Source organism: Streptomyces sp. NPDC059582, assembly GCF_042735715.1.
In the GTDB taxonomy this organism is placed as follows: Bacteria; Actinomycetota; Actinomycetes; order Streptomycetales; family Streptomycetaceae; genus Streptomyces.
On the sequence record NZ_JBHWCC010000007.1, the window covers coordinates 56,549 to 113,048 of the forward strand.

General features: G+C 70.7%; 55 protein-coding genes, 1 tRNA gene and 1 pseudogene (2 of these 57 cut by a window edge). 13 read left to right on the forward strand and 44 right to left on the reverse strand.

What is annotated here, in order from left to right:
• Positions 1–17, reverse strand: partial view of a methylmalonyl Co-A mutase-associated GTPase MeaB gene (gene meaB, locus ACFV0T_RS08875; protein WP_385776034.1) — the 5' end (the start) only. Its footprint begins 940 nt before the window's first position; 17 of the gene's 957 nt are visible here — the first part of the coding sequence; it begins with the start codon at positions 15–17; its stop codon lies off the left edge, out of view.
• Between the two features lie 35 nt (positions 18–52).
• Positions 53–1,252 carry an acetyl-CoA C-acetyltransferase gene (locus tag ACFV0T_RS08880; RefSeq protein ID WP_385776036.1) on the reverse strand — a complete coding sequence of 400 codons (1,200 nt, stop codon included), beginning with the start codon at positions 1,250–1,252 and terminating at the stop codon, positions 53–55.
• A 147-nt stretch (positions 1,253–1,399) separates the two neighbouring features.
• On the opposite strand from ACFV0T_RS08880, the gene mce reads away from it, so the two are divergent.
• The 7 genes from mce to ACFV0T_RS08915 all read left to right on the forward strand — a co-directional run bounded on the left by mce (position 1,400) and on the right by ACFV0T_RS08915 (position 11,135).
• On the forward strand, positions 1,400–1,840 hold the full coding sequence (gene mce, locus ACFV0T_RS08885; RefSeq protein ID WP_385776037.1) for a methylmalonyl-CoA epimerase: 441 nt from the start codon (positions 1,400–1,402) through the stop codon (positions 1,838–1,840).
• 209 nt (positions 1,841–2,049) lie between these two features.
• The gene (gene scy, locus ACFV0T_RS08890) at positions 2,050–5,895 is read left to right on the forward strand and encodes a polarized growth protein Scy (RefSeq protein ID WP_385776040.1); all 3,846 of its coding nucleotides are present in this window, start codon (positions 2,050–2,052) and stop codon (positions 5,893–5,895) included.
• Between the two features lie 183 nt (positions 5,896–6,078).
• On the forward strand, positions 6,079–7,014 hold the full coding sequence (locus tag ACFV0T_RS08895; RefSeq protein WP_385776042.1) for a cellulose-binding protein: 936 nt from the start codon (positions 6,079–6,081) through the stop codon (positions 7,012–7,014).
• Positions 7,015–7,147: 133 nt separating this feature from the next.
• Complete coding sequence (locus ACFV0T_RS08900; protein WP_385776044.1) at positions 7,148–8,098, forward strand: ABC transporter ATP-binding protein; 951 nt, start codon at positions 7,148–7,150, stop codon at positions 8,096–8,098.
• A 2-nt stretch (positions 8,099–8,100) separates the two neighbouring features.
• Positions 8,101–8,871, forward strand: coding sequence for an ABC transporter permease (locus ACFV0T_RS08905; RefSeq protein ID WP_385776046.1), 771 nt, complete (start codon positions 8,101–8,103; stop codon positions 8,869–8,871).
• Between the two features lie 123 nt (positions 8,872–8,994).
• Positions 8,995–10,263 carry an ATP-binding cassette domain-containing protein gene (locus ACFV0T_RS08910; RefSeq protein WP_385776048.1) on the forward strand — a complete coding sequence of 423 codons (1,269 nt, stop codon included), beginning with the start codon at positions 8,995–8,997 and terminating at the stop codon, positions 10,261–10,263.
• Positions 10,260–11,135: an ABC transporter permease subunit gene (locus ACFV0T_RS08915; RefSeq protein WP_385776050.1), complete on the forward strand. Its 876-nt coding sequence runs from the start codon at positions 10,260–10,262 to the stop codon at positions 11,133–11,135. The genes ACFV0T_RS08910 and ACFV0T_RS08915 overlap by 4 nt, the downstream gene beginning before the upstream one ends.
• 21 nt (positions 11,136–11,156) lie before the next feature.
• Here ACFV0T_RS08915 and ACFV0T_RS08920 read toward each other — a convergent pair whose 3' ends face one another.
• Entirely contained in the window at positions 11,157–11,486 is a 330-nt protein-coding gene (locus ACFV0T_RS08920) for an ATP/GTP-binding protein (RefSeq protein ID WP_385776052.1), read from the reverse strand.
• Positions 11,487–11,709: 223 nt separating this feature from the next.
• On the opposite strand from ACFV0T_RS08920, the gene ACFV0T_RS08925 reads away from it, so the two are divergent.
• Positions 11,710–12,738: an LLM class flavin-dependent oxidoreductase gene (locus tag ACFV0T_RS08925; protein ID WP_385776054.1), complete on the forward strand. Its 1,029-nt coding sequence runs from the start codon at positions 11,710–11,712 to the stop codon at positions 12,736–12,738.
• Positions 12,739–12,822: 84 nt separating this feature from the next.
• Here ACFV0T_RS08925 and ACFV0T_RS08930 read toward each other — a convergent pair whose 3' ends face one another.
• A complete protein-coding gene (locus ACFV0T_RS08930) occupies positions 12,823–13,215 on the reverse strand; it encodes an SCO5389 family protein (RefSeq protein ID WP_385776056.1) in 393 nt (130 codons plus the stop codon).
• A 253-nt stretch (positions 13,216–13,468) separates the two neighbouring features.
• On the opposite strand from ACFV0T_RS08930, the gene nucS reads away from it, so the two are divergent.
• Positions 13,469–14,140 (forward strand): endonuclease NucS, encoded by a 672-nt coding sequence (gene nucS / locus ACFV0T_RS08935; protein WP_385776058.1) that lies wholly within the window; start codon positions 13,469–13,471, stop codon positions 14,138–14,140.
• A gap of 113 nt (positions 14,141–14,253) precedes the next feature.
• Here the strand turns inward: nucS and ACFV0T_RS08940 are convergent, their stop codons facing one another.
• From ACFV0T_RS08940 to ACFV0T_RS08950, 3 genes are all read right to left on the reverse strand, one after another.
• Positions 14,254–16,740: an ATP-binding protein gene (locus ACFV0T_RS08940; protein ID WP_385776060.1), complete on the reverse strand. Its 2,487-nt coding sequence runs from the start codon at positions 16,738–16,740 to the stop codon at positions 14,254–14,256.
• Between the two features lie 265 nt (positions 16,741–17,005).
• Positions 17,006–17,329: an STAS domain-containing protein gene (locus ACFV0T_RS08945; RefSeq protein WP_385776062.1), complete on the reverse strand. Its 324-nt coding sequence runs from the start codon at positions 17,327–17,329 to the stop codon at positions 17,006–17,008.
• 169 nt (positions 17,330–17,498) lie between these two features.
• Positions 17,499–18,347: a 3-hydroxyacyl-CoA dehydrogenase family protein gene (locus ACFV0T_RS08950; protein ID WP_385776064.1), complete on the reverse strand. Its 849-nt coding sequence runs from the start codon at positions 18,345–18,347 to the stop codon at positions 17,499–17,501.
• 545 nt (positions 18,348–18,892) lie between these two features.
• Here ACFV0T_RS08950 and ACFV0T_RS08955 point away from each other — a divergent pair.
• Positions 18,893–19,031 (forward strand): annotated as a pseudogene (locus tag ACFV0T_RS08955) (ABC transporter permease); the annotation flags it as partial.
• A gap of 13 nt (positions 19,032–19,044) precedes the next feature.
• Positions 19,045–19,617, forward strand: a complete 573-nt coding sequence (locus tag ACFV0T_RS08960) for a cob(I)yrinic acid a,c-diamide adenosyltransferase (protein ID WP_385776066.1) — start codon at positions 19,045–19,047, stop codon at positions 19,615–19,617.
• Positions 19,618–19,642: 25 nt separating this feature from the next.
• On the opposite strand, the gene ACFV0T_RS08965 is transcribed toward ACFV0T_RS08960, so the two are convergent.
• The 4 genes from ACFV0T_RS08965 to ACFV0T_RS08980 are packed head-to-tail and all read right to left on the reverse strand — an operon-like array spanning position 19,643 to position 22,449.
• Positions 19,643–19,843 carry a hypothetical protein gene (locus ACFV0T_RS08965; protein WP_385776068.1) on the reverse strand — a complete coding sequence of 67 codons (201 nt, stop codon included), beginning with the start codon at positions 19,841–19,843 and terminating at the stop codon, positions 19,643–19,645.
• A complete protein-coding gene (locus tag ACFV0T_RS08970; RefSeq protein WP_385776070.1) occupies positions 19,843–20,244 on the reverse strand; it encodes a hypothetical protein in 402 nt (133 codons plus the stop codon). Before ACFV0T_RS08970 ends, ACFV0T_RS08965 begins: the two co-directional genes overlap by 1 nt.
• 49 nt (positions 20,245–20,293) lie before the next feature.
• A complete protein-coding gene (locus ACFV0T_RS08975) occupies positions 20,294–21,757 on the reverse strand; it encodes a sensor histidine kinase (RefSeq protein WP_385776072.1) in 1,464 nt (487 codons plus the stop codon).
• Positions 21,754–22,449 carry a response regulator transcription factor gene (locus ACFV0T_RS08980; RefSeq protein ID WP_385776074.1) on the reverse strand — a complete coding sequence of 232 codons (696 nt, stop codon included), beginning with the start codon at positions 22,447–22,449 and terminating at the stop codon, positions 21,754–21,756. Before ACFV0T_RS08980 ends, ACFV0T_RS08975 begins: the two co-directional genes overlap by 4 nt.
• A gap of 229 nt (positions 22,450–22,678) precedes the next feature.
• On the opposite strand from ACFV0T_RS08980, the gene ACFV0T_RS08985 reads away from it, so the two are divergent.
• Positions 22,679–24,511 carry a glycosyl hydrolase family 18 protein gene (locus ACFV0T_RS08985; RefSeq protein WP_385776076.1) on the forward strand — a complete coding sequence of 611 codons (1,833 nt, stop codon included), beginning with the start codon at positions 22,679–22,681 and terminating at the stop codon, positions 24,509–24,511.
• A 72-nt stretch (positions 24,512–24,583) separates the two neighbouring features.
• Here the strand turns inward: ACFV0T_RS08985 and ACFV0T_RS08990 are convergent, their stop codons facing one another.
• The 25 genes from ACFV0T_RS08990 to ACFV0T_RS09110 all read right to left on the reverse strand — a co-directional run bounded on the left by ACFV0T_RS08990 (position 24,584) and on the right by ACFV0T_RS09110 (position 51,499).
• Positions 24,584–25,030, reverse strand: a complete 447-nt coding sequence (locus ACFV0T_RS08990; protein WP_385776078.1) for a DUF2550 domain-containing protein — start codon at positions 25,028–25,030, stop codon at positions 24,584–24,586.
• A gap of 162 nt (positions 25,031–25,192) precedes the next feature.
• Positions 25,193–25,567: a F0F1 ATP synthase subunit epsilon gene (locus tag ACFV0T_RS08995; protein WP_385776080.1), complete on the reverse strand. Its 375-nt coding sequence runs from the start codon at positions 25,565–25,567 to the stop codon at positions 25,193–25,195.
• 111 nt (positions 25,568–25,678) lie between these two features.
• Entirely contained in the window at positions 25,679–27,115 is a 1,437-nt protein-coding gene (atpD, locus tag ACFV0T_RS09000; RefSeq protein WP_385776082.1) for a F0F1 ATP synthase subunit beta, read from the reverse strand.
• Positions 27,115–28,032 (reverse strand): F0F1 ATP synthase subunit gamma, encoded by a 918-nt coding sequence (locus tag ACFV0T_RS09005; protein ID WP_385776084.1) that lies wholly within the window; start codon positions 28,030–28,032, stop codon positions 27,115–27,117. The genes atpD and ACFV0T_RS09005 overlap by 1 nt, the downstream gene beginning before the upstream one ends.
• 21 nt (positions 28,033–28,053) lie before the next feature.
• Complete coding sequence (gene atpA / locus ACFV0T_RS09010; protein WP_385776086.1) at positions 28,054–29,646, reverse strand: F0F1 ATP synthase subunit alpha; 1,593 nt, start codon at positions 29,644–29,646, stop codon at positions 28,054–28,056.
• A 142-nt stretch (positions 29,647–29,788) separates the two neighbouring features.
• On the reverse strand, positions 29,789–30,610 hold the full coding sequence (locus tag ACFV0T_RS09015; RefSeq protein WP_385776087.1) for a F0F1 ATP synthase subunit delta: 822 nt from the start codon (positions 30,608–30,610) through the stop codon (positions 29,789–29,791).
• Positions 30,607–31,155, reverse strand: coding sequence for a F0F1 ATP synthase subunit B (locus ACFV0T_RS09020; RefSeq protein ID WP_385776088.1), 549 nt, complete (start codon positions 31,153–31,155; stop codon positions 30,607–30,609). Before ACFV0T_RS09020 ends, ACFV0T_RS09015 begins: the two co-directional genes overlap by 4 nt.
• Positions 31,156–31,197: 42 nt before the next feature.
• Positions 31,198–31,428 carry an ATP synthase F0 subunit C gene (gene atpE, locus ACFV0T_RS09025; RefSeq protein WP_103780068.1) on the reverse strand — a complete coding sequence of 77 codons (231 nt, stop codon included), beginning with the start codon at positions 31,426–31,428 and terminating at the stop codon, positions 31,198–31,200.
• A 75-nt stretch (positions 31,429–31,503) separates the two neighbouring features.
• Positions 31,504–32,343 carry a F0F1 ATP synthase subunit A gene (gene atpB, locus ACFV0T_RS09030; protein ID WP_385776091.1) on the reverse strand — a complete coding sequence of 280 codons (840 nt, stop codon included), beginning with the start codon at positions 32,341–32,343 and terminating at the stop codon, positions 31,504–31,506.
• 210 nt (positions 32,344–32,553) lie between these two features.
• A complete protein-coding gene (locus ACFV0T_RS09035) occupies positions 32,554–33,012 on the reverse strand; it encodes a hypothetical protein (RefSeq protein ID WP_385776093.1) in 459 nt (152 codons plus the stop codon).
• A gap of 302 nt (positions 33,013–33,314) precedes the next feature.
• On the reverse strand, positions 33,315–34,640 hold the full coding sequence (locus ACFV0T_RS09040) for an MraY family glycosyltransferase (protein WP_385776095.1): 1,326 nt from the start codon (positions 34,638–34,640) through the stop codon (positions 33,315–33,317).
• 129 nt (positions 34,641–34,769) lie between these two features.
• Positions 34,770–36,008, reverse strand: coding sequence for a serine hydroxymethyltransferase (gene glyA, locus ACFV0T_RS09045; protein ID WP_385776097.1), 1,239 nt, complete (start codon positions 36,006–36,008; stop codon positions 34,770–34,772).
• Positions 36,009–36,086: 78 nt separating this feature from the next.
• Positions 36,087–36,755 (reverse strand): protein-tyrosine-phosphatase, encoded by a 669-nt coding sequence (locus tag ACFV0T_RS09050; protein WP_385776099.1) that lies wholly within the window; start codon positions 36,753–36,755, stop codon positions 36,087–36,089.
• A complete protein-coding gene (locus tag ACFV0T_RS09055) occupies positions 36,752–37,399 on the reverse strand; it encodes an L-threonylcarbamoyladenylate synthase (RefSeq protein WP_385776101.1) in 648 nt (215 codons plus the stop codon). Before ACFV0T_RS09055 ends, ACFV0T_RS09050 begins: the two co-directional genes overlap by 4 nt.
• Positions 37,400–37,452: 53 nt before the next feature.
• The gene (prmC, locus tag ACFV0T_RS09060; RefSeq protein WP_385776103.1) at positions 37,453–38,298 is read right to left on the reverse strand and encodes a peptide chain release factor N(5)-glutamine methyltransferase; all 846 of its coding nucleotides are present in this window, start codon (positions 38,296–38,298) and stop codon (positions 37,453–37,455) included.
• Positions 38,299–38,346: 48 nt separating this feature from the next.
• Positions 38,347–39,423: a peptide chain release factor 1 gene (gene prfA, locus ACFV0T_RS09065; RefSeq protein ID WP_385776105.1), complete on the reverse strand. Its 1,077-nt coding sequence runs from the start codon at positions 39,421–39,423 to the stop codon at positions 38,347–38,349.
• Between the two features lie 108 nt (positions 39,424–39,531).
• Positions 39,532–39,756 (reverse strand): 50S ribosomal protein L31, encoded by a 225-nt coding sequence (rpmE, locus tag ACFV0T_RS09070; RefSeq protein WP_385776107.1) that lies wholly within the window; start codon positions 39,754–39,756, stop codon positions 39,532–39,534.
• Between the two features lie 191 nt (positions 39,757–39,947).
• Positions 39,948–41,084, reverse strand: a complete 1,137-nt coding sequence (locus ACFV0T_RS09075; protein WP_385776109.1) for an LCP family protein — start codon at positions 41,082–41,084, stop codon at positions 39,948–39,950.
• Positions 41,085–41,587: 503 nt separating this feature from the next.
• Positions 41,588–43,609 carry a transcription termination factor Rho gene (gene rho / locus ACFV0T_RS09080; protein WP_385776111.1) on the reverse strand — a complete coding sequence of 674 codons (2,022 nt, stop codon included), beginning with the start codon at positions 43,607–43,609 and terminating at the stop codon, positions 41,588–41,590.
• 409 nt (positions 43,610–44,018) lie between these two features.
• Entirely contained in the window at positions 44,019–44,936 is a 918-nt protein-coding gene (gene thrB, locus ACFV0T_RS09085; protein WP_385776112.1) for a homoserine kinase, read from the reverse strand.
• A 287-nt stretch (positions 44,937–45,223) separates the two neighbouring features.
• The gene (gene thrC / locus ACFV0T_RS09090) at positions 45,224–46,282 is read right to left on the reverse strand and encodes a threonine synthase (RefSeq protein WP_385776114.1); all 1,059 of its coding nucleotides are present in this window, start codon (positions 46,280–46,282) and stop codon (positions 45,224–45,226) included.
• A gap of 6 nt (positions 46,283–46,288) precedes the next feature.
• Positions 46,289–47,587, reverse strand: a complete 1,299-nt coding sequence (locus ACFV0T_RS09095; RefSeq protein ID WP_385776318.1) for a homoserine dehydrogenase — start codon at positions 47,585–47,587, stop codon at positions 46,289–46,291.
• Between the two features lie 173 nt (positions 47,588–47,760).
• Complete coding sequence (lysA, locus tag ACFV0T_RS09100) at positions 47,761–49,152, reverse strand: diaminopimelate decarboxylase (RefSeq protein WP_385776116.1); 1,392 nt, start codon at positions 49,150–49,152, stop codon at positions 47,761–47,763.
• A 43-nt stretch (positions 49,153–49,195) separates the two neighbouring features.
• Positions 49,196–50,323 (reverse strand): ArgS-related anticodon-binding protein NrtL, encoded by a 1,128-nt coding sequence (nrtL, locus tag ACFV0T_RS09105; RefSeq protein ID WP_385776118.1) that lies wholly within the window; start codon positions 50,321–50,323, stop codon positions 49,196–49,198.
• A 657-nt stretch (positions 50,324–50,980) separates the two neighbouring features.
• A complete protein-coding gene (locus ACFV0T_RS09110; protein WP_385776320.1) occupies positions 50,981–51,499 on the reverse strand; it encodes a response regulator in 519 nt (172 codons plus the stop codon).
• A gap of 129 nt (positions 51,500–51,628) precedes the next feature.
• Here ACFV0T_RS09110 and ACFV0T_RS09115 point away from each other — a divergent pair.
• Positions 51,629–51,700 (forward strand) — tRNA-Arg (locus ACFV0T_RS09115).
• A 225-nt stretch (positions 51,701–51,925) separates the two neighbouring features.
• Here the strand turns inward: ACFV0T_RS09115 and ACFV0T_RS09120 are convergent.
• The 8 genes from ACFV0T_RS09120 to ACFV0T_RS09155 form a co-directional block, all read right to left on the reverse strand.
• Entirely contained in the window at positions 51,926–52,522 is a 597-nt protein-coding gene (locus ACFV0T_RS09120) for a hypothetical protein (protein ID WP_385776120.1), read from the reverse strand.
• Between the two features lie 206 nt (positions 52,523–52,728).
• Entirely contained in the window at positions 52,729–54,102 is a 1,374-nt protein-coding gene (locus ACFV0T_RS09125) for a tyrosine-type recombinase/integrase (RefSeq protein ID WP_385776122.1), read from the reverse strand.
• Entirely contained in the window at positions 54,099–54,293 is a 195-nt protein-coding gene (locus ACFV0T_RS09130) for a helix-turn-helix transcriptional regulator (protein ID WP_385776124.1), read from the reverse strand. The genes ACFV0T_RS09125 and ACFV0T_RS09130 overlap by 4 nt, the downstream gene beginning before the upstream one ends.
• Complete coding sequence (locus ACFV0T_RS09135; RefSeq protein ID WP_385776322.1) at positions 54,269–55,570, reverse strand: replication initiator; 1,302 nt, start codon at positions 55,568–55,570, stop codon at positions 54,269–54,271. The genes ACFV0T_RS09130 and ACFV0T_RS09135 overlap by 25 nt, the downstream gene beginning before the upstream one ends.
• 157 nt (positions 55,571–55,727) lie before the next feature.
• Complete coding sequence (locus ACFV0T_RS09140; RefSeq protein ID WP_385776126.1) at positions 55,728–55,973, reverse strand: SpdD protein; 246 nt, start codon at positions 55,971–55,973, stop codon at positions 55,728–55,730.
• A 25-nt stretch (positions 55,974–55,998) separates the two neighbouring features.
• Entirely contained in the window at positions 55,999–56,193 is a 195-nt protein-coding gene (locus ACFV0T_RS09145) for a hypothetical protein (protein ID WP_385521867.1), read from the reverse strand.
• A gap of 16 nt (positions 56,194–56,209) precedes the next feature.
• Positions 56,210–56,401 carry a mobile element transfer protein gene (locus tag ACFV0T_RS09150; RefSeq protein WP_385776128.1) on the reverse strand — a complete coding sequence of 64 codons (192 nt, stop codon included), beginning with the start codon at positions 56,399–56,401 and terminating at the stop codon, positions 56,210–56,212.
• A gap of 11 nt (positions 56,402–56,412) precedes the next feature.
• On the reverse strand, positions 56,413–56,500 hold the 3' portion of the coding sequence (locus tag ACFV0T_RS09155; RefSeq protein WP_385776130.1) for a DUF2637 domain-containing protein. 536 nt of this gene lie beyond the right edge of the window; only the last 88 of its 624 coding nucleotides appear in the window; its start codon lies beyond the right edge, outside the window; it ends in the stop codon at positions 56,413–56,415.

Here is a 56,500-nt window from a genome sequence, read left to right on the forward strand (position 1 = left end):
GAGGAGACGTCCTGCATCACAGCTCCGTTCGCTTACGAGACGTACCGGGAACTCAGACCTTGGCTACCCGCACGATCAGGGCGTCACCCTGGCCGCCGCCACCGCACAGCGCGGCCGCGCCGACCCCGCCGCCGCGGCGCTTGAGCTCCAGCGCCAGGTGCAGCACGAGCCGGGCGCCGGACATCCCGATGGGGTGGCCCAGGGCGATGGCCCCGCCGTTGACGTTCACCATTTCCGTGGACACGCCGAGGTCCTTCATTGACTGCACCGCGACGGCGGCGAAGGCCTCGTTGATCTCGATCAGATCGAGGTCGGAGACCTCCAGGCCCTCCTTCTTGAGGGCGTGCATGATCGCGTTCGACGGCTGCGACTGCAAAGAGTTGTCCGGCCCGGCCACGTTGCCGTGGGCGCCGATCTCGGCGATCCACTCCAGGCCGAGCTCCTGCGCCTTGGCCTTGCTCATCACGACCACGGCGGCCGCGCCGTCCGAGATCTGCGAGGAGGTGCCGGCGGTGATCGTGCCGTCCCGGGTGAACGCCGGGCGCAGCTTGCCCAGCGACTCGGCCGTGGTGTCGCCGCGGATGCCCTCGTCCTTGCTGAAGACGACCGGCTCGCCCTTGCGCTGCGGGATCTCGACCGGGGTGATCTCGGCCTCGAAGACGCCGTTCTTCTGGGCGGCGGCGGCACGCTGGTGGGACAGGGCGGCGATCTCGTCCTGCTCCGGACGGCCGATGCCCAGGCGCGTGTTGTGCTTCTCGGTGGACTCGCCCATGGCGATGTTCTCGAAGGCGTCGGTCAGACCGTCGTACGCCATCGCGTCGAGCATCTCGACCGCGCCGTACTTGTAGCCCTCACGGGACTTCGGGAGCAGGTGGGGGGCGTTGGTCATGGACTCCTGGCCGCCCGCCACGACGATGTCGAACTCGCCCGCGCGGATCAGCTGGTCGGCCAGCGCGATCGCGTCGAGGCCGGACAGACACACCTTGTTGATCGTGAGCGCCGGCACGCTCATCGGGATGCCGGCCTTGACCGCGGCCTGGCGGGCCGGGATCTGCCCCGCCCCGGCCTGGAGCACCTGCCCCATGATCACGTACTGCACCTGGTCGCCGCCGATGCCCGCACGGTCGAGGGCGGCCTTGATCGCGAAGCCGCCGAGGTCGGCGCCCGAGAAGGACTTCAGCGAGCCCAGCAACCGCCCCATGGGCGTACGAGCGCCCGCGACGATCACCGAGCTGTTCGTTCCAGAAGACATGAGCTGCGATCCCCTTACCGGCCTGCACAGCCGAGGAGTGAACGAGGGTTTACTCGAATGTACTGAGCGGTAGTCCACCCGTCATCCGGCTGTCGGTGTGATCGCGCGCACGTTGCGTAACCACCTTCGGAGCGCTGCACTGGCAGCATGCTGACGCGAATCGACCACATCGGGATCGCCTGCTTCGACCTCGACAAGACCGTCGAGTTCTACCGGGCGACATACGGCTTCGAGGTGTTCCACTCCGAGGTCAACGAGGAGCAGGGCGTACGCGAGGCCATGCTCAAGATCAACGATACGTCCGACGGCGGCGCGTCGTACCTCCAGCTGCTGGAGCCGACCCGCCCGGACTCCACCGTGGCGAAGTGGCTCGACAAGAACGGCGAGGGTGTCCATCACATCGCCTTCGGCACGGCGGACGTGGACGCGGACGCCGCGGACGTCCGGGGCAAGGGCGTACGCGTCCTGTACGAGGAGCCACGACGCGGCTCCATGGGGTCGCGAATCACCTTTCTGCATCCCAAGGATTGCCACGGTGTACTGACAGAACTCGTCACTTCGGCACCGGTTGAGTCACCTGAGCACTGACCCTCGTACATATGGGCCGGTAGGGTTGGGGGCGGTCGTCGCTCACATCGGGGCGACCGCATGCCGGGGTCCGGGTTTCGGGGGACGAGCGTCGGGGCAGCAGCCCATGCTCCGTTGTCGATCTGACACCATTCCCCGGGGGCCCCGTTCGGCGGATGAACGGAGCTCGTAGGAGAAGCTTGCGACCAGGGGACGGATGGGACCGCGCAGTGCGGGGCTACGAGAGCCAGGAGCGAGAGCCGGCGGCTGACGTCGACCACCTCTCTCGGTTCGAGGCCGAGATGAAGCGGCTGAAGACCGAGCGGGAAAAGGCGATCCAGCACGCCGAGGACCTCGGCTACCAGGTCGAGGTGCTGCGCGCCAAGTTGCACGAGGCGCGGCGCACCATCATGTCCCGGCCCGCCTTCGACGGCGGCGACGTCGGGTACCAGGCCGAGCAGATGCTGCGCAACGCGCAGATGCAGGCGGATCAGCTGCGCCAGGACGCCGAGCGCGAGCTCAGCCAGACCCGGGCGCAGACACAGCGGATCCTCCAGGAGCACGCCGAACAGGCCGCCCGGCTCCAGGCCGAGCTGCACCAGGAGGCCGTGGCCCGCCGGCAGCAGCTGGACCAGGAGCTGGCGGAGCGCCGCCAGACCGTCGAGTCGCACGTCAACGAGAACGTGGCGTGGGCGGAGCAGCTGCGCGCCCGCAGCGAGTCGCAGGCCCGCCGACTGCTCGAGGAGTCCCGCGCCGAGGCCGAGCAGGCCATGGCCGCCGCCCGTGCGGAGGCCGAGCGGGTCACCGCGGAGGCCCGCCAGCGGCTCCAGAGCGACTCCGAGGCGACCCGCGCGGAGGCCGAGCAGCTGCTCCGGCGCGCCCGCACGGACGCCGAGCGCCTGCTGAACGCCGCCTCCACCCAGGCCCAGGAGGCCACCGACCACGCCGAGGCGCTGCGCACCTCCACGGCGACCGAGTCCGACACGGCCCGCCGCCAGGCGGGCGAACTCAGCCGCGCCGCCGAGCAGCGCGCCGCCGAGGCCGACTCGGCGCTGCGCGAGGCCCGCGCCGAGGCCGAGAAGGTGCTCGCCGAGGCCAAGGACGCCGCCGCCAAGGCGCTGTCCGGCGCCGAGTCGACGAACGAGCAGCGCACCCGGACCGCGAAGGAGCAGGTCGCCCGGCTGGTCACCGAGGCCACGAAGGAGGCCGAGGCCACCAAGGCGGACGCCGAGCAGGTCGTCGCGGACGCCCGTGCCGAGGCCGAGAAGATCCTCGCCGAGGCCGCCGACAAGGCCCGCAGCGCCACCGCCGAGGAGACCGCCTCCCAGCTCAGCCAGGCCGCGCGCACCGCCGAGGACGTCCTCAACCGGGCGCAGGAGGACGCGCGCAAGACCACCAAGGCGGCCTCCGAGGAGGCCGAGCGGATCCGCACCGAGGCGGAGACCGAGGCGGACCGGCTGCGCGCCGAGGCGCACGACATCGCCGAGCAGCTCAAGGGCGCGGCGAAGGACGACACCAAGGAGTACCGCGCCAAGACGGTAGAGCTCCAGGAGGAGGCCCGCCGGCTGCGCGGTGAGGCCGAGCAGCTGCGCTCCGACGCGGTCGGCGAGGGCGAGAAGATCCGCGCCGAGGCCCGGCGGGAGGCCGTCCAGCAGATCGAGGAGGCGGCCAGGACCGCCGAGGAGCTGCTCGCCAAGGCGAAGGTGGACGCGGACGAGCTGCGCCAGAGCGCCACCACGGACAGCGAGAAGGTCCGCACCGAGGCCATCGAACGCGCCACCACGCTGCGCCGGCAGGCCGAGGAGACGCTGGAGCGCACCCGCAAGGAGGCCGAGCGCAACCGCGACGAGGCCACCGAGCAGGCCGAGGGCATCAAGGCGGACGCCGAGCGGGCCGCGGCCGAGCTGCGCGAGGACACCGAGCGCGCCATAGCGGCCCGGCAGGCCGAGGCCGCCGACGGGCTGGCCCGGCTGCACACGGAGGCCGAGGACCGGCTCGCGTCGGCCGAGCAGGCACTGACCGACGCCCGTGAGGAGGCCGCGCGGATCCGCCGCGAGGCCGCCGAGGAGAACGACCGGCTGCGCACCGAGGCCGCCGAGCGCATCCGCACTCTCCAGGCACAGGCCGAGGCCGAGGCCGAGCGGCTGCGCGACGAGGCCGCCGCCGACGCGTCCGCCTCCCGGGCCGAGGGCGAGAACATCGCCGTACGGCTGCGCTCGGAGGCCGCGGCCGAGGCCGAGCGGCTGAAGACGGACGCCCAGGACACCGCCGACCGGGTGCGCTCGGAGGCGCAGGCCGCCGCGGAGCGACTGGCGACGGAGGCCTCGGAGACGCTGGCCGCCGCCCAGGAGGAGGCCGTCCGGCGCCGCCGCGAGGCCGAGGAACTCCTCGGTTCCGCCCGCCAGGAGGCCGACCAGGAGCGCGAGCGGGCCCGCGAGCAGAGCGAGGAACTGCTCGCGTCGGCGCGCAAGCGGGTCGAGGACGCCCAGGTCGAGGCCGTACGGCTGGTCGAGGAGGCCGACCGGCGCGCCACCGAGATGGTGTCCGCCGCCGAGCAGCACGCCCAGCAGGTACGGGACTCCGTCACCGGGCTGCACGACCAGGCGCAGGAGGAGATCCAGGGGCTGCGCTCCGCCGCCGAGCATGCGGCGGACCGGACCCGCCGGGAGGCCGAGGAGGAGGCGGACCGGGTCCGCGCCGACGCGTACGCCGAGCGGGAGCGGGCGAGCGAGGACGCGACCCGGCTGCGGCGCGAGGCGCACGAGGAGACCGAGGCCGCCAAGTCGCTCGCCGAGCGCACCATGGCGGAGGCGATCGCCGAGTCGGAGCGGCTGCGTTCGGAGGCGTCCGCGCACGCCCAGCAGGTGCGCACCGAGGCATCGGACGTCATCGCCCAGGCCGACCAGGACGCGGCACGCGCCCGAGCGGACGCCAGGGACGACGCCAACCGCATCCGGTCGGACGCGGCGACGCAGGCGGACACGCTCATCACCGAGGTCACGGCCGAGGCGGAGCGGCTCCAGTCGGAGACGGCCGCGGAGGCCGAGCGGGTCCGGACCGAGGCACTCGCCGCGGCCGAGACGCTGATCGGGGACGCCACCGGGGACGCGGAGCGGCTGCGCGCCGAGGCCGCCGACACGGTCGGTTCCGCGCAGCAGCACGCCGAGCGGATGCGTTCCGAGGCCGCTCGGGTGCGTACCGAGGCGGCGGAGGAGGCCGAGCGGCTGGTGTCAGCGGCGCGCGAGGAGGCCGAGCGCACCCTCGACGAGGCCCGCCAGGACTCGCACAAGCGGCGTGCGGAGGCGGCCGAGCAGGTCGACACCCTCATCACGGAGACCGCGGCCGAGGCGGACAAACTGCTCACCGAGGCCCAGCAGCAGGCGCAGCAGGCCACGGCGGACGCGGAGGCCCAGGCCGACACGATGGTCGGCGCGGCCCGCACCGAGGCCGAGCGACTGGTGTCCGAGGCGACGATCGAGGGCAACGGACGGGTGGAGAAGGCCCGTACGGACGCGGACGAGTTGCTCGTCGGCGCCCGCCGGGACGCCACCGCCATCCGGGAGCGCGCGGAGGAGCTGCGCGACCGCATCACGACCGAGATCGAGGAGCTGCACGAGCGGGCCCGCCGCGAGGCCGCCGAGACGATGAAGTCGACCGGCGACCGCTGCGACGCGCTCATCAAGGCGTCCGAGGAGCAGCTCGGCAAGGCGCAGGCGAAGGCCAAGGACCTGGTGTCGGAGGCCAACTCCGAGGCCGGCAAGGTGCGGATCGCCGCCGTCAAGAAGGCCGAACTGCTCCTGAAGGAGGCCGAGCAGAAGAAGGCCTCGCTGGTCCGGGAGGCCGAGGAGCTCAAGGCCGAGGCGATCCGCGAGGCCAGGCAGACGGTCGAGGAGGGCAAGCGCGAGCTGGAGATCCTGGTGCGGCGCCGCGAGGACATCAACGCCGAGATCTCCCGTGTCCAGGACGTCCTGGAGGCGTTGGAGTCTTTCGAGACCCCGGGCGGCAAGGACGGCGGGGTCAAGGCGGGCGCGAGCGTCGGCGCCCCCCGCGCGGGGGGCAAGCCGACCGAGGGCTAGCGGATTGTGAGAGTTCCGTTAAGCCTTGGGGCCTTTGACCGGGTTTTTGGCAAGCTGTCCGGCGGCGAGCCACTCAAAAGGGGTGTCATTCTCCAGATCAAACACGTATCCGCTCGATGACACACCGCTCCGGCCCCTAGGATTCCACCTATCACCTCACCGGTCTCATTCGACAGGAACCCCATGAGCGACACTTCCCCCTACGGCTTCGAGCTTGTGCGGCGTGGGTACGACCGCGCTCAGGTGGACGAACGCATCTCGAAGCTCGTCTCCGACCGTGACAGCGCTCTGGCCCGCATCACCGCTCTCGAGAAGCGCATCGAGGAGCTCCACCTCGAGACGCAGAACGCCCAGGCTCAGGTCACCGACGCCGAGCCGTCGTACGCCGGTCTCGGCGCGCGTGTCGAGAAGATCCTCCGCCTCGCCGAGGAGGAGGCCAAGGACCTGCGCGAGGAGGCCCGTCGCGCGGCCGAGCAGCACCGCGAGCTCGCCGAGTCGGCCGCCCAGCAGGTCCGTAACGACGCCGAGTCGTTCGCCGCCGAGCGCAAGTCCAAGGCCGAGGACGAGGGCGTCCGCATCGTCGAGAAGGCCAAGAGCGACGCCTCGCAGCTGCGCTCCGAGGCCCAGAAGGACGCGCAGTCCAAGCGCGAGGAGGCCGACGCCCTCTTCGAGGAGACCCGCGCCAAGGCCGCGCAGGCCGCCGCCGACTTCGAGACGAACCTCGCCAAGCGTCGCGAGCAGTCCGAGCGCGACCTGGCCTCGCGTCAGCAGAAGGCCGAGAAGCGTCTCGCCGAGATCGAGCACCGCGCCGAGCAGCTGCGTCTGGAGGCCGAGAAGCTGCGCACGGACGCGGAGCGTCGCGCCCGTCAGACGGTCGAGACGGCCCAGCGCCAGGCCGAGGACATCGTGGCCGACGCGAACGCCAAGGCCGACCGCATCCGCTCGGAATCCGAGCGCGAGCTGGCGGCACTGACGAACCGCCGTGACTCGATCAACGCCCAGCTGACGAACGTCCGCGAGATGCTCGCCACGCTCACGGGCGCCGCGGTGGCCGCCGCCGGCACCCCTGCCGACGACGAGCCGATCTCCCGCGGGGTCCCGGCCCAGCAGACCCGGTGACACCGTAGCGAAACCGAGGCCCGTACCCCTCCCCCGTGGGTGCGGGCCTTCGGCGTACGGCCGTCGCCACGCCGTCGGACGCTGTTTGCCCACCCGGGTGGCAGCCGCCCAACGGCCGCCCTAGCGTGGGCGCATGATCGAGCTCGAGGGGCTGACCAAGCGGTACGGCGAGAAGGTGGCGGTCGACCACCTGACCTTCACCGTCAGACCGGGCATCGTCACGGGCTTCCTCGGGCCCAACGGGGCGGGCAAGTCGACCACCATGCGCATGATGCTCGGCCTGGACCGGCCGACGGCCGGTGACGTCCGGATCGACGGCAGGCACTACGACCACCTCAAGGACCCGCTGACGTACATCGGCGCCCTGCTGGACGCCAAGGCCGTGCACGGCGGGCGCAGTGCCTTCAACCATCTGCTGTGCCTCGCCCAGAGCAACGGCATCCCCCGCAGCCGGGTGCACGAGGTGCTGGACACCGTCGGGCTCACCGCGGTCGCGAAGAAGAAGGCCAAGGGATTCTCGCTGGGTATGGGTCAGCGGCTCGGGATCGCGGGGGCGCTGCTCGGCGATCCGCGGATCCTGATGTTCGACGAGCCGGTGAACGGTCTCGACCCCGAGGGCATCCACTGGATCCGCAACCTGCTGAAATCGCTGGCCGCGCAGGGCCGGACGGTGTTCGTCTCCAGCCACCTCATGAGCGAGATGGCGCTGACCGCCGATCATCTGGTCGTCATCGGCCAGGGGCGGCTGCTCGCCGACACCTCCATGGCCGACTTCATCCAGCAGAACTCCCGCTCGTACGTCCGGGTCCGCACCCCGCAGCGCGAGCGGCTGCTCGACGTGCTCCACGAGGCCGGGATCACGGTCGTGGAGTCCGGCAGCGGTGTGCTGGAGGTGGACGGCGGCAAGCCCGAGCAGATCGGGGAGCTCGCCGCGCAGCACCAGCTCGTGCTGCACGAGCTGAGTCCCCGGCAGGCCTCCCTGGAGGAGGCGTTCATGCAGCTGACCGCGGAGTCGGTCGAGTACCACGCGCATGCCGACACGGCGCTGCCGCAGCAGTGGGACAACGTCTGGGAGAGGGGCTGAGCATGGCGGCGGCACAGGTCGTGAGGTCCGAGTGGACGAAGATCCGCTCCGTGGCGTCCACGGTGTGGACGCTCTCCCTCACCGTCGTGGTCACCATCGTCCTGGGCATGCTGATCTCGGCGCTGTCCAGGAGCGAGTTGGACAAGATGAGCCCGCGGCAGCGGCTGTCCTTCGACCCGACGTTCATCAGTTTCGCGGGGATGAGTCTCGGACAGCTGGCGATGATCGTGTTCGGGGTGCTGGTCGTCTCCAACGAGTACAGCACCGGCATGATCCGCACCTCGCTGGCCGCCGTGCCGCAGCGCGGCACGTTCCTGTTCAGCAAGATCACGGTCGCCGCCGGGCTCGCCCTGGCCGTCGGGCTGGTCACCAGCTTCGCCGCGTTCTTCCTCGGGCAGGCCGTGCTCGGCTCGCACCGGGCGCAGATCGGCGACCCGGGTGTGCTGCGGGCGGTGATCGGCGGCGGGCTCTACATGACCCTCATCGCGATGTTCTCGATGGGCGTCGCCGCGATGCTCCGCTCCCCGATGCTGTCGCTGGGCATCCTGATGCCGTTCTTCTTCCTGATCTCCAACGTCCTCGGCAACGTCGACGCGACCAAGAAGATCGGCCGTTTCCTGCCCGACCAGGCCGGCAGCCGGATCCTTCAGGTGGTCCCCCGGGCCGGCGACGACACCCCCTACGGCCCCTGGGGCGGCCTCGGGATCATGCTGCTGTGGGTGATCGCCGCACTCGCGGGCGGTTACCTGCTGCTGAAGAGACGCGACGCCTAGTAACCGTGCTGACCTGCGGTGTTTTTACCCGCCCTTGGGCGGAACCGTCAGCGCCCGGATAAGCTCCTAACCCTTACGGGGGCGTGCGCCCCGCTGTCCTGATCCTTTCGATGGGTGCGGAGCATGATCGAGGCTGTCGGCCTGACCAAGCGCTACGGCGACAAGACCGCCGTGTACAACCTTTCCTTCCAGGTACGGCCGGGCGCTGTCACCGGCTTCCTCGGGCCCAACGGCTCGGGCAAGTCGACGACCATGCGCATGATCCTCGGCCTGGACAACCCCACCGCCGGTTCGGTGACGATCGGCGGCTACCCGTACCGCAAGCTGCCGAACGCCCCGCGCCAGGTCGGTGCCCTGCTCGACGCCAAGGCCGTGCACGGTGGCCGGCACGCCCGCAACCACCTGCTGAGCCTCGCCCAGCTCTCGGGCATCCCGGCCCGGCGCGTGGACGAGGTCCTCGGTGTGGTCGGGCTCCAGGACGTGGCGAAGCGACGCTCCAAGGGGTTCTCGCTGGGCATGGGCCAGCGGCTCGGCATCGCCGCCGCGCTCCTCGGCGACCCCCAGGTGCTGCTCTTCGACGAGCCGGTCAACGGCCTCGACCCGGAGGGCATCCTCTGGGTACGCAACCTGATGAAGTCGCTGGCGGCGGAGGGACGGACCGTGTTCGTCTCCAGCCACCTCATGAGCGAGATGGCGCTGACCGCCGATCACCTCATCGTGATCGGGCGCGGTCAGCTGCTCGCCGACATGAGCGTGCGCGACTTCATCTCGGCCAACTCCGCCGACTTCGCCCGGGTGCGCACCCCCGACACCGAGCCCCAGCTGCGCGAGAAGCTCGGCTCCGCGCTCGCCGAGGCGGGCGGCCATGTGCTGCCGGAGCAGGACGGCGCCCTGCGGGTGACGGGCCTGCCGCTGTCGCGCATCAGCGACATCGCCCACGAGGCCGAGGTGCGGCTGTGGGAGCTGTCGCCGCACCAGGCCTCGCTGGAGGAGGCGTACATGCGGATGACGCAGGGCGCGGTCGACTACCGCTCGACGATCGACCAGCGGACCGGGCTGATGCAGCAGCTGCCGCCCGGCGCGCAGCCTCCGATGCCGGTACCGGGACAGGGACAGCCGGGCTGGTACGCCCCGCCGCCGCCCCAGCAGGGCGGACAGCCGTTCGCGATGCAGCAGCCGGCCCCGGGCCAGGTCCCCGCGGGCCCGTACGGCGGTCAGGGCGCTCCCGCGGCGCCCAACCCGTACGCGGCGCCCACGGGCACACCCGCGGCCCCGCCGGCCGCGCCCGCCGCCCCGCCGGCCCCGGTCGCGGACGCCACCCCGGCACCCGCACCCGCACCCGCACCCGCACCCGCCACCGACGCCCTGACCAAGCCCGAGGACGCCCGATGAGCACGCCCCAGCCCCCGATGCCGCAGGCCACACCCGCACCGCACTGGCAGGCGACGGCCGGTTCCGCGTACCCCACCTACACCTCGCCGATCCCCGTCGTGCGTACCCACCTCGGGCACGCCATCAGGTCGGAGTGGACGAAGATCAGGTCCGTGCGCTCCACGATGTGGACGCTGGGCGTGTTCGTGCTGCTCGTCATCGGCATCGGCCTGCTGGCCGCCGTGCTGGTCGCGAGCAACGCCTCTGAGGGGGATCTCGCGTCCGAGAACCCGCTGTCGTTCGGATTCTTCGGGCTGCTCCTCGGCAGCATGTGCATCATCACGCTCGGCGTGCTGACCACCGCCTCCGAGTACGGCACCGGCATGATCCGCACGACGATGACCGCGTGCCCGTCGCGCGGGCGGGTGCTGACGGCGAAGGCGCTGGTGTTCTTCGCGGTCGCGTTCGTCGTCACGCTGGCGTCGGCCGTCCTCGTGGCCCTCGCGGACGTGTCCCTGCTGGACGGGGCGAGGCAGCCGTCGGGCGGCGAGTGGTTCAAGGCCACGATCGGCGTCTCGCTCTACGTGGCGCTGCTCGGCCTGCTGTCGCTGGTCGTCGGCTCGATCATCCGGCACTCGGCGGGCGCCATCACCATCATGATCGGCGTCCTGCTGGCTCCGCTGGTGATCGCGCTGTTCATGTTCTCCGCGTCGCTGGAGAAGGTCCGCGAGGCCCTGTTCGAGTACTCGATCCCGAACCAGCTCAGCGTCTTCTACTCGACCTCGCTCAGCGAGTCGGGCCCGTCCGGCTGGGACCCGCTGTGGATCGCCCTGGGCGTCACGGCGGTCGCGTTCGCCGGCGCCTTCGCGCTGCTGGAGAAGCGGGACGTCTGACGACCGGAGCCGGAGGACGGCTCAGAATCTGGGCGCGTCACGGGACCGCTGCACCCGCGTGGTGCGGCGGTCCCGTGCGTTCCAGCACGCCTTGTGCCAGTGCCGGCGCTCGTCGACGCCCGAGTGCTCGGGCCAGGCCACGACGTGCGGCACCCCGTCGGGGATCAGCTGGTCGCAGCCGGGGCACCGGTAGGCCTTGCCCTGCGCGCTCGACCCGGCCACATGCCGCACGCTCCACTCGTCGCCCTGCCAGCTCTCCGAGGACTGCCAGCCGCCGTAGCGGCCGGCGGAGTCGTCCTCGGCGCTCCGGCCGGAGCCGGAGCCCTTGGGACGGTTGCGACGCGGGGACACGGGACACCTCACGGGGCTATACAGGAAGCACGGGCCAAGTCCAGCCTACGCGGCGTGGACGGGGGTACGCGTAGGGCACCGAACCCCACAAGTCCCCCTCCTGGGCGACCGATTCTCCAGACAATCGGCAAATCTCTCCGTCAGGCCGTGACCTCGGCACGTGTCAGACGGTTATGCCGAGTGGGGGAGCTCCGCGTCGGAGCCAAGGAAGCAGGAAAGTGCAATGCGTGTAGGAAGTTTCGTGTTGGCGGCCCAGTTCCCGGGGCAGGGCCAGGGGGAGGCGCTGCACCGTGCGGTCCGCTCCGCCGAGGTCGCCGAAGAAGCGGGGCTCGACACGGTCTGGCTGGCCGAGCACCATTTCGTGCCGTACGGCACCTGTCCGTCGGCGGTCACCCTGGCCGCGCTGCTCCTGGGCCGCACCCGGCGCATCCGGGTCGGCACCGCGGTCAGCGTACTGCCCACCGTCCATCCCGTGGCCCTCGGCGAACAGGCCGCGCTGCTGCATGTGACCAGCGGCGGCCGGTTCTCGCTGGGCGTGGGACGCGGCGGGCCGTGGGTCGACCTGGAGGTCTTCGGCGCCGGCCTGGAGGCGTACGAGAGCGGGTTCCCGGAATCACTCGATCTGCTGGTGCGCTGGCTGCGCGAACCGTCGGTGGAAGCGCGCGGGAAGCGTTTCGGCTTCCGAGAAGTCCCCGTCGTGCCCAGGCCGTCGGAATCCCTGACGGACGGCACGGGACCCGAGGTCGTCGTCGCCTGCACGTCCCCGGCGAGTGTGCGGATGGCGGCCGAGCGCGGCCTGCCGATGCTGCTCGGGATGCACATCGGGGACGAGGAGAAGGCCGAGATGGTGGCCCTGTGGCGACAGCACGCACGCGCGGCCGGGCGGCCGGCGCAGGAGATCCGTGGCGCGGCCCATGTCTCGGCCGGGGTCTGCCAGGTCGCGGACCGGCGTACGGACGCGGTGGAGGCGCTGACGAAGGCGATGCCGGGCTGGCTGAAGCAGGGGCTGGACGCCCATGTGACGGTGGACGGCCGCGCCCGGCAGATGCGCGACCCGCTGGCGTACACCGAACTGCTCTGCGGGCTGCACCCGGTGGGCACCCCGCGGCTGTGCGCCGACCGGCTCGCGGCGACCAGCGAGCGAACCGGCATCAACCGCTTCGCCCTGCTGGTCGAGGGTTCGGGAGACCTGGCGGCGACCGAGGAGAACGTACGACGACTCGGCGCCGAGGTGCTCCCGCAGCTCGGCTGAACATCCCCGCGACGCGGGGAGCTTGCCGCTCCGGTACTGACTGCACCTCCCGCGTACGGAGCGGCAAGCAGGCGGCTCACTGCGTCAGCAGTCCCTGAACTCGGGGGACTGGTTCAGCACCTGACTACGCACCGAGGTGAAACGCGCCAGCGTCTCGTCGACCGAGTCGTCCAGCGGGAAAACCGCCACCCGGTGGCAGTTCTGGAAGGCCAGCCGCACACCGAAGTGCCGCTGCAGGGCGCCGCGTATCGCGTCGCTCGCGAGCGCGCGCAGCAGCTGGCCTCGTGCCTGCTCGTCCGGCGGGGGCGTCTGGTTGTCGGCGAACTGGTCGCCGTCCACCTTCAGCTGAGCCACCAGGGAGCTGATCATCTCCCATGCGTAAGGCAGGGAGGTCCGGACGCAGTCGACGAATTCTGCTTCGTCGACCTCGCCTCGCTCGGCCTGTTCGAGTAGGGCCGGTGAGACGTCGAGCGACATGGGTTCTCCTCTCGCACCCCCGGAACGCAGGGGTTGCCGGACAGGGAAAGGGAGTTCGCCATGGCGAGACAACGAGCACGCTGCGTACACGCACCGCGACCTCCCGTTTACTACGGTAGGCAACCGACGGTGACGGCACCAGGAGATTGCGCACATAGAGAACTCCCAGTAGGCACACAATCGGCCACGAGCGAACAGATGTTTTCCAGGGCGAATCGCGTGCACCTCCGCCCGTCGAGTAGCGTTGCCGACCATGCGTCTCGTCATCGCCCGGTGTTCCGTCGACTACGCGGGCCGGCTCACCGCCCACCTCGCTTCCGCGCCCCGCCTGATTCTGGTGAAGGCGGACGGCAGCGTCTCGATCCATGCGGACGACCGGGCCTACAAGCCCCTGAACTGGATGTCCCCGCCCTGCACGCTGAAGGAAGGCAGCGGCGCGGAGGAGGGCGTGTGGACGGTCGTCAACAAAGCGGGCGAGAAGCTCATCATCACGATGGAGGAGGTCCTCCACGACTCCTCGCACGAACTGGGCGTGGATCCCGGCCTGATCAAGGACGGCGTGGAAGCACACCTTCAGGAGCTGCTCGCCGACCGCATCGACACCCTCGGCGAGGGCTACACGCTGATCCGGCGCGAGTACATGACCGCCATCGGCCCGGTCGACATCCTGTGCCGGGACGCCGAGGGCCGGACCGTCGCGATCGAGATCAAGCGGCGCGGTGAGATCGACGGTGTCGAGCAGCTCACCCGCTATCTGGAACTGCTCAACCGCGACCCCCACCTCGCTCCGGTGCGGGGTGTCTTCGCGGCCCAGGAGATCAAGCCGCAGGCCCGCGTCCTGGCCACGGACCGCGGCATCGGCTGCCACGTCCTGGACTACGACGCGCTGCGGGGCATCGAGGACGACAAGCTGCGGCTGTTCTGAGCGGGCCGCACACCACCGCGTACGACGAGAAGGGCCGGGTCCGGCGGACGGACCCGGCCCTCTCCGTTTCGGGCACTGTGTCGGACGCGGCGCCGGGCGCGCGTCCGGCGGCCTCAGATCACCGGTGCCGAGTCGCTGGGCGTCCCCGCCCCGGTGCCCTCCGACGCGCTCTCGGAGGCGGTCTGCGAGGCGCTGGCGGACGCGCTGCTGCCGGTCGTGTCGCTCGGGCTGGCGGACGGCGACGTCGAGGGCGAGGCCGAGGGCGTCGACGAGGGGGTCGAGGGGGAGGAAGCCGGTGGCGACGAGGGCGGCCTCGGCGAGCTGTGGCTCGGCCTCGGCGTGGCCGAGGGCGACTTGGTCGGCTTGCTCGACGAGCCGCCCGACCCCTTCGTCCCGCTCGGCTGGTCCGAAGGCTCCGCGCCGCCCGTCGGCGTCGGATCGTCGGACGTGCCGTAGGTGCCGTCGGGGCCCGGATCCGTCGGCGCGGCCGCCGGCGCCCCGCTGCTGCCGCTGCCGTCGTCGTTCTTGGGTGTGTCGGCGCCCAGGCTGCCGTCGTCCAGGCCCTGGCTCGCGGACGGGTTGACGCCGACCTGATCGGATGGGGTGTTGGCGTCGTTGTCCGACGTGGCGCCCAGCGTCACGACCGTGCCCAGCACGGCCACGAGCATCGCCCCCGCGCCGGCCGCCACGAGGTTGCGCCGGGCCAGGCCCCGCAGACCGCCGCGGCCCTTGTGCGCGCCCCCGCCCGAGGCCTGGTGGGTGACCAGCGTGGAGGTGTCCGCGACGAGCGGCGGGTAGACCGCGGGCACCCCGCCGGACGGCGAGGCCGACTCCTCGGAGCGGGCGTCGGGCACCTCCTCGCCCGCCGTGGCCCGCACGCCGGGCACGTCGCCCGTGCGGTCGGCGACCAGGGCAAGGGCGCGGCGGCCGGCGACGGTGCCGCGCTTGTCGGCGAGCGCGCCGCGCAGGCCGATGGACGCCTCCAGTTCGGCGCGCGCTCGGTCGTACTGTCCGCCGCAGAGCGCGAGGACGCCCAACTCGTGGTGGAAGTAGGCCTGTTCGGAGACCTCCCCGGTGAGCCGGGCGGCCTCGGCGCCGGAACGCAGCGCCCGCTCCCAGGCGCTCCAGTGCAGTCCGGCGGCGAACGCGGGCGCGGCCGTGCGGGCCAGCTGGGCGACGGTGCTCTCCTCGCCGTCGGCAGGCGGGACGGCCACCGGCGCCAGCACGGCGAGGGCGGTGAGCAGGGCGTCGGCCTCGGCGCACACCCGTTCGGGGGTGACCGAGGGGTGTCCGGCCCACCAGGCGTAGTGCCGGGCGGCGGTGAGGGCGCGGGTCTCGATGTCGTCGGCGTAGCCGGCGGCCTCCAGCTGGGTCAGGACGCCCGCCGCGAGCCGGTAGCGGGAGCCCACCGGGGAGACCAGGCCGCAGGCCGCCAGCTCGCCGAGAGCGGCGTCCGCGTGGGTGTCTCCGACCAGCGCGGGCAGGTGCGCCTGGTGCGGTATCTCGCCGCCGAGGGCGACGGCGAAGCGCAGGGTGGCGCGGGCCGAGGTGCTCAGCCGGGTGGCGAGCAGCGGGGCGGGCGCGGCCGCCTCGCCGAGCGAGGGCAGGGGTACGTCCTCGGTGGCCTCGGCGTCGAACGGGGCGTCGACGGGCAGCACGTCCGCGAAGACGCCGAACTCGTCGACGGCGCCGACGCCGGCCCGCAGCCGGTCACGCTGCCGCAGCAGGGCGCCGGCCTGGACGAAGCGCAGCGGCAGGCCCTCGGACTCGAACCAGAGGTCGCCGGCCCAGTTGGACTCCTCCTCGGTGAGCACACGGCCGACGGCGCGCTCGATGAGGTCCACACCGCCCGCGCGGTCGAGGCCGCCGAGGAGGATCTCCGCGACGGCCGCGTCGGCGGTCGGGGCGGGCACCTCGGGGGTGGTGGCGAGCACGAAGGCGCACTCGGGGGTGGCGTCGAGCAGTTCGTCGAGCGCGGCGCCGCCGAACTCGACGTCGTCGACCACGACGACCGCGCCGATCTCCCGGACGTACTCGGTCAGCTCGTCCCGGTCCGGGCGGTGCAGGGGCGCGTCGTGGACGGCGTAGAACAGGTCGTACAGCAGCTCGGTCGCCGTGCGGTGGGAGCCGTCGAGGCGGACCACGCCGTCGGGGGCGAGGTCCGTGCAGTCCTCGGCGACGACGTCGAGGAGGCTGGTGCGGCCGGAGCCCGCGGGGCCGGTGAGGCGTACGGAGCGGCCCCGGGCGAGCAGCCTGACCAGGCCCTCGCGCTCGTCCTGGCGGCCGAGCAGCGGCAGTGCGGGCTGCGCGGGACCGGGCGGGACGGGCGGCCTGGCGGCGCGGTCGGCCTCGGCGCGCGCGGCCGCGGTGAGCTTCTCGGGCCGGCCGGGCCGCTCGCCCGGCGGGCAGATCTCGATCTCGCTGCCGTCCACGGGGTTGACCGTGAGCAGCAGGTCGCCGGTGATCAACTGGACCGTGCGGGCCAGGGTCGGCGACGGTTTCAAGTCGGGTGTGAGGGGATCCCTGGACGGGCGCGGGCGCGGCGGGTTGCCGTCACCGTCATGGCCGTGCTCCTCGGGTCCCCGGTTGATCGGGTCCATAGGTTCAAGCCCCCCAAAAGCGTCGAGTGCCGAAAGCCCCTCCCGGCCTTGCCGCACACTGCGCTGTCGCTTCTGGTCCGGGCCCGCTAGAGGGTTACAGGGTCAGCGGGCAGCCGAACCCTAAACCTTCGCACAGTATCTCCGACAGCCCGGGGTACCGGGCCGTCCGAGACATCACAGTCTCGTGAGGATTGGGCGCGTCGGGCGTTTCGCCGCAGCCTGACCGGGTCTCTCCCGGTGGCCCGGGCCCCACCCGTGCCGGGGGTCACACGCGGGGCAGGGACTCCACGCCGATGCCGCCCTCGATCGCCAGGATCCGGTGCAGCCGGGTCGCCACCAGCAGGCGCTGCATCTGCGGCGGGACGTCGCGCAGCACCAGGCGTCGGCCGATCCGGCCGGCCCGCCGGTGGACGCCCATGATCACCCCGAGGCCGGTGGCGTCCCAGGAGTCGAGTTCGGACAGGTCGAGCACGAGGTCGCCGACTCCGTCGTCGACGGCCGAGTGCAGGACCGTACGGGCGTCCGCCGCGCTGCGGACGTCGAGGCGGCCCCCGACGACCAGCTCGACGTGGTCGCCCCTGATGTACATATGCGCTCCCCGAGAGTGCGGTGGCGTACTCCGTGACGGTGGCTGTGCAACGTTTGACTGCTTCAGCGGCGAACTGGTTGCCGTCTGTAAGCGAACCGATACCGAATTCACCCCCAGGGGTGAAACCCCTGGGGCTTGTGCGGTTTCAGTGCCGACACGTACGTGAGATTCAGTACGTGTAGAAGCCCTGCCCGCTCTTGCGTCCGATGTCACCGGCGTCAACCATCCGGCGCATCAGCTCCGGCGGCGCGAACTTCTCGTCCTGGGACTCGGTGTAGATGTTGCCGGTGGCGTGCAGCAGGATGTCCACGCCGGTGAGGTCCGCCGTGGCCAGCGGGCCCATCGCGTGGCCGAAGCCCAGCTTGCAGGCGAGGTCGATGTCCTCGGCGCTCGCCACGCCCGATTCGTAGAGCTTGGCCGCCTCGACGACGAGCGCCGAGATGAGCCGGGTCGTCACGAAGCCGGCCACGTCACGGTTGACGACGATGCAGGTCTTGCCGACGGACTCGGCGAACTCCCGTGCGGTGGCGAGGGTTTCGTCGCTGGTCTTGTAGCCGCGGACGAGCTCGACGAGCTGCATCATCGGCACCGGCGAGAAGAAGTGCACACCGACGACCCGCTCGGGGCGCTCGGTGGCCGCCGCGATCTTGGTGATCGGGATGGCGGAGGTGTTGGAGGCGAGCACGGCGTCGTCCCGCACGATCTTGTCGAGCGCGCGGAAGATCTCGTGCTTGACCTCGAGCTTCTCGAAGACCGCCTCGACGACGACGTCGGCGTCCGCGGCCGCGTCCAGGTCGGTGGTCGCGGTGATCCGGGCGAGGGCAGCGTCGGCGTCGTGCGCCTCCAGCTTGCCCTTGGCGACGAACCGGTCGTACGAGGCCTTGATCGCGTCGGTGCCGCGCTTGAGCGCCTCGTCGGTGACGTCACGCAGGACGACGTCCCAGCCCGCCTGCGCGGAGACCTGGGCGATGCCGGAACCCATGAGGCCGGCTCCGATGACGGCGAGCTTCCGTGCCACTGTGTGACTCCCCTACTGCAACCATGACTAACACGCTGTTTATGTCTGCCTCTCCGGCGGACCATAGCGCTCGCGAGAGGCTGTGTGACCGGTAAGTAATGCGCGTCACGTCTCATCTGACGGACATCACACCGGTAGGTGTCACCGCTCGGCTCGTACGGCGTAGTTGAGCACCTTTCCACCCAACAGTTCCTCGATGTCGTCGAGGAACACCGGCACCTCTCGTGACACTTCGTCCGGATTGCGCCCGGTGACCGTGTCCGCCCGCTGCGGACGAGGACCGTCGGGCGGCTCCAGGCGATCTGACGGGCGATCAGGCCCGGCGCGGCGACACCGCCGCGATCTCGGCGCGCAGCTCGCCCGGGACGGTCCTGGCGGCCCGGCTCCCCCGCGTCACCGCCGGGCACCCGGCGCGAGAGCTGCCCGACGCACGAAGGAGAGAGCGGCGGGGCGGCCCTGGCCCGCCACCACGCCCGTGGAGCGGTCCCACGGACCTCGCGCCGGGCCGGCTGGACGTGCCGTGCACTTCGTGCCGTTGCTGTCCGGTGGACGCGGTGCGCGACGCCCGCCTCGGCACGCACGCACACCTCCGCGCACATGCTCCACGGCCTCCTGGTCGCCGTCGGCTTCGCCGCGCTCGCCGTGACCGTGAGCACACGCGTGTTCCGAACCGCCGGGGCATAACTAGGCTGGCCGCATGGTCAATCTGACGCGCATCTACACCAGGACCGGCGACAACGGCAGCACCGCCCTCGGCGACATGAGCCGGGTCGCCAAGACGGACCTGCGGATCTCGGCGTACGCCGACGCCAACGAGGCGAACGCGGTCATCGGCACGGCGATCGCCCTCGGCGGCCTGGACGAGCGGATCGTCAAGGTCCTCACCCGGGTCCAGAACGATCTGTTCGACGTGGGCGCGGACCTGTCGACGCCGGTGACGGAGAACCCCGAGTTCCCGCCGCTGCGGGTGGAGCAGTTCTACGTCGACAAGCTGGAGGCGGACTGCGACGCCTTCAACGCGGAGCTGGAGAAGCTGCGGTCGTTCATCCTGCCGGGGGGCACCGCGGGCGCGGCCCTGCTGCACCAGGCCTGCACGGTCGTCCGGCGGGCCGAGCGCTCGACGTGGGCCGCCCTGGAGGTGCACGGCGAGGCGATGAACCCGCTCACCGCGACCTACCTCAACCGGCTGTCGGACCTGCTCTTCATCCTGGCGCGCACGGCGAACAAGGACGTGGGCGACGTGCTGTGGGTGCCGGGCGGGGAGCGCTGACCGGCAGCGCCCCCGGCCCCCGCGCTCAGCGGTCCGCGTCGTCCTGCGCTGCGTCCTCGTCCGCCCGCGCGAGCGCCGACTCGGCGGCGTCCACCTTCTTCTGCATCTCGGTGTAGCCGGAGGGAGCGGCGGGTGACTTCCGCGCCGTGCCGCCGTCCGGGGCGCAGCCCAGGGTCACGCCCGCCAGCAGGGCGGCGACGGCCGCCGCCATGACCGTCCGGCGCATCAGCTCCGCCCCGCGTCGTTGCCGTTGCCGTCGGCCTGGCACCACGTCTTCACGCCGGCCAGGTCCTTCTGGCGCTGCCGGAGCGTCGACACCAGGGACTTTCGGAAGGTGAGCCGGTCCTGGAGGTACGTCTCGATCTCGTCGTGCCCGGCCGCCTTCGCGTTGTCCACGCGCTTCTGCAGGCGGGCGATCGAGCCGCGGGTGTCGACGCCGGCGTTCAGCCGCGTCAGGACCCGGTCGATCCGGTCGTCGATCTTCGGCAGCCGCTTGCAGAGCGCCCGGGCGCCGTCACCCGTCGGTGTCGGCGCGGGGGTGCCCTCGGCGGTGGCCGCCGTCGTACCGCCCACCAGCAGGGCCGCCGTGGCGAACCCGACGAACAGACGCCTTCCCCGTGCGTGCATCTCGTCCTCCGTTCCCGGACGGACCCTCGTCCGTCCGACGCGTCGGAGGCTAGGAAGCTTCCTTGGGGAAACTCTGTGACCGGTTCGCCCCAACTGTGCCGATCAGCCAGTCCCGGCGCCCGGGCAGGTCTCCGCCGGTCGACGGCAGCCGTACCTCGAAGCGGGCGCCCCCGCCGGACGGCCCCTGCGTCACCGTCACGCTCCCCCGGTGCAGCGCGGCCTGCTGGGCCACCAGGGTCAGACCGAGTCCGGAGCCCGAGCTGCCGGGACCTCGTTCGAAACGTGCGAAGACGCGGGAGCGGGCCTCGGGGGGCACCCCCGGCCCCCGGTCGTCGACCGTGAGCACGACCTGGTGTCCCGCGCGCCGCACCCCGACCGCCACCGTCGCCCGGCCCTGCGGGTCCCGCCCGTGGGCCAGCGCGTTGGCCACGAGGTTGTCGAGGAGGAGGCGGACACCCGGCTCCCAGCCGTGGACGGTCAGCCCCGGGACCGCGTCCAGGGTGATCCGCGCGTCGGGGGCCCGCCGCCGCGCCTCCGCCACCGAGGCGTCCGCCGCCTCCGTCACGTCCACGGTCCGCAGGGCCTCCGCCTCCACGAGATCCCCGCGGCCCAGCTCCCGCAGCATCACGAGCAGGCCCAGCAGCCGGGCGTGTTCGCCGCGCAGGTCGGCCAGGACCTCCGTGCGGTCCGGCTCGGGAAGCTCCGGGTGGTCGGTGAGGATGTCGAGGTTGGTGCCCATGCTCATGAGCGGCGTGCGCAGTTCGTGGGAGGCCGCCGCCGAGAACGAGCGGGCCGTGTCGAGTGCCTCGGCGGTGCGGGCGGCCTGCTCGTCGTAACGGGCGAGGACCGTGCGCAGGGTGGCCGCGAGTTCGTCGACCTCGGTGACCCCGGTGGGCTCGTCGGGCGGCCGGGCGGTACTGGTGCGCGGGTCGAGTCCGGCGGTACGGCGGCCCAGGCGCCGGAGCGGTCCGGTGGCGCCGGTGGCGATGCCCCAGGCGAGCAGGCCGGACAGCGGCGCGGCCAGCAGGGTCGTCACGGCCACGCGGCGCCTGACGAGCCGGAGCTGGGTCTGGTCGGCCGCGTCGGGCGAGAAGACCCACAGGGTGCCCGAGCCGCGCGCGGTGGTGATCGGCACCGAGAGCGCACGCCAACTGGTGCCGCGGGAACGAACGGTGACCGGTCCCGACGTCCGGTTCGGCAGCGGGACCGAGGCATCCGGCTGCGGCCCTCCGCTGAAGCTGCCGTCCGGTCCCACGACCCGCACACCTACGTCGAGGACCGCGCTGTACAGCCGCCGCTCCCGGGTGTCGGCCGCCTTGGGCCGGTCGGCGGAGGAGGCGCGCAGCAGGGCCCGGGCGTCCGGGGTGACAGCCGCGGCCCGCTCCCGCAGATGCTCGTCCTCGGCGCTGTGCAGATCGCGGGAGACCAGTTGGAGCAGCAGCCAGCCGGAGGCCAGCACCAGCAGCGGCACGGTCACCCCGACCGCGAGCCCGATCCTGGTCGACAGCCTCATGACGGCTCGTCCCGCAGGACGAACCCCACCCCGCGCACGGTGTGCACCAGCCGTCGCCTGCCGCCCGCCTCCAGCTTGCGCCGCAGATAGCTGACGAAGGTGTCGACGGTGTCGGTGCGCACGTCGAAGTCGTAGCCCCAGACCCGCTCGATGAGCTGGTCGCGGGTGAGGACGAGTCCGGCGTTGCGGGCGAGCACCTCCAGGAGTTCGAACTCGCGCCGGGTCAGTTCCAGGGGCCGCCCGTCCCGCAGCGCCGTACGGGCCGCCGGGTCGATCACCAGTCCCGCCACCCGCAGCGCCTCCCCCGTCGGCGGCCTGCGCCGCAGCAGCGCCCTCAACCGCAGTACCAGTTCCTGCAGCGCGAACGGCTTCACCAGATAGTCGTCCCCGCCCGCCTGGAGCCCGGCTATGCGGTCGGCGGTCTCGTCCAGCGCCGAGAGCATGAGCACGGGGAGGTCCTGGCCGTCGTCGCGCAGCCGTGCGCACACCTCGATGCCGCTCATCCCGGGCATCGACACATCGAGGACGAGCACGTCGGGCTGCGCCTCGCGGATCGCGTCCAGAGCCGCGCGCCCGCCGTCCGCCGTCCGTACGCGGAAGCCGCTCAGCCGCAGCCCGCGCTCCAGCGAACGCCGGATGGCCGGATCGTCGTCCACCACCAGCACCGCCCCGGGGCGGGCTATGTCACTCATGCGGTCAGCGTACGGCGCTCCTCCGGAGCCGGCCGTGGCGCGGGGTCATCCGGCGCAGGGGTTGCACTGCGAGGCACAAACGGCCATCGTCGCACAGGAGTTGGCGATCCATCGGGGTAACGCCATAGTGGTCCAGACCTATTGACCTATGGTCCAGACCTTTCTATTCTCGCGGCACTGTGGGCGCGAAGGCTCAGTCACGCCCCCTACACCCCCGAGGAGGCGCACCATGCGCTTCAGGCACAGAGCCGCGGCAGGGATCGCCACCCTGCTGCTCCCGCTGGCCGGCCTGGCCGGTCTCACCAGCCCCGCGCAGGCCGCGGCCGAAGCCACGTCAGCCACCGCCACCTACACCAAGGGCTCCGACTGGGGCACCGGCTTCGAAGGCAAGTGGACGGTGAAGAACACCGGCACCACGGCCCTCAGCTCCTGGACGATCGAGTGGGACTTCCCCTCCGGTACGTCCGTCACGTCCGCCTGGGACGCCGACGTCACGTCCTCCGGCACCCACTGGACCGCCAAGAACAAGTCCTACAACGGGAGCCTCGCCGCCGGCGCCTCCGTCTCCTTCGGCTTCAACGGCGCCGGTTCCGGAGCGCCCTCCAACTGCAAGCTCAACGGCGGCAGTTGCGACGGCGGCCCGAGCGTCCCCGGCGACAACCCGCCCTCCGTGCCCGGCACGCCCACCGCCTCGGCGATCACCGAGACCTCGGTGAAGCTCTCCTGGAGCGCGGCCACCGACGACAAGGGCGTCAAGAACTACGACGTCCTGCGCGGCGGCACCAAGGTCGCCACCGTGACCACGACGTCGTACACCGACACCGGTCTGACCGCCGGCACCGACTACTCGTACACCGTGCAGGCCCGTGACACGGCGGACCAGACCGGCCCGGTCAGCGGCTCGGTCCCGGTGCACACCACCGGCGGCACCACCCCGCCGCCCACCGGCAAGAACGTCAAGCTCGGCTACTTCACCGAGTGGGGCATCTACGGCCGCAACTACAACGTCAAGAACCTGGTGACGTCGGGCTCGGCCGCCAAGATCACCCACATCAACTACGCCTTCGGCAACGTCACCAACGGGCAGTGCGCGATCGGTGACTCCTACGCCGACTACGACAAGGCCTTCACCGCCGACCAGTCGGTCAGCGGCGTCGCCGACACCTGGGACCAGCCGCTGCGCGGCAACTTCAACCAGCTGCGTCAGCTGAAGGCCAAGTACCCGAACATCAAGATCCTCTGGTCCTTCGGCGGCTGGACCTGGTCCGGCGGATTCGCCCAGGCCGCCGCCAACCCGGCCGCCTTCGCGCAGTCCTGCTACAACCTGGTCGAGGACCCGCGCTGGGCCGACGTCTTCGACGGCATCGACATCGACTGGGAGTACCCGAACGCCTGCGGTCTGACCTGCGACACCAGCGGCGCCGCGGCCTACAAGAACCTGATGGGTGCCCTGCGCGCCAAGTTCGGCGCGAACAACCTGGTCACCGCGGCCACCACGGCCGACGGCACCTCGGGCGGAAAGATCGACGCCGCCGACTACGCGGGCGCCGCGCAGTACGTCGACTGGTACAACGTGATGACGTACGACTTCTTCGGCGCCTTCGACGCGGACGGCCCGACCGCCCCGCACTCCCCGCTCACCACCTACAACGGCATCCCGCAGGCCGGGTTCACCACGGCCGACGCGATCGCGAAGTTCAGGTCGAAGGGCGTGCCCGCGAGCAAGCTGCTCATCGGCATCGGCTTCTACGGCCGCGGCTGGACCGGTGTCACCCAGGACGCCCCGGGCGGCACGGCGACCGGGCCCGCGGCGGGCACGTACGAGCCGGGCAACGAGGACTACAAGGTCCTCAAGACCAGCTGCCCCGTCACCGGCACCATCGCCGGCACGGCGTACGCGCACTGCGGCAGCAACTGGTGGTCCTACGACACTCCCACCACCATCGGCACGAAGATGGCGTGGGCCAAGAGCCAGGGTCTGGGCGGCGCGTTCTTCTGGGAGTTCAGTGGCGACACCAGCAACGGCGAGCTCGTCAGCGCCATCAACACCGGCCTGAGCTGACCCCCTCGTCCACCCCCCACAACCGCCGCGGGCGGACCTCCGGGTCTGTCCGCGGCGCCTTGCGTGCGGGGGTCAGGCCACGTTCACCCGCTGGCCGGGCGGGGCCGCCTCCAGCCAGGCGAGGAAACCGGTCAGCGCGTCGTCGCTCATCGCGAGTTCCAGCCGCGTGCCCCGGTGCATGCAGGTGAGGATCACCGAGTCGGACAGCAGTGCCAGCTCCTCCTCGCCGTCGGGCAGCCGGCGTCCGGCCACCTCGATCGACGCCCGCTCCAGGACACGGCGCGGACGGGGCGCGTAGGAGAAGACCCGGTACCACTCGATGCGGTCGCCGTTGTAGCGGGCGACGCCGTAGCTCCAGCCCTTGCCGCTGGTGTCGGGCTTCTCGGGGACGTCCCAGCGCAGGCTGCAGTCGAAGGTGCCGCCCGAGCGCTGGATGAGTCTGCGCCGCAGTCCGAAGACGAACAGCCCCACCACCACGAGGGCGACGACGATTCCGCACACAGTCAGAGCGAGGACCATCGGCACCGACCTCCTCGTCTCCTAGATAACGGAACGGAAAAAACATCCATATCTGCCTCAGCCGCGACCGGCACCGGATCGCTCCGGTCCCAGCCGCGGCTGAGTGACGTCATCGCTCGGCGCTCCCCAGCGCCGCGAGGGCCCTGGGAAGTGCCTCCAGTCTCAGCGCCCCGCCGCCGCACGCAGTCGTACGTCGGCACGGCGCTCGGCGGAGGCGTCGCCCTCCGCCTTCGCGCGCTCGAGCTCGCGCTCCGCGCGCTGGACGTCGATCTCGTCCGACAGCTCGGCGATCTCGGCCAGCAGCGACAGCTTGTTGTCGGCGAACGAGATGAAACCGCCGTGCACCGCGGCGACGACCGTCGCACCATCACTCGTACGGATGGTCACCGGGCCCGACTCCAGCACACCGAGCAGCGGCTGGTGACCGGGCATGACGCCGATGTCGCCGGACGTGGTGCGCGCGACGACCAGGGTGGCCTCGCCGGACCAGACCTCTCGGTCGGCCGCGACCAGCGCGACGTGCAGCTCAGCAGCCAAGGTTGGCTCCTCGGGTCACCACCCGGCGGTTGTGCCGGGTGTTGGTTACAAGTCTAGTGGGCGTGACAGAGGGGGCGGGACGCGCCCGCCCCCTCCGCAAGAGCGCGAGGCTCAGGAGACGCCCAGCTCCTTGGCGTTGGCCTTGAGGTCCTCAATGCCACCGCACAGGAAGAACGCCTGCTCCGGGAAGTGGTCGTACTCGCCGTCGATGATCGCGTTGAAGGCCACGATCGACTCGTCCAGCGGGACGTCCGACCCGTCGACGCCGGTGAACTGCTTGGCGACGTGGGTGTTCTGGGACAGGAAGCGCTCCACGCGACGGGCACGGTGGACGACGAGCTTGTCCTCCTCGCCGAGCTCGTCGATACCGAGGATCGCGATGATGTCCTGGAGGTCCTTGTACTTCTGGAGGACCGTCTTGACACGCATCGCGGTGTTGTAGTGATCCGCCGCGATGTAGCGCGGGTCGAGGATGCGGGACGTGGAGTCCAGCGGGTCCACGGCCGGGTAGATGCCCTTCTCGGAGATCGGACGGGACAGAACCGTCGTCGCGTCGAGGTGGGCGAACGTGGTGGCCGGGGCCGGGTCGGTCAGGTCGTCCGCGGGGACGTAGATCGCCTGCATCGAGGTGATCGAGTGACCGCGGGTCGAGGTGATGCGCTCCTGGAGGAGACCCATCTCGTCGGCCAGGTTCGGCTGGTAACCCACCGCGGAGGGCATCCGGCCGAGCAGGGTCGAGACCTCGGAACCGGCCTGGGTGAAGCGGAAGATGTTGTCGATGAAGAACAGCACGTCCTGCTTCTGCACATCGCGGAAGTACTCCGCCATGGTCAGACCCGCGAGGGCCACGCGCAGACGGGTGCCCGGGGGCTCGTCCATCTGGCCGAAGACCAGGGCGGTCTTGTCGATGACGCCCGAGTCCGCCATCTCCTCGATGAGGTCGTTGCCCTCACGCGTGCGCTCGCCGACACCGGCGAACACGGAGACACCGTCGTGGTTGTTGGCGACGCGGTAGATCATCTCCTGGATGAGCACCGTCTTGCCGACGCCGGCACCACCGAACAGACCGATCTTTCCACCCTTGACGTACGGGGTGAGAAGGTCGATGACCTTGACGCCGGTCTCGAACATCTCGGTCTTCGACTCGAGCTCGTCGAAGCGCGGGGCCTTGCGGTGGATGGACCAGCGCTCGCCGTCGTACTTCTCGTCGACGTTCAGCACCTCACCGAGGGTGTTGAACACCTTGCCCTTGGTGAAGTCGCCGACCGGGACGGTGATGCCCGTGCCGGTGTCGGTGACCGGGGCCTGGCGGACCAGACCGTCGGTGGGCTGCATCGAGATGGTGCGGACCAGGCCGTCACCCAGGTGCTGGGCGACCTCCAGGGTCAGGACCTTCTTGTCGCCGGCGTTGGCCGGGTCGGCCACCGTGACGTGAAGGGCGTTGTAGATCTCCGGCATCGCGTCGACGGGGAACTCCACGTCGACGACCGGGCCGATGACCCGGGCGACGCGGCCCGTGGCAACGGCCGTCTCAGAAGTCGTCGTCATTACTTGTCACTCCCCGCGGTCGCGTCGGCAAGGGCGCTGGCGCCACCGACGATCTCGCTGATTTCCTGGGTGATTTCGGCCTGGCGGGCCGCGTTGGCAAGACGGGAGAGCGTGTTGATCAGATCTCCCGCGTTGTCGGTCGCCGACTTCATCGCGCGGCGCGTGGCGGCGTGCTTGGAGGCAGCCGACTGGAGCAGCGCGTTGTAGATACGGCTCTCGACGTACCGCGGCAGCAGGGCGTCGAGGACGTCCTCCGCCGAGGGCTCGAAGTCGTACAGCGGGAGGATCTCGCCCTGGGGCGCCGCCTCCCGGGCGACCTCGTCGAGGCTGAGCGGCAGCAGACGGTCGTCGAGCGCCGTCTGCGTCATCATCGAGACGAACTCGGTGAAGACGATGTGGAGTTCGTCCACTCCGCCGTCCGCCGTGTCCTGCTCGATCGCCTCGATGAGCGGAGCCGCGACCTTCTTGGCGTCCGCGTACGAGGGCTCGTCGGTGAAGCCCGTCCACGACTCCGAGACCTTGCGCTCACGGAAGTGGTAGTGGGCGAGACCGCGCCGGCCGACGATGTACGTGTCGACCTGCTTGCCCTCGGACTCGAGGCGCTCGGTCAGCTTCTCCGCGGCCTTGATGGCGTTGGAGTTGAACGCGCCTGCGAGACCACGGTCGCTCGTCAGGAGCAGCACCGCGGACCGCACGACCGTCTCGGCCTGGGTGGTCAGCGGGTGCTTCGTGTTCGAGCCGGTACCGACCGCCGTGACCGCGCGGGTGAGCTCGGTCGCGTACGGCGCGGAGGCCGCCACCTTGCGCTGCGCCTTGACGACGCGCGAGGCGGCGATCATCTCCATCGCCTTGGTGATCTTCTTGGTCGCGGTGACGGATCGGATGCGACGCTTGTAGACCCGGAGCTGGGCTCCCATGAGTCAGGTCCCTTCCTTACGTCACTTGGCGGCAGCGGCCGGAGCGTCCTCGCCGAGCAGCTTGCCGTCGGAGGTCTCGAACTGCTTCTTGAACTCCGCGATCGCGTCGGCGATGGCGGTGAGCGTGTCGTCCGACATCTTGCCGCCCTCCTTGATGGAGGTCATGAGGCCCTGCTCCTTGCGGTGCAGGTACTCCAGCAGCTCCTTCTCGAAGCGGCGGATGTCGGTGACCGGGACGTCGTCCATCTTGCCGGTGGTACCGGCCCACACGGAGACGACCTGGTCCTCGGTGGCCATCGGCTGGTACTGAGCCTGCTTGAGCAGCTCGACCAGGCGCTGACCGCGCTCCAGCTGGGACTTCGACGCGGCGTCCAGGTCGGAACCGAAGGCGGCGAACGCCTCCAGCTCACGGTACTGGGCGAGGTCCAGACGGAGGCGGCCGGAAACCTGCTTCATCGCCTTGTGCTGCGCGGAACCACCGACTCGGGAGACGGAGATACCGACGTTCAGCGCGGGGCGCTGACCGGCGTTGAACAGGTCCGACTCCAGGAAGCACTGGCCGTCGGTGATGGAGATGACGTTGGTCGGGATGAACGCCGAGACGTCGTTGGCCTTCGTCTCGACGATCGGCAGACCCGTCATCGAACCGGCGCCCATGTCGTCCGAGAGCTTCGCGCAGCGCTCGAGCAGACGGGAGTGCAGGTAGAAGACGTCACCGGGGTAGGCCTCGCGCCCCGGCGGACGGCGCAGCAGCAGGGACACGGCGCGGTAGGCGTCGGCCTGCTTGGACAGGTCGTCGAAGATGATGAGGACGTGCTTGCCCTCGTACATCCACTGCTGACCGATGGCCGAGCCGGTGTACGGCGCCAGGTACTTGAAGCCGGCCGGGTCGGACGCCGGGGCGGCGACGATGGTCGTGTACTCCAGCGCGCCGGCCTCTTCGAGGGCGCCACGCACGGAGGCGATGGTCGAGCCCTTCTGGCCGATGGCGACGTAGACGCAGCGGACCTGCTTGTTCGTGTCGCCCGAGCGCCAGTTGTCGCGCTGGTTGATGATCGTGTCGACGGCCAGGGCGGTCTTGCCGGTCTGGCGGTCACCGATGATCAGCTGACGCTGGCCGCGGCCGACCGGGGTCATCGCGTCGACGGCCTTGTAGCCGGTCTCCATCGGCTCGTGCACCGACTTACGGGCCATGACGCCCGGAGCCTGAAGCTCCAGGGCGCGGCGGCCGGACGTCTCGATCTCGCCGAGGCCGTCGATCGGGTTACCGAGCGGGTCGACGACGCGGCCGAGGTAGCCCTCGCCCACGGCGACGGACAGCACCTCACCGGTGCGGTGCACCGGCTGGCCCTCTTCGATACCGCTGAACTCGCCGAGGACGACCGCACCGATCTCGCGCTCTTCCAGGTTGAGCGCGAGTCCGAGGGTGCCGTCCTCGAACTTCAGCAGTTCGTTGGCCATGGCCGAGGGAAGCCCCTCGACCTTCGCGATGCCGTCGCCGGCAAGGGTGACCGTACCGACCTCCTCGCGCGAGGCCGCGTCCGGCTTGTACGACTGGACGAAGTTCTCCAGCGCGTCCCGGATCTCCTCCGGCCGGATCGTGAGCTCCGCCATCTGGGTTCCCTGCTCTCCTTGTTGGGCCCGAAGTTTCACTTTGGGGGGATGGGGACTCCCCCCTGAAAGAGGTGAATCCTCTGCACGGCCCAACCAGGGCCGTAATTGCTTACGTACTGCGTATTGAGTTGCGGCGGGGCAGCTAGCTCGCCAGTCGGCGGCCGGCTTCCTCGATGCGGTCCGCGAGCGAACCGTTGATGATCTCGTCGCCGACCTGTACCCGCATCCCGCCGAGGACCTCGGGGTCCACGTCCAGGTTGAGGTGCATCCTGCGGCCGTAGAGCTTCGCGAGGGCGGCGCCCAGGCGCTGCTTCTGCGTGTCGCTCAGCGGTACCGCCGAGGTCACGACAGCGACCGCGCGGTCCCGGCGCTCGGCGGCGAGCTTGGACAGGGACTCCAGTCCCGCCTCCAGGCTACGTCCCCGCGGCGCGGTCACCAGGCGCGTCACCAGACGCTCGGTGGTCGCCTTCGCCCGGCCGTCGAGCAGCCGGTGCAGCAGCTCGTCCTTGGCCGAGGTGGTGGCCTTGCGGTCGGTCAGCGCGGCCCGCAGCTCGGTGTTCGAGGAGACGATCCGGCTGAACCGGAACAGCTCGTCCTCGACGTCGTCGAGCGTGTCCGCCTTCTCCGCCGCGGTGAGGTCGGCGATGCTCGCCAGCTCCTCCAGCACGTCCACCAGGTCGCGGGGCTGCGACCAGCGGGAGCGCACCGTGCCGGCCACCAGATCGGCGGTCGGGCCGCTGACCTGGCTGCCGAGCAGGCGCTGGACCAGCTCGGCCTTGGCCTCACCGGCCTGCGCCGGGTCGGTGAGGACCCGACGCAGCGACACCTCGCGGTCGAGCAGCGCGGTGACGGCGGCCAGCTCGTCGGCGAGCCGGACGGGGTCCACGGACGTGGAGTCCGTCAGCGCGTCGAGACGCTCACGGGCAGCTGCGAACGCCTCGCGGCTCGCTCCGTGTGCTGTCATCGAGCCGCCTCGGCCTTCTCGTCGAGCTCGTCGAGGAAGCGGTCGATCACACGGCTCTGGCGGGCGTGGTCCTCGAGGGACTCGCCGACCAGCTTGCCGGCCAGGTCGGTGGCGATCTTGCCGACGTCCTGCCGCAGCGCGGCAGCGGCGGCCTTGCGGTCGGCCTCGATCTGGGTGTGACCGGCGGCGACGATCTCCTCGCGCTGCCGCTGGCCTTCCGCGCGCATCTCGGCGATGAGCGTGGCGCCCTGCTCCTGCGCCTCCTGGCGCAGCCGCGCGGCCTCGTGGCGGGCCTCGGCGAGCTGGGCCTTGTACTGCTCAAGGACGCTCTGGGCCTCGGTCTGTGCGGCCTCGGCCTTCTCGATACCGCCCTCGATGGCCTCGCGACGCTCTTCCAGGACCTTGTTGATGGTCGGAAGGAGCTTCTTGGCGAGGAAGCCGAAGACGATGACGAAGGCGATCAGGCCGATGACGAGCTCCGGCCACGGCGGAATGAGGGGGTTCTCCTTCTCCGCCTCGGCCGCCAGCTGAACCAGGGGGTTCACATCAGTGCCTTTCGTCGAATGGGGCTGTCGCTGTCGTTCGTCTTAGTAGACGAACGGCATGACGAGGCCGATGAGGGCCAGCGCCTCACAGAAAGCGAAGCCGAGGATCTGGTTGGCGCGGATCAGGCCGGCCGCCTCGGGCTGGCGGGCCAGGGCCTGGGTGCCGTTACCGAAGATGATGCCGACGCCGACGCCCGGGCCGATCGCGGCGAGGCCGTAACCGATGGAGCCGAGGTTGCCGTCAACCGCAGCGAGGGTCTGGAGAGCGGACATGCCGGTTCTTCCTTCTCTTTCAGTGACCGGTGGGGGTTGGCCACCGGTTGTCTCTTGGGTGAGGGAGGGGCCTGCTCAGTGGTGCTCGGCGAGCGCGCCCTGGATGAAGGTGCAGGTCAGGAGGACGAAGACGTACGCCTGAACAGCCTGGATGAAGAGCTCGAAGGCGGTCATCACGATGACCATCACGAACGAGACACCCGAGTACGCGATGCCGATGCCGTTCAGCATGTACCAGCTGGCGATCGTGAAGAGCAGCAGCAGGGTGTGACCGGCGAACATGTTCGCGAACAGTCGGACGGCGTGCGTGAACGGGCGGACCAGCAGGTTCGAGAAGAACTCGATGGTCATCGACAGCGGCAGCACCGCACCGAGCGACTTGTCGTATCCGGTGACGTTCTTGAAGAAGCCGACGAAGCCGTGGCGCTTGAACGTCAGGGACACCCAGGTGATGTAGACGATCAGCGCGAGCACCGCCGGGTAGGCGATGATCGAGGTCACCGGGAAAGAGGCGACCGGGACGATCGACCAGAGGTTCATCATCCAGATGAAGAAGAACAGCGAGACGGCGAGCGGTACGTACTTCTCACCTTCGCGCTTGCCGATCGTCTGGTAGACGATGCCGGTCCGGACGAAGTCGTACCCCGCCTCGGCGATCATCTGGAGCTTGCCCGGGACGAGCTTCGGCTTGGCGAACGCGGCCCAGAAGAAGCCCACCACGATGATGGAACCCAGCAGGGCCAGCAGCATCGGCTTGTTGAAGTAGAGGCCGTTGCCGTCGGCGTCGCCCCAGAGCGGCTCGAACATGAACGAGTGCAGGCCCGGAGCCGGGAAGCCGCACCCGTCGAACAGGTGGCAGCTCGTGTCGAAAGCGAGCGTCTGCGTCGGGTCAGCACTCACCGCGGGCTCCTTCATCGTGGCGCATAGGTACGGCAACCTCGTTGTGTCGGCGCGGCGCGGGGCCGCAGTTCGGCACGGGACTGGTGTTACGGATGTGGGGGCGGCTGAGGGGCATCTCGCCTCGCGATTGAGCAGGCGTCAGCTCGGATGCCCGCGCCCGCGATGCCGCAGTTGGCACCGGACGATAGCAGGATCTCTCATGCAGCTTTATCCCGGCCCTACCCCTCACGACGAGTGCCCCGGCTTTTCGGGCTTGTCACCCTTCGAGGAGGCGGTCGTGGAGGCGGTCGAATCGGGTTCGACGTAGAGGATCTTGGACTTCATGTGCGCACGCGTCTGCGCGGCGATCCAGGTGAGGGTGCCGGCGACGAGCGTGAGCGCGAAAGCCCTGGGGTGGAACAGCGTCGTGTGCTTGAAGGCCGCGACGAAGATGAACAGCAGCAGGATCTGTGCCGCGTAGAGCATCAGACCCATCGCCTGGAACAGGTGCGGAAGCGATTTGGCAGTGCGCTGCAGGACGTAGAGCCCGATTCCCATGAAGAGGATCACGATCAGCGTCGCCACGATCGCCCCGACCGCACCCTTGCCACCCGCGACCACGCCGCTGACGACGGCGGCGATCGCGCCGACGGCAGCTGTGGGCACAGCAGCCTGAGCCAGGATCCGGACGTCGTTGGACGGCATGGCGGCAACTCCGCTTTCAAAGGGGGAAGGGGTGTCGTCATGGACGAGCGTAGTCCCGGGCCGAGTGGAGGTGACCTCGCGCCAAGGAACCGTCTCACTACGGTCCTTCGGCCCCATCCCGGGTTCTCGTGAACAGTATCACAAACTATTTGATGAGGTCTTTACCTGGTAGGTGTGCTTGCTGTCACACATGAGAGTGACAGTGCGCGTCTGTGCAAAAACAGGGCCAACATGTCTGGTATTGGAGCAGTTTGCTCCCCCACGAGTTGGCAATGCTCTAGTCAGATTCTTACCTTGGGCCGTCAACGGAGGCGGGAGCGGGGGCCGATGGCGGTCGCCCCGTTGACCCCTGACACTCCGGACATTCCGGCCGCGACCGGAGCGCGCTGCTCCTCCTCGGCGGGCGCCTCGGCCTCGTAGGCCGTCGCCGGCTCCGCCTCGGGCACCTCCAGGACCCGGCGGCGACGCCGGTAGCGCGGCGGCACGAACTGCTCGGCCCAGCGCGGGGCCCGCGGGGTGAAGCGGGGCAGCAGAAGCAGCCCCAGGCCGATCGCGCAGAGGAGGACGACACCGAGCACGATCCACATGGACGCCGCGTTGACGGAGTAGGCGAGCGCGCCGAACGCGATCAGCGCCGACCAGAAGTACATGATCAGCACCGCGCGGCTGTGCGAGTGCCCGATCTCCAGCAGCCGGTGGTGCAGATGACCGCGGTCGGCGGCGAACGGCGACTGGCCGCGCCAGGTGCGCCGCACGATGGCCAGGATCAGGTCCGCGGCCGGGATCGCGATGATGGTCAGCGGCATCAGCAGCGGGATGTAGACCGGCACCATCTGGTGCACGGCACTGCGCTCGGACCCCGAGAACAGCTTCATCACGTCCGGGTCGACCTGCCCCGTGACGGAGATCGCGCCGGCCGCCAGCACCAGGCCGATGAGCATCGAGCCCGAGTCGCCCATGAAGATCCGGGCGGGATGCGCGTTGTGCGGCAGGAAGCCCAGGCACATGCCCATCAGGATCGCCGCGAACAGCGTGGCCGGGGCGGCGGCCTCGATGCCGTACGAGTACCAGATCCGGTAGGCGTACATGAAGAACGCGGCCGCCGCGATGCACACCATGCCGGCCGCCAGACCGTCGAGGCCGTCGACGAAGTTGACCGCGTTGATGGTGATGACGACCAGCGCGACCGTCAGCAGGGTGCCCTGCCACTGGGTCAGCGCCACCGTGCCGACACCCGGCACCGGCAGCCACAGGATCGTCAGACCCTGCATGACCATGACGCCGGCGGCGATCATCTGGCCGCCCAGCTTGATCAGGGCGTCGATCTCGAACTTGTCGTCCAGGACGCCGATCAGCCAGATCAGCGCCGCCCCGGAGAGCAGCGCCCGCGGCTCGTTCGACTTCTCGAAGACCTCGTTGAGGTTGGTGAGGTGGTCCGCGACCAGCAGTCCGGCGCACAGGCCGAAGAACATCGCGATCCCGCCGAGCCGCGGAGTGGGTTCCCGGTGCACGTCACGTGCCCGGATCTCCGGCATCGCTCCGGCCACGATCGCGAACTTCCGCACCGGCCCGGTCAGCAGATACGTCACCGCGGCCGTGATGCAGAGCGTCAGCAGGTATTCACGCACGGGCTTCCCCACAGGTCTCGCTGGCCATCTCAGCCCCACACCCTAGCGAGGGCCGCATACGGTTGGGGACTTCCGGGTAGCGACGATGGTTGCACGTGTGCCTGTGCACTCGGGCCCGCCTACCCCCGTTCAGCCGGGATACGGCGGAAATACCCGAGTGAGTTCGCGCACTTCCTGCCGGGCGCGGCCGCCCTCGATCTCCCCGCGCAGCACGCCCCCGAGCAGCGCGGCGATCCGCGCCATCTCGTTCTGCCCCATGCCCTGCGTGGTCACCGCGGCCGTGCCCAGCCGCAGGCCGCGGGCGTCGCCGTGGGGCAGCGCGCAGCAGTCCAGGACCAGGCCGGCCGCCGCGAGCCGGCCGCGCGCGCTGCGCCCGTCGACGCCGAGCGGCGCCGGATCGGCGGTGATGAGGTGGGTGTCGGTCCCGCCGGTGGTGACGGCCAGCCCCTCCGCCGCCAGCCCGTCCGCCAGCATCCTGGCGTTGGCGACCACCTGGTGGGCGTACACGGTGAAGGCCGGGGTCGCCGCCTCGCCGAACGCCACCGCCTTCGCGGCGATCGTGTGCATCTGCGCACCGCCCTGGGTGAACGGGAAGACGGCCCGGTCCACCCGCTCGGCGAGCTCCGCGCCGCACAGGATCATGCCGCCGCGCGGTCCGCGCAGCACCTTGTGCGTGGTGGCACACACGATGTCGGCGTACGGCACCGGGCTCGGTGCCGCTCCCCCGGCGACCAGGCCGATGGGATGGGCGGCGTCGGCGACGAGATAGGCGCCCACCTCGTCGGCCACGGACCGGAACAGGGCGTAGTCGATGTGCCGGGGGTAGGCGATGGAGCCGCACACGATCGCCTTCGGCCGGTGCGTACGGGCCAGGGTGCGCACCTGGTCGTAGTCGATGAGCCCGCTCTCGGCGTCGACCCCGTAGCCGACGAAGTCGAACCAGCGCCCGGAGAAGTTCACCGGCGAGCCGTGCGTGAGGTGACCGCCGTAGGGCAGCCCGAGGGCGAGGACGGTGTCACCGGGCCGTAGCAGCGCGGCGTACGCGGCGAGCACCGCGGACGATCCGGAGTGCGACTGCACGTTGGCGTGCTCGGCGCCGAACAGTGCCCTCGCCCGGTCCACGGCGATCCGCTCGGCGACGTCCACGAGCTCGCACCCGCCGTGGTGGCGGGCCCCCGGATAACCCTCGGCGTACTTGTTCGCGAGGGGCGAGCCGAGCGCGGCCAGCACGGCCGGCGAGGTGAAGTTCTCGGCGGCGATCAGCTGGAGCGACGTCGCCTGCCGCTCGCGCTCGGCGAGCAGGACGTCTGCCAGCTCGGGGTCCTGCCGGCGCAGGACATCGGCCTCGAGGGTATGGGTGACCGCCATGATGGGCTCCGGACGCGTCGACGGTGACGTACGTCCAATGTAGGCCGGGGGCGCGCGCCGCGCCCGGTACCGCCGCCGCTAGGTGCGCGCCGGTACTCCGGTCAGCGCCGTCACCACCGGGTCCAGGGCCTCGTGTATCTCGTCCCCGATCGACCGGAAGAACGGCAGCGGCGCCCCGTACGGGTCGTACACCTCGTCCGCCTCGGCGGTGGGCGCCAGCAGCCAGCCGCGCAGCGCGGCGGCCGCGCGCACCAGCGCACGCGCGCGCTCGACCACGCCGTGGTCCAGCGTCGGCAGCGTCGCCGGGTCGATCGCGCGGACCAGCCGGGTGAACTCCTTCAGCGTGAAGGTGCGCAGGCCCGCCGAATGGCCCATCGAGATGACCTGGGCCCGGTGGTCGCGGGTCGCCGTCAGGACCAGGTCGGCCATGATGACGTGCTCGTCGAGCAGCTCCCGGCCGACGAAGCCGGAGGCGTCCGCGCCGAAGTCGGCCAGCACGGTCTCCGCGTTGGCCTCCATGGGCGCGCCCTCGTGGCCCCAGGTGCCCGCGCTCTCCACGATCAGCCCACCACTCAGCAGACCGCCGAGCCGGTCCGCCACGAAATGGCGGGTCAGCCGCTCGGTGATGGGCGAGCGGCACACGTTGCCGGTGCTGACGTGGAGGATGCGGAAGCTGTCGCGCGGGAACCCGAAGGTTCCCGTCACTTCCCCGTTGCCTATGCCACGCCCCGCGTCAGGGGCCGTCAATTCGCCACCTCGAGGTCGGGTACGACCTTCCGCAGCTCCTCCGCGGAGATCGCGCCCGCGCGCAGCAGCAGCGGCACCTCGCGGGTGACGTCGACGATCGAGGACGGCACGTTGCCGGGGGTCGGGCCGCCGTCCAGGTAGACGGAGACGGAGTCGCCGAGCATCTCCTGCGCGGCGTCGCAGTTCTCGGGAGCCGGGTGACCGGTCAGGTTCGCGGAGGACACCGCCATCGGGCCGACCTCGGTCAGCAGCTCGATGGCGACCGGGTGCAGCGGCATGCGGACGGCTACGGTGCCACGGGTGTCCCCCAGGTCCCACTGGAGGGACGGCTGGTGCTTGGCGACGAGCGTGAGGGCGCCCGGCCAGAAGGCGTCGACCAGCTCCCAGGCCAGCTCGGAGAAGTCCGTGACGAGCCCGTGCAGGGTGTTCGGGGAGCCGATGAGGACGGGCGTGGGCATGCTGCGGCCCCGGCCCTTGGCGTCGAGGAGGTCGGCGACGGCCTCCGAGGAGAACGCGTCGGCGCCGATGCCGTACACCGTGTCCGTCGGCAGCACCACGAGTTCGCCCCGGCGGACGGCGGACGCGGCCTCGCGCAGACCGGTCACGCGGTCGGTCGCGTCGTTGGTGTCGTATCGCCGTGCCATCTAGCGGGCCTCCTCGTACACGTACTGCTGGGCTGAAGTCTGGGGTGCCCCGCTCACGGCAGCGCCTTGCGTGCGGTGGCGAACCGGGGCCGGTTGTTGAGGTCGGGGTGGTCGGCCGCGTCGGCCCAGCCCTTCTCCTCGGTGAAGATCCACGGCACCTGGCCGCCCTGGGTGTCGGCGTGCTCGACGACGACGACACCGCCGGGGCGCAGCAGCCGGTGCGCGGTGCGCTCCAGGCCGCGGATGAGTTCGAGCCCGTCCTCGCCCGAGAACAGGGCGAGTTCGGGGTCGTAGTCCCGCGCCTCGGGAGCGACGTACTCCCATTCGGTCAGCGGGATGTACGGCGGGTTGGAGATGACCAGGTCGACCTGGCCGTCGAGGTCGTGGAAGGCGTCCCTGGCGTCTCCCTGACGCAGGTCGACCCTGGACCCCTCCATGTTCTTGCGGGTCCACCGCAGGGCGTCCTCGGACAGCTCCACGGCGTGCACGCGTGAGCGCGGCACCTCCTGCGCGAGCGCGAGCGCGATGGCGCCCGAACCGGTGCACAGGTCGACGATCAGCGGCTCGACCACGTCCATGGCGCGTACGGCGTCTATGGCCCAGCCGACGACGGACTCCGTCTCGGGGCGCGGCACGAAGACACCGGGGCCCACCTGGAGCTCCAGATACCGGAAGAAGGCGTGGCCGGTGATGTGCTGGAGCGGCTCGCGCTGCTCACGGCGCGCGATGACCTCCCAGTAGCGGGCGTCGAAGTCCGCGTCCTTCACGGAGTGCAGCGCGCCCCGCTTCACGCCGTGCACGAACGCGGCGAGCTCCTCCGCGTCGTTGCGCGGCGAGGGCACGCCGGCGTCGGCCAGCCGCTGGGTGGCCTGGGCCACCTCTGCGAGCAGCAGGTTCACGCAAGTCCTCCGTGTCGTACTCGTCCTCGTACGTGGATACGTCCGTCCTTACGCGGCCGCGAGCTTCGCCGCCGAGTCCGCGTCGACACAGGCCTGGATCACCGCGTCGAGGTCGCCGTCCAGGACCTGGTCCAGGTTGTACGCCTTGAAGCCCACGCGGTGGTCCGAGAGCCGGTTCTCCGGGAAGTTGTACGTGCGGATCTTCTCGGAGCGGTCGACGGTGCGGACCTGGCTGCGCCGGGCGTCGGCGGCCTCCCGCTCCGCCTCCTCCTGCGCCGCCGCGAGCAGCCTGGAGCGCAGGATACGCATCGCCTGCTCCTTGTTCTGCAACTGGCTCTTCTCGTTCTGGCAGGAGGCGACGACTCCGGTGGGCAGGTGCGTGATGCGCACCGCGGAGTCCGTGGTGTTGACGGACTGGCCGCCGGGGCCGGACGAGCGGTACACGTCGATGCGCAGGTCGTTCGGGTTGATCTCCACGTCGACCTCCTCGGCCTCCGGGGTGACCAGCACGCCCGCCGCCGAGGTGTGGATGCGGCCCTGGGACTCGGTGGCCGGCACACGCTGCACGCGGTGCACGCCGCCCTCGTACTTCAGCCGGGCCCAGACGCCCTGGCCGGGCTCGGTGGCACCCTGGCCGCCCTTGGTCTTCACGGCGACCTGGACGTCCTTGTAGCCGCCCAGCTCGGACTCGGTGGCGTCGATGATCTCGGTCTTCCACCCGATGCGCTCGGCGTAGCGCAGGTACATGCGCAGCAGGTCGCCGGCGAACAGGGCGGACTCGTCGCCGCCCGCGCCCGCCTTGATCTCGAGGATGACGTCCTTGTCGTCGCTGGGGTCGCGCGGGACGAGGAGCAGCCGCAGCTTCTCCGTCAGCTCCACGCGCTGCTTGTCCAGCTCCTTGACCTCGGCGGCGAAGTCCGGGTCGTCGGCGGCCAGTTCGCGCGCGGTCTCGATGTCGTCGCCGGTCTGCTTCCAGGAGCGGTACGTGGCGACGATCGGGGTGAGCTCGGCGTAGCGCTTGTTCAGCTTGCGCGCGTTGGCCTGGTCGGAGTGGACCGACGGGTCGGCGAGCTTCGTCTCCAGGTCGGCGTGCTCACCGACGAGTTCCTCGACGGCCTCGAACATCTTGGGCTCCTGTACTGCGTGACGAAAGGGAAGGCGGACGACCAAAAACGCCGGTCCCGGGCGCACCCCGGTGAGGGGCGCGGCCGTGGACCGGCGAAATGGGGCTCGCTACTTCTTGGAGCCGGCAGAAGCCTTGCCGAAGCGGGCCTCGAAGCGGGCCACACGGCCACCGGTGTCGAGGATCTTCTGCTTGCCCGTGTAGAACGGGTGGCACTCGGAGCACACCTCGGCCCGGATGGTGCCGGAGTCGATGGTGCTACGGGTGGTGAACGACGCGCCACAGGTGCAGCTGACCTGCGTCTCGACGTACTCGGGGTGGATGTCGCGCTTCAAGGTGTCTCCTAGTTTCGGGAGGGCGCCGGGTCGCAGCCGCGGGATACGGGAGCGTGAACCGGAGCCGACGTACCAGTCTGCCAGGACTGGGCGCATCCCCCAAAACCGGGGGGTGAGCCGATCTATTCCCCGGGCCCGGGCGGCGGCCGGGGAGGGACTGCCCCCGAGGCCGGACCAGCCCCGTCCGGGACTCAGGACGAGGTCACGACGCCCTTGGCCCCGCCGCTCACGGTGCCCTTGCCGGCGGACTTCGGGATCGGCCGGTCGTCGCGCAGCGCGTTCCAGACCAGCTTCGCCTTGGCCTCGACGACGATGACGCGGTTGGGGTTCGCCGGGTCGTACAGCACCGGCAGGGTGACCATCGTCATGTGGGACGCTCCGATGCCCTTGAGGCCGTTCGCGAAGTCGAGCAGGGAGTTCACCGAGCCCAGCTCGGAGTCGGCCGTGACGGTCCTGGTCGCGGTGTCGGCGAGATCGACCAGCTTCTTGGGGCTGGTGAAGAGGCCGACGTCCTTGACCTGGTTGACCAGGGCCTTGACGAACGCCTGCTGGAGCTGGATACGGCCGAGGTCGGAGCCGTCGCCGACGGCGTGCCGGGTGCGGACCAGGCCGAGCGCCTGCGCCCCGGTGAGCCGGTGCGTGCCGGCCTTGAGCTTCAGATGACTGTCGGGGTCGCTGATGTTCTCGGTGGTGGTCACCGTCACGCCGCCGAGCTCGTCGACGAGCTTCTGGAAGCCGCTGAAGTCGACCTCGAGGTAGTGGTCCATGCGGACGCCGCTGAGGGCCTCGACCGTCTTCACGGCACAGGCGGCGCCGCCGGTGGAGTAGGCGGAGTTGAACATCACGCCGGTGGCGGCGGCGTGCGTGGTGCCGCGGGAGTCCGTGCACGCGGGGCGGTCGATGAGGGTGTCGCGCGGGATGGAGACCACGCTGGCCTTCTTGTGGCCCTTGTAGACGTGCACGACCATCGCCGTGTCGGAGCGGGCGCTGCCGTCGTCCGTGCCGCCGCCGAGCTTCTTGTTGGAGCCGGAGCGGGTGTCCGAGCCGAGCACCAGGATGTTCTCGGAACCGTTGTCGGTCTTGGTGGGCCGGTCACTGCCCAGGGCCTGGTTGATGTCGACGGACTTCAGGTTGTCGTTGAGCTTGAAGTACAGGTAGCCGGCGCCGGTGCCGCCCAGTACGAGGATGCCCGCCGCCGTCCAGGCCGTGATGAGCAGTCCCTTGCCCCGCTTGCCGCGGCTCCTGCGGCGGCCCTTGGCGCGGTGGCGGGGGCCGCTGGTACCGGGGGGTCCCGGTATGCCGGGCTCCGGCGTGCTCTCGGCGGACATGTGCTCCTCGGCTCTCGGTGTCGCTCGATCGGGGGAATCCCCCTTGCTTCATCGTCGCTCCGTCCGGTCAGACGGGGAAACTCGGGCAAGGGTTGCACGACGCTCCGCGTCCGCCGGGTGCCGTTGTGTGCACTGCGTGTAGTCGCCAAACCGGGGCGTACGCCGCTCACCTGCGGTTTCTGCCGCCGTGCCGCCCCGGCCCACGGTGGGCCTCCAGACCGTTCCCTGTGGCAAAGGTCTCGCCGTACGGTCTGCCCCGCGCGGCCTCGTACAGGACGGGCAGGGCGGCTCGTACGGGACGGGCAGCGCGCGGGCTCGTACGGGACGACAGGCGGTCTGCACGGGCAGGACGGGCGGCACAGGCGACACAGGCGGCACAGGCGACACGGGCGGCCCGGGCGGCACGGGCGGCACGGGCAAGGCAGCACGGGCAGGAGGAACGGCCCGGGCAGCACGAAGGGCCGCCCCGAGTCGGGAGCGGCCCTTTCGTGTCAGGAGGGACCTCAGTCGCCGTTGCCGGGCATCGGGGTCGTCTTCTGGATCTGGAGCAGGAACTCGGCGTTCGACTTCGTCTGCCGCATCTTGTCGAGCAGCAGCTCGATCGCCTGCTGCTGGTCGAGCGCGTGCAGCACGCGACGCAGCTTCCAGGTGATGGCGAGCTCGTCGCTGCCGAGCAGGATCTCTTCCTTACGGGTACCGGACGCGTCGACGTCCACCGCCGGGAAGATGCGCTTGTCGGCGAGCTTCCGGTCGAGCTTGAGCTCCGCGTTGCCGGTGCCCTTGAACTCCTCGAAGATGACCTCGTCCATGCGCGAGCCGGTGTCGACGAGCGCGGTGGCCAGGATCGTCAGCGAACCGCCGTCCTCGATGTTGCGCGCCGCACCGAAGAAGCGCTTCGGCGGGTAGAGCGCGGTCGAGTCGACACCACCGGACAGGATGCGGCCGGAGGCCGGGGCGGCGAGGTTGTACGCACGGCCCAGACGCGTGATCGAGTCGAGCAGCACGACGACGTCGTGACCCAGCTCCACCAGACGCTTGGCGCGCTCGATGGCGAGCTCGGCGACCGTGGTGTGGTCCTCGGCCGGGCGGTCGAAGGTCGAGGAGATGACCTCGCCCTTGACCGACCGCTGCATGTCGGTGACCTCTTCCGGACGCTCGTCGACCAGGACGACCATCAGGTGGCACTCGGGGTTGTTGTGCGTGATCGCGTTGGCGATCGCCTGCATGATCATGGTCTTGCCGGTCTTCGGCGGGGCCACGATCAGACCGCGCTGGCCCTTACCGATCGGCGCGACGAGGTCGATGATGCGGGTCGTCAGCACGCCCGGGTCGGTCTCCAGACGGAGCCGGTCCTGCGGGTACAGCGGCGTCAGCTTGTTGAACTCCGGCCGCCCGCGCCCGGAGTCGGGGGCCATGCCGTTCGTCGAGTCCAGGCGGACCAGCGCGTTGAACTTCTCGCGGCGCTCGCCGTCCTTGGGCTGGCGGACCGCGCCGGTGACGTGATCACCCTTGCGCAGACCGTTCTTGCGGACCTGGGCGAGCGAGACGTACACGTCGTTCGGGCCGGGCAGGTAGCCCGACGTACGGATGAACGCGTAGTTGTCGAGGATGTCCAGGATGCCCGCGACCGGGATCAGGACGTCGTCCTCGGCGAGCTGCGGCTCGGCGGCGATCTCGTCACGGCCACGACGGCCACGGCGGTCGCGGTAACGGCCGCGCCGGCCACGGCGTCCGCCCTCGAAGTCGTCGTCGTCCTGCGGGCCGTTGTCACGCTGGCGGTCCTGGCGGTCCTGGCGGTCGGGACGGTCCTGCCGGTCCTGGCGCTCCGGACGGCCGCCGCCGCCCTGCTGCTGGCTCTGCTGGCGCTGCGGCTGGCCGCCGCCCTGCTGCTGGTCGTCGCCCTTGCCGCGGCGGTCACGGTCACGCCCGCGCTCACGGCGGTCACGGCGGCGGCCCTCGGCGCCGTCACCCGCGTCGCCCTGCGACTGCGCGCCGGTCTCGGTCTTCGACTCGCCCGTGGCCTCGGCGGCGACCGTCTCGGTGCCGTTGGCCGTCGGGCTGCCCGCGTCGGCGGTGGCACGCCGACGGCGGCGCTCCGCCGGGGCGTCATCGGCCGCGGGCTGGCCGGGAATGTCGATCTGCTGCTGGGCCACGGCCTTGTCGGCGTTCGCCTCGGCCTTCTCGGCGAGGGCGTCGTCGCCCGTGCGCGTCTTCGAGGTGGCGCGGCGCTTCGGCTTGGTCTCGGCGTCCCCGGCGGCGGAGGACGTGGCCTTCGCGGCGGGGGCACCCCCGCCCGCCTGCGCCTCCTTGATGACCTCGATCAGCTGGCTCTTGCGCATGCGCGCGGTGCCCCTGATGCCGAGGCCGGATGCGACCTGCTGCAGCTCGGCCAGCACCATGCCCTCGAGGCCGGTACCGCGGCGCCGCCGGGAGCCGGCACCGGTGGCAGGCGCGGAGGCGTCCGTGGCGGGCGCGGCAGCGGTCTCCTCGACACGTGCGCCCATCAGATCGGTGGTGTCGCTCACGAAGGGTCCTTCCCTGGAGCGGACGTCGGCCTGTCTGGCTCGGCGACCGGTTGTGCTGTCCGGCAGTGGTCCCGTCTGTGTGGACCGTGCCGGGGCGGTGGTCCGCCAAAGCGGCGGAAGAGAATTTCTGGTGATGGCGCTTCCATGAGCCGTGGCACCGACTGTCTGTGTCACGCGGCGTGGTAGCACCGATTCCGGAGCGTGCCCTGCGGACCGCTCAGCACCCGCGTACGGCGTACTGCCCAGGTACGACGTACGGAATACCGCGCGGCTTGGGGAGCTCCCGGAAGAATGTTGGTCCCGGACGGGGACACGAAGCACCTCGCCATGGTGGGGTCGGGTGCAGACTTGAGGTTAACACTACCGGATCCAACAAACATTCCCCCTCTCGAAATCCGGCAACCGTGTCTCAGGTCGCAAGCGGCAGCACGCTCGCTCCCTGCAGATCAAGGCTCAGCCGGTTGGCAGCCCAGCCCGTACCGGCCAGCTGCTCGACCTTGTCGGCGGTGCCCGCGTCGACGAGCGCCATGACGGTGGGTCCGGCACCCGAGATGACGGCTGGAATGCCGTCTGCACGCAGTCGTTCGACGAGCGCGGCGCTCTCCGGCATGGCGGGTGCGCGGTAGTCCTGGTGGAGCCGGTCCTCGGTGGCGGGCAGCAGCAACTCGGGGCGCCTGGTGAGGGCCTCGACGAGCAGCGCGGCGCGGCCCGCGTTGGTGGCGGCGTCGACGTGCGGCACGGTGCGCGGCAGCAGACCGCGCGCGGTCGCCGTCAGCACCGGCTTTCCGGGCACGAAAACCACCGGAACGATGGAATCGGCGGGCTCCATCCTGATCGCCCGCGCGGCGCCCGCTTCCATCCAGGAGAGTGTGAACCCGCCCAGCAGACAGGCCGCGACGTTGTCGGGGTGGCCCTCGATCTCGGTGGCGAGTTCGAGCAGGGCGGCGTCGTCGAACTTCGCCTCGCCGCCTATGGTCACGGCCCGCGCGGCGACGATGCCGGCGCAGATGGCCGCCGAGGACGAGCCCAGACCGCGGCCGTGCGGAATGCGGTTGGCGCAGACGATCTCCAACCCGCGCGGCTGGCCGCCCAGCAGGTCGAACGCGGTCCGCAGGGACCGTACGAGGAGATGACTCTCGTCGCGCGGGAGGGTCTCGCTGCCCTCGCCCGCGATGTCGATGTGCAGCCCGGAGTCGGCCACCCGGACGACCACGTCGTCGTACAACCCCAGCGCGAGGCCGAGGGCGTCGAAGCCCGGGCCGAGGTTGGCGCTGGTGGCGGGGACGCGCACCCGGACGGCGGCGGCGCGGAACGCTGGACCGGCCATCGCTCGATGAACTCCTTGAGCTGCGAGATTGTCGAAAGACATGCGATACGGACGGGCGATACGGAAAGACGATGCGAACGGATTCGGTAGGTACGTGAGGACCCTCGGGCCGTGTGGACGGCGCGCCGCCGTGCCGTATGCGCAGGCATATGCGGCGGGCGGGTTCAGTACAGCCTATCGAAGGAAGGTTCTGTGGCGACATAGGGCGCACAGGAGGCGCACGATGCGTGTCGTAAGCCCCCTGTGCACCCCCGATGGGGTTACCCCTGATCGGCCTAGATCCCTCGTCAGGCGAGACCGAGGCGCTCGGCCGCCGTCGCCGCGTCGACCGGCACGGTGACCGGCTGCGGGGCGCCCGCGACGGCCCAGTCCGGGTCCTTGAGGCCGTTGCCGGTGACCGTGCACACGATGGTCTGTCCCGGGTCGACCTTGCCCTGCTCTGCCGCCTTCAGCAGACCGGCCACGGACGCGGCGGACGCGGGCTCCACGAAGACACCCTCCTGCGCGGCCAACAGCCGGTAGGCGCGCAGGATTTCACGGTCCGTCACCTCGTCGATGAAGCCGCCGGACTCGTCCCGCGCCGCGAGGGCGAACTTCCAGGACGCGGGGTTGCCGATCCGGATCGCGGTCGCGATCGTCGAGGGGTCCTTGACGACCTCGCCGCGCACGATCGGGGCGGAGCCGGAAGCCTGGAAGCCCCACATACGGGGCGTCCGCCGGGCGATCCCGTCGGCGGCGTACTCGGTGTAGCCCTTCCAGTACGCGGTGATATTGCCCGCGTTGCCCACCGGCAGGACATGGATGTCGGGGGCGTCCCCGAGCATGTCCACGATCTCGAAGGCGGCGGTCTTCTGCCCCTCGATACGCACCGGGTTGACCGAATTGACCAGCGCCACCGGGTAGTTGTCGCTCAGCGCGCGGGCGAGGGTGAGGCAGTCGTCGAAGTTGCCGTCGACCTGGAGGATCTTCGCGCCGTGCACGAGGGCCTGGCCCATCTTGCCGAGCGCGATCTTCCCCTGCGGGACGAGAACGGCCGAGACCATGCCGGCCCGCACCGCGTACGCGGCGGCGGAGGCCGACGTGTTGCCGGTGGAGGCGCAGATGACGGCCTTCGCCCCCTCCTCCTTGGCCTTGCTGATGGCCATGGTCATACCGCGGTCCTTGAAGGACCCGGTGGGGTTCGCGCCCTCCACCTTGAGGTGGACCTCGCAGCCCGTGCGCTCGGAGAGCACCTGCGCGGGCACGAGTGGCGTGCCGCCCTCGCGGAGCGTCACGACCGGCGTGCTGTCGGATACCGGCAGCCGGTCCCGGTACTCCTCGATGATTCCGCGCCACTGGTGGGTCATTGCTGGTTACTCTCCTTCAACCCGCATGATGCTGGCGACACCCCGCACGGTGTCGAGCTTGCGCAGCGCCTCGACGGTCCCGCTGAGGGACGCGTCGGACGCGCGGTGGGTGACGACGACGAGAGAGGCCTCGCCGCCGCTTTCCGGTCGTCCTTGCTGCCGCACCGTATCGATCGACACGCCCTGCTCGGCGAACACGGTCGCCACCTGGGCGAGAACACCCGGTTTATCGGCCACATCGAGGCTGATGTGATAGCGCGTGACGACATCGCCCATCGGCGAGACGCGCAGCGCGGCATACGCCGACTCCCCGGGCCCGGTGGCGCCGTTGAGCCGGTTGCGGCAGACGGCGACCAGGTCACCGAGGACGGCGGAGGCGGTGGGGGCGCCGCCCGCGCCGGGGCCGTAGAACATGAGCTGCCCCGCGGCGTCGGCCTCGACGAACACGGCGTTGTAGGCGCCGCGCACGGAAGCCAGCGGGTGGCTCAGCGGGATCATCGCCGGATGCACGCGCGCGGTGACGGACCCGCCGTCCGCGGCCCGCTCGCAGATGGCGAGCAGCTTGATGGTGCAGCCGATCCGCTTGGCGGCGGCGAAGTCGCCGGCGGTGACCTCGGTCATGCCCTCGCGGTAGACGTCGTCGAGGCGCACCCGCGTGTGGAAGGCGATCCCGGCGAGGATGGCGGCCTTGGCGGCGGCGTCGAAGCCCTCGACGTCGGCGGTCGGGTCGGCCTCCGCGTAGCCGAGCGCGGTGGCCTCGTCGAGGGCCTCCTGGTACCCCGCGCCGGTGGAGTCCATCTTGTCGAGGATGAAGTTGGTCGTTCCGTTGACGATCCCGAGCACGCGGTTGACCTTGTCCCCGGCGAGGGACTCGCGCAGCGGCCGGATCAGCGGGATGGCACCGGCGACGGCGGCCTCGTAGTAGAGGCTCTCGCCGTTCTCCTCCGCCGCCGCGTGCAGGGCGGCCCCGTCCTGGGCGAGCAGGGCCTTGTTGGCGGAGACGACGGACGCGCCGTACTCGAAGGCGGTGGTGATGAGGGAGCGGGCGGGCTCGATGCCCCCGATGACCTCGACCACGACGTCGATGTCGCCGCGCTTGACCAGGGCGGTGGCGTCGGTGGTGACGAGGGCGGGGTCGATCCCCTCACGGACCTTGGCAGGGCGCCGCACGGCCACGCCCGCGAGCTCCACGGGCGCGCCGATCCGGGCGGCGAGGTCGTCGGCGTGCGTCGTCATGATGCGCGCCACCTCTGAGCCGACCACTCCACAGCCCAGCAGCGCCACCTTCAGCGGACGCGTACGCATCATCCGACCTCGTTTCCTCATACCGTCTACGGTCGCACCAGTCTCACTCACCGGACGGGACTTTCTGCCCCTGGTCCGGATCGTGAGACATCTATTTCATTCCGGCGGGCCGGGAGGACAACAGATCTTCCACCCCGCGCGGCACCCGGCTCGTTCGTCGTCCGGGAGCGGACTCACCCGACGTCGAGACGGAGAAGGTCCTCCTCCGTCTCACGCCGGACGATGAGCCGGGCCTCGCCGTCGCGCACCGCGACGACGGGCGGGCGGGTCACATGGTTGTAGTTGCTGGCCATCGAACGGCAGTAGGCACCCGTGGCGGGTACGGCGATGAGGTCACCGGGCGCCAGGTCGGCCGGCAGGAACGCGTCCTTCACCACGATGTCCCCGCTCTCGCAGTGCTTGCCCACGACCCGGGCCAGCATCGGCTCCGCCTCACTGGCCCGGGAGACGAGAGCGACGCTGTACTCGGCGTCGTACAGCGCGGTGCGGATGTTGTCGGACATGCCGCCGTCGACGGAGACGTACGTACGCAGCCCGTCGAGGGGCTTGATGGTTCCGACCTCGTACAGCGTGAAGGCGGTCGGCCCGACGATGGCGCGCCCGGGCTCGACCGAGATACGGGGCGTACGCAGCCGGGCGGCCTCGCACTCGCGGGTGACGATCTCCGTCAGCGCCTTGGCGATCTCGTGCGGCTCGCGGGGGTCGTCGTCGCTGGTGTACGCGATACCGAGCCCGCCGCCGAGGTCGATCTCGGGCAGCTCGACACCGTGCTCGTCGCGGACGTCCTTCAGCAGCGACACGACCCGGTGCGCGGCGACCTCGAACCCGGACATGTCGAAGATCTGCGATCCGATGTGGCTGTGGATGCCGATCAGCTCCAGCCCGTCGAGCTGGAGGGCACGGCGTACGGCCTCGGCGGCCTGACCGCCGGCGAGCGGGATCCCGAACTTCTGGTCCTCGTGCGCGGTCGCGATGAACTCATGGGTGTGCGCCTCGACGCCGACCGTGATCCGGATCTGCACCCGCTGCCGCTTCCCCAGCGACTCGGCGATGTGGGCGACGCGGACGATCTCCTGGAAGGAGTCGAGGACGATGCGTCCGACGCCGGCCGTGACGGCCCGGTGGATCTCCTCGGCGGACTTGTTGTTCCCGTGGAAGGCGATGCGTTCGGCCGGCATCCCGGCGGACAGGGCGGTGGCGAGTTCGCCGCCGGAACAGACGTCGAGGTTGAGCCCCTCCTCGTGCAGCCAGCGCACGACGGCACGCGAGAGAAAGGCCTTGCCCGCGTAGAAGACGTCGGCGTCGTGACCGAACGCGGACCGCCACGCGCGCGCCCGGGCGCGGAAGTCGGCCTCGTCGAGGAAGTAGGCGGGGGTACCGAACTCCTCGGCGAGCCGCTTCACGTCGATCCCGCCGACGGTCGCGACACCGTCCGCGTCCCGGCTGACGGTCTGCGCCCACACCTTGGGGTCGAGGGTGTTGAGGTCGGCGGGCGGGGCGGAGTAGTGCCCCTCGGTGAGGACATCGGCGTGCCGGGGCCCGGCGGGGTGTGCGGAACGGCTCATGGCTGAAGGGCTCTCTCTGGCTCTCTGGCGCTCTTCGGCGCTCTCAGAGGTGGTCGGGTGCGTCGATGCCGAGCAGGGACAGGCCACCGGCCAGCACCGTCCCGGCGGCTTCGGCAAGAGCGAGCCGGGCAGGGTGGGCGGCCGAGGGTTTCTCCTCCCCACGGGGGAGGACCGCGGGCAGGAAGAGAAGGACCGCGTCGGCGAGACCGAGGAGATGTCGGGCCAGACGGGAGGGGGCGTGGATCTGCGGGACGGGAAGCGGGTTTCCCCGGGGGGCGGCGAGGTGAGGGGTGGGCGGCGCGTTTCCCCGGGGGGCGGCGAGGTGGGGGGTGGGCGACGGCTTTCCCTGGGAGGCGGAGACCAGGGCCACGTCGGCGAGGAAGCGGGGGTGGTCGGCGAGGAGGGCGAGGAGGGTGAGGTGCTGCTCCTGGGCGAGGAGGGTGAGGTGCTCCTCCTCGGTGTCGCCGACGGGGCCCGGCTCGGGGGTGAAGCCGAGATCGGCGGCGTTGCGCAGGACGGCCCGGGTTCGGGCGTGCGCGTAGCGGACGCGGAAGAGGGGGTTGCTCTCGCGCTGGACCAGGTGATCGGCGGCGATGCGGGGCCGGTCGTGCGGGGCGGGGTGCAGCAGGGCCCAGCGGGCGGCGTCGGGGCCGAGCGGGGCGGGGTCCTCGGGGGCGGGCACGGGCCGCAGATTGACGGGCTCCCCGTGCTCGACCTCGACGCGCCCGCCCTGGGATCCGATGATCCGCACGAGCGCGTCGGCGACGACCTCGGCCCTGACCTCGTACGGGATGCGAAGGGCGACGACCTGCCCGGCGAGGGCGTCGGAATGCCCGTAACCGAGCCCGTCCCGCAGGATCCGCCGCACCAGCGCGACGGAGGCCGCGCCCTGGTCGAGGCTGATGTTGAGGAACCCGGGCCCGGTGATGTCGACGCCGGTGACACCGGCGGAACGGACGAGATACGGCCGGAGCACCTCGGCGACGCGACGCGGGGGCTGCCCCGCCGGGCGCGCCAGCTGGAGGGCGATGTTGGTGGCGTAGTCCCCGCAGCCACCGGGACCGGGCGGGGTCACGACCGCCCGGTCCGGCACGGTCACACTCAGCGCACCCTCGTCGACAGCACTACGCACCGCGCGCAGCACGGTGCGGGAGAGCTCGACGGGGGTCACGGGACAAGCGTAGGGGAGGAGGGGGGTGGGTATGCGAACCGGTTCGGCGAAGGTCCGGAATGTGGACAGGGAGGGGGAATGGCGGGGGATGGGAGTGGGGGCAGTGCCGGTGGAGGGGCTGGGGACGGGACTGGGGGCAGCGCCGGTGGAGGGGCTGGGGACGGGACTGTGGGCAGTGCCGGTGGAGGGGCTTGGGCAGGAGACGCAGGGCACTGACGGGGCAGGTCACCGCGACGCCCGCGTCCGCACTCACCGCGACGCCCGCGCGACGGAAGGACCCCCTCAGGCTGCCGAGACTCCGACGACGGCCCGTGCTCGTGCTCCAGTGCCGTGGCAGGCAACGTTGGCCCGACGGGGCGAACGTTGCCTGCTGCGGCACTCGCTGCCGGCGCGGCCGGCTCACCACGCAAGGCAATGACGGGGCAGGTCACGGCGGTCTACGGCGGAAGGACCCCCTCAGCCTGCCCCGACTCCGACAACGGCCCGCGCTCTAGTGCCGTGGCAGGCAACGTTGGCCCGTGCAGGAGCGGCGTCCGGCGCGTGCTCTCGGCGTGCCGGCCGGAAGTCCTCGTACTGGTCGTACGTGTGGGCTTTCGGCCGGTGCGGCGAGAGGGCGTGCCGGGCGTCGCGACGGGGCGAACGTCGCCTGCTGCGGCACTAGCTGCCGGCGCGGCCGGCCCGCTCGGCCGCCTCGCCGGCACCGAGCACACCGCTGAGGGAGCCCCCGTCACTCCCCTCGGCGACCGCGCTCCCCCCGCTCTCGATCAACTCCCTCACGAGCCGCACGAGTTCGGCGGGCTCGAAGGGCTTGGCGAGGAAGGCGTCGACCCCGACATCGAGCCCGGCCTCGACCTCGTACTGCGTACACGCGCTGACAATGGCGAGAGGCAGATCGCGCGTCCGGGGATCGGCCCGCAACCGGGCGGCGGTCCGCAGACCGTCCAACCGGGGCATGACGACATCGAGGGTCACGAGGTCGGGCTGCACCTGATGCACGACTTCCAGACACTCGGCACCATCAGCCGCGGTCACGACCTCGAGACCCTCCAGCTCGAGATTGACCCTGATCAGCTGCCGGATGACCTTGTTGTCGTCCACAACAAGCACCCGTCCCGAAGCGCCTGGCACAACTCGAGAGTAGGTCCGGACCGGCCACCGCGTCCGGGTTTTCCCCACTTCCACCTCGTGCGGGGGACGCCCGTCCCTCGCCACCTCGCGACGCCCGACAAAACCCGTTCATGACCACCCAGGACGAGCTGGTAGTGTTCTACCCGTCGCCGCGAGCAACGAGCTCGTGACGGACACGCCCCCGTAGCTCAGGGGATAGAGCAACGGCCTCCGGAGCCGTGTGCGCAGGTTCGAATCCTGCCGGGGGCACTTCGCATGAAGTGCCCAAAGACCCCGTCACCAGCGGAAACGCTGGGTGCGGGGTCTTCGTGTTTGTGCAGGCGTATGCGGCCCTGAGCGGCCCTATGACGGCCTCTGTGGACTATTTGTGGACAGGATCTTGGGGCGTATGCCCAGCTCAGCACCGCAAATCACCAAGGCCCGTGGACCAACGACCAGTCCGACGCCTGCCTGGCCCGAGGACCAGGAAAGCCATCAGGTGACCAGGTCGGCCCCGGCACCCAAGCGCGAAGGCTCAACCTCTGTTGCGTGCGGGGTGAGAGCGATAACCCCAGTACCAACAGCGCGCATATCCGCTGTCAGCTTCAGCGGACTGACCCCCAGGGCCGCAGCGATCTCAGGCGCCAGGTCGAACGCGGCCCACTTCCACTCGTCCTCATCCTCGTCTGATTCCGTCGCCTCGTCCCATACCGCCGGCAATCCGAGCTGCTCTCGGTGAGCCCTTTCGACCGGCAGAGGCTCTCCCAGCGTCATGTAGGCATCCTCACCTTCACCGGTCTCGCAGTAGCGCCGCAGCACGACACCGTCCTCAGCAACGAGCCACGCCGAACCATCGCCTTGGGTCCCGTAGTAGTACGCCTGCGCATGGCCGTAGCGGGAGCTGAGATCTCGGCACAGGCGCAACACGTCGTCGCTGCGCTCGACATCGCACGGGTCGCACCACGGACCGATGACCAAGGTCCACCCGTCGAGTTCCGGGCTCACGTACACCCGGGCCATCCCGTCGGGATTGCCCTCCGCCTCTCCGTGCCCGTCGTCGTCGATGATCTCCTCGGCTTCGGCGAACGTCACGGGACGAGGCTGGACAAGCCCCATCAGTTCCATGACCCCTGCTTGATCACCTGTCGGTACAGCGATCCAGTAGAGCCAGCAAGTGGCCAGGACTCTTGGCAGATCATCCGCGGAATAGCGCACGAGCACACAGTGCCACGGGAGTGCTGGGGACAGCGAAGAGGCCCCTGGGAATGCCAAGGGCCTCATGGCATGTACGACCGGGCTCACTCGTACTCGCGCAACAACTCCTCGATCTTCCGATTGGCGATCTCCTGACGCCCGTCGATGCACTTGGCATACCGGCTCAGCAGGACCTCAACGCTGTTTCCCGCGCGCTCGGCCACCTCGGTCGGGTCCACCCCGGAGTTGAGCCAGGTCGACAGGGCCGAGTGCCGGAGGTCGTACGGCCGCGCAGCGAGCGGTGAGGCGACCGCGGCCGGCGGAAGGGCCAGCGCCCGAGCCTCCTGCCACACGCGGTAGTACGTCGACGAGCCGACCACTCCCCCGCGCTCGTTCGTGAACAGCCGCCCGTCCTCGGCAATGCCGAAGGTGTCGAGATGCTGCTTGAGCATGACGATGAGCTGAGGCGGAATCGGAACGAGCCGGACCTCCTCCGCAGGACGGTTCTTCAGGCCCCGGTCGTCATGGGTCTCGCCTGAGTCCGTCCACTGCTTTCCGGCGCTGGGCCGGGTCCGGTTCAGAAGCGCCGTGCCCCAGCCGCGTTCGGGCAGCTTCAGATCCGCCTCAGTGAGCGCCACAGCTTCAGCCGGCCGCAAGGCTCCGTAGTACATGCAGGCGAACAGGCCGACGAGCCGACGACCACGAGCGCGGCCGTACCCGCCGATGTACGACACGGCAGTCAGCAGAGCACGTGCCTGCTCGGGGTTGGCGACCACGCGCGGGTCGACCTCACCGGCGACTTGCGGCTTCTTCCAGCGAATCCGGACCAACGGGTTCTCTTTGAACTCGCCGAGGTCCACCGCGTAGTGCAGGGCATTGACCAGCGTTCGACGCTTACGACGGACGGTCTCCGCGGCTGCGGCGGTCCCGTCGAGCTTCAGCCTCAGAGAGTCCAAGACCGCCCTTGCAAGGGCGGCATCACCAAGGTCGGCCAAGGGCCGCGAGGCTTTCGATACCCAGCTCAGGGTGCTCGCGACGTCGTCGGGCAACTCGCGCTCATCAGGTCCGGGAAGGACGAACGCCCAGTTGCGGAGCGTCTTCCTGATCAGCTCTTCCGGTGGCCGCCCCGGCCGGTCGTCCAGGAGGGCCATGGTCACCGCCGTCAGCGACTCGTTGATCCCGCTGCGCGTGTTGGGTGCCGCGTGGGGCCATTTCATGGCGAGGTACCGCACAGCGAAGGCGTACCAGCTCATCGAGGCCGCCTTTTCGACCATCGAGTCAGGCAGGCCAGTGACTGTGTCGAACCCTTCGCCGCCGTGGGCGGCCTGCATCAGTTTGGACCGGTAGTGGTCCGCCAGCCCCTTGGTCCGGAACTGCTCGGAGAACACATTGCCGGCGACGATCCACCGGACGTCATAAGACGACTTCTTCGTGTTCCGCTTGCGAACACCCCACACCTTCACGTCGAGAGATTTCACGCCGCTGCCTCCAGCTGCCGCAGCCAGGTGGTGAAGTCGCTCCGCCAAACGCGCAGCTCGCCGTTGGGCAGCTTGAAGGCAGCCGGGCCGAGGCCCAGCTCGCGCCACCGGTAGAAGGTGCGCCGCGAGACGCCGCCCAGTTCGTCGAGCATCTGGTGCACGGTCATCAGCTCGTCGCGTCGACGGTCCATGTCGGTTCTCCTTCCGTTCCGGGGGCGGGTTCGAGGGACGCTGCGAGCCAGGCTTCGGCGGCTGAGAGGCCCGTTCCGGCGAAGGCCCAGTGCGCGAGGACGTACGTCGTCTCGGGCTCACGCCCGGGCAGCGCGGCGGCCGCTTGAGCACGACGCCATTCGGCGCGGGCGGTACGGAGGGCGCCGAGGGTGGTGGAGTAGCGGCGGGACTTGGTGGAGAAGTGGCCGCGGAAGCCGAGCATGTGGGCCCAGGCGCGTAAGCGGAGGTGTTCCAGGTCCTTGCGGGCGCCGAGGGTCCAGGCGGTTCGGACGAGACGGCGGGCGTGGTCGCTGATGTCGAGCTGGGCGAGTTCGGCGGCGAACTTCAGCGGGCGGTCGAGAGCTCCCGTGGCCGTCTCGGCGCCCTTGGTGGCGTACTTGGCGATGTACGCCGCTACGGCCCGCTCGGTCAGCTCCTGGCCGCCGTCGAAATCGGCGGATCGGATGGTGCGGACGTCGAGTTGGCGGCCGAAGGCAAAGACGTGGGCCCGGCCGTCGAGGGTCGGGCCGTCGACCCGGACCTTGGCCGCGGCCGCGCCAATGGCGTCCGTGAGCATCTCGGCCGTGGCCCAGGCCGGGGGCGGGGTGTCTCCGCCGCCGGGGCCGTCGAGGCGTATGACGGCGTGGAAGTGGACGGCACCGCGCTTCTGGTACTCGGCGACCTTGGCGAAGGACACGCGGGCGTGGTCGCGGAGGCGACGTTGGGAGAGACCGGCGCGCTTGGCGACCTCCCGGCGGAGGTAGGTCGAGAACCGTCGCCAGAGGGGTCCGGCGTGGGCGTTCCAGAGGACGGCCGCCTCGTAGTCGTAGGTGTCTGGGTCGAGCGGGGTCCCGAGTACTTCGTCCTCCGGGGTGTGGTGAGTGCCGCAGCGGCAGGGACGGCCGTCGGTGCGGCGGTTGTGGACCGGGCCGAACCCGGGGGCTGTGAAGGTGGCGAAGACGCGCGGATGGGCGGCGACGTGTTCGGGGGTGCCCTTGCCGCCGCGCAGTCCGGCGGTGATCAGTTGGAAGGTGTCGCGGCGGTACACCTCGGCGCAGGCCGGGCAGCGGGTGACACGACGGTTGTTGCAGCGGACGAGGAGTTGGCCGACCGGGAGACCGGCCGAGTCGAGGTGCTGGAGGATCCGGCCGATCTCACCGGTCGCGGTGTCGACGTCGTACTCGGTGCGGTGACCGTCCAGGCGGATGGGGTGCGTGCAGCCGCCGAGGCCGGAGAGCTGGCGGAGGATACCGGGCAGGGTGCCGTGTGAGGCGAGCTTGGCGAGTTCCGGAAGTGGCGGCGGAGTGGTGCGGGTGAAGATGGCGTCTCCTTCTGGCTGGCTCGGTCGGAAGTGACAGGCCCCGGGGCGGCCCGATGCATGGCGGTGCCGTGGCCGCCCCGGAGGCGGGCGCAGTTCAGCGGCGGTGCTGGTCGCGGAGCAGGGAGCGCAGGACCACGGCGGCGATGGCGACGGAGATCGCCGTGACGGCGACGGCGGCCAAGAGCGCGGTGAGGACGACTCCGCCGACGAGCACGGCCGCGACCGTCTTCTGATCGATGGAGACCGACGGGAGCGAGCGACGGACGGGAGTCGGGGCGGTCGGTGTGTGGATGTGCGCGGGCGGCGGTGTCGGGTTGTCCGGGTACTTGGGCAGGAACACGGCAGGCCTCTCCTTATCTACTCGTCTAGGCATGTGAGCCGTTTATGACGCTCACGCCGGAGCGCGTGCCGGACTCGATGGCGGGGGCGAAGAAGGTGTGCGAGAGCCAGAAGCCGAAGAGCGCGATCAGGACGACGACCCAGGTGCGGACGCCGAGGTACTTGACCGCTCCCCAGACGAAGAAGCCGAGGACCAGGACGAGCGGCAGGCTGACGGTCACGGTGTGACGGTTCCTTTCAGCGGACGGGGCAGCGATGGGTGCGGGCGGCCAGCTCGGCGGCGGCCCGGCTGTCGTAGTCGACCGAGAAGTTGCAGCGCGGGGCGGTGCAGGCGGCGGTGTGCTTCTCCCGGCCGCGGTGGTCGTAGGCGGTGCCGACCTGCACGGGGCCGATGCGGGTGACGTTGCGGAAACGGCGGTTCGCGGACATCAGGCTTCCTTTCAGAGGCGGGCGGCGATGGCTTCGGCCATGGGTTCCGGAACGCCGAGGCGAGCCCGGAGGGTCGGGGTGTCGATCGGGACGCCGGTA

Coding starts and splice junctions, on each gene's coding strand:
- ACFV0T_RS08880 (WP_385776036.1), bottom strand. CDS start 1,252: ATGTCTTCTGGAACGAACAGCTCGGTGATCGTCGCGGGCGCTCGTACG.
- mce (WP_385776037.1), top strand. CDS start 1,400: ATGCTGACGCGAATCGACCACATCGGGATCGCCTGCTTCGACCTCGAC.
- ACFV0T_RS08895 (WP_385776042.1), top strand. CDS start 6,079: ATGAGCGACACTTCCCCCTACGGCTTCGAGCTTGTGCGGCGTGGGTAC.
- ACFV0T_RS08900 (WP_385776044.1), top strand. CDS start 7,148: ATGATCGAGCTCGAGGGGCTGACCAAGCGGTACGGCGAGAAGGTGGCG.
- ACFV0T_RS08905 (WP_385776046.1), top strand. CDS start 8,101: ATGGCGGCGGCACAGGTCGTGAGGTCCGAGTGGACGAAGATCCGCTCC.
- ACFV0T_RS08910 (WP_385776048.1), top strand. CDS start 8,995: ATGATCGAGGCTGTCGGCCTGACCAAGCGCTACGGCGACAAGACCGCC.
- ACFV0T_RS08915 (WP_385776050.1), top strand. CDS start 10,260: ATGAGCACGCCCCAGCCCCCGATGCCGCAGGCCACACCCGCACCGCAC.
- ACFV0T_RS08925 (WP_385776054.1), top strand. CDS start 11,710: ATGCGTGTAGGAAGTTTCGTGTTGGCGGCCCAGTTCCCGGGGCAGGGC.
- ACFV0T_RS08930 (WP_385776056.1), bottom strand. CDS start 13,215: ATGTCGCTCGACGTCTCACCGGCCCTACTCGAACAGGCCGAGCGAGGC.
- nucS (WP_385776058.1), top strand. CDS start 13,469: ATGCGTCTCGTCATCGCCCGGTGTTCCGTCGACTACGCGGGCCGGCTC.
- ACFV0T_RS08940 (WP_385776060.1), bottom strand. CDS start 16,740: ATGGACCCGATCAACCGGGGACCCGAGGAGCACGGCCATGACGGTGAC.
- ACFV0T_RS08945 (WP_385776062.1), bottom strand. CDS start 17,329: ATGTACATCAGGGGCGACCACGTCGAGCTGGTCGTCGGGGGCCGCCTC.
- ACFV0T_RS08960 (WP_385776066.1), top strand. CDS start 19,045: ATGGTCAATCTGACGCGCATCTACACCAGGACCGGCGACAACGGCAGC.
- ACFV0T_RS08965 (WP_385776068.1), bottom strand. CDS start 19,843: ATGCGCCGGACGGTCATGGCGGCGGCCGTCGCCGCCCTGCTGGCGGGC.
- ACFV0T_RS08970 (WP_385776070.1), bottom strand. CDS start 20,244: ATGCACGCACGGGGAAGGCGTCTGTTCGTCGGGTTCGCCACGGCGGCC.
- ACFV0T_RS08975 (WP_385776072.1), bottom strand. CDS start 21,757: ATGAGGCTGTCGACCAGGATCGGGCTCGCGGTCGGGGTGACCGTGCCG.
- ACFV0T_RS08980 (WP_385776074.1), bottom strand. CDS start 22,449: ATGAGTGACATAGCCCGCCCCGGGGCGGTGCTGGTGGTGGACGACGAT.
- ACFV0T_RS08985 (WP_385776076.1), top strand. CDS start 22,679: ATGCGCTTCAGGCACAGAGCCGCGGCAGGGATCGCCACCCTGCTGCTC.
- ACFV0T_RS08990 (WP_385776078.1), bottom strand. CDS start 25,030: ATGGTCCTCGCTCTGACTGTGTGCGGAATCGTCGTCGCCCTCGTGGTG.
- atpD (WP_385776082.1), bottom strand. CDS start 27,115: ATGACGACGACTTCTGAGACGGCCGTTGCCACGGGCCGCGTCGCCCGG.
- ACFV0T_RS09005 (WP_385776084.1), bottom strand. CDS start 28,032: ATGGGAGCCCAGCTCCGGGTCTACAAGCGTCGCATCCGATCCGTCACC.
- atpA (WP_385776086.1), bottom strand. CDS start 29,646: ATGGCGGAGCTCACGATCCGGCCGGAGGAGATCCGGGACGCGCTGGAG.
- ACFV0T_RS09015 (WP_385776087.1), bottom strand. CDS start 30,610: ATGACAGCACACGGAGCGAGCCGCGAGGCGTTCGCAGCTGCCCGTGAG.
- atpE (WP_103780068.1), bottom strand. CDS start 31,428: ATGTCCGCTCTCCAGACCCTCGCTGCGGTTGACGGCAACCTCGGCTCC.
- atpB (WP_385776091.1), bottom strand. CDS start 32,343: ATGAAGGAGCCCGCGGTGAGTGCTGACCCGACGCAGACGCTCGCTTTC.
- ACFV0T_RS09035 (WP_385776093.1), bottom strand. CDS start 33,012: ATGCCGTCCAACGACGTCCGGATCCTGGCTCAGGCTGCTGTGCCCACA.
- glyA (WP_385776097.1), bottom strand. CDS start 36,008: ATGGCGGTCACCCATACCCTCGAGGCCGATGTCCTGCGCCGGCAGGAC.
- ACFV0T_RS09055 (WP_385776101.1), bottom strand. CDS start 37,399: ATGGCACGGCGATACGACACCAACGACGCGACCGACCGCGTGACCGGT.
- prfA (WP_385776105.1), bottom strand. CDS start 39,423: ATGTTCGAGGCCGTCGAGGAACTCGTCGGTGAGCACGCCGACCTGGAG.
- ACFV0T_RS09075 (WP_385776109.1), bottom strand. CDS start 41,084: ATGTCCGCCGAGAGCACGCCGGAGCCCGGCATACCGGGACCCCCCGGT.
- thrB (WP_385776112.1), bottom strand. CDS start 44,936: ATGGCCGGTCCAGCGTTCCGCGCCGCCGCCGTCCGGGTGCGCGTCCCC.
- thrC (WP_385776114.1), bottom strand. CDS start 46,282: ATGACCCACCAGTGGCGCGGAATCATCGAGGAGTACCGGGACCGGCTG.
- ACFV0T_RS09095 (WP_385776318.1), bottom strand. CDS start 47,587: ATGCGTACGCGTCCGCTGAAGGTGGCGCTGCTGGGCTGTGGAGTGGTC.
- lysA (WP_385776116.1), bottom strand. CDS start 49,152: ATGAGCCGTTCCGCACACCCCGCCGGGCCCCGGCACGCCGATGTCCTC.
- ACFV0T_RS09130 (WP_385776124.1), bottom strand. CDS start 54,293: ATGGACCGTCGACGCGACGAGCTGATGACCGTGCACCAGATGCTCGAC.
- ACFV0T_RS09150 (WP_385776128.1), bottom strand. CDS start 56,401: ATGTCCGCGAACCGCCGTTTCCGCAACGTCACCCGCATCGGCCCCGTG.